The sequence below is a fragment of the Pseudomonas sp. DCB_AW genome, from assembly GCF_026240895.1.
Taxonomy (GTDB): domain Bacteria; phylum Pseudomonadota; class Gammaproteobacteria; order Pseudomonadales; family Pseudomonadaceae; genus Aquipseudomonas; species Aquipseudomonas kermanshahensis.
In genome coordinates this window covers 114,612-172,282 of sequence record NZ_JAPFCE010000005.1, presented here as the reverse complement: position 1 = coordinate 172,282, position 57,671 = coordinate 114,612, and the positions used below count along the sequence as shown (strand labels likewise).

The window sequence follows — 57,671 nt, the reverse complement described above, 5'->3', positions numbered from 1 at the left end:
AACTATGGCATGTGCGGCCGCGCCTACGACCCCCGCTTCCTGTGGATGTGGCCCAACGCACGCATCGGCGTGATGGGTGCCGAACAGGCCGCTGGCGTGCTGGCCCAGGTCAAGCGAGAACAAAGCGAGCGCAGCGGCCAGCCGTTCAGCGCCGAAGACGAAGCCAAGCTCAAGCAGCCGATCCTCGACCAGTACGAACACCAGGGCCACCCCTACTACTCCAGCGCCCGGCTGTGGGACGACGGCGTTATCGACCCGGCGCAAACCCGCGACGTGCTCGGCCTGGCATTGTCTGCCGCGCTGAACGCCCCGATCGAACAGAGCCGCTTCGGCATTTTCCGGATGTGACCCATGAGCGATTTCAGCACCCTAGAAGTGGTCAAGGACCCTCGCGGCTTCGCCACCCTGTGGCTCAGCCGCGAAGACAAGAACAACGCCTTCAACGCACAGATGATCCGCGAGCTGATCGTCGCCCTCGGCCAGATCGCCGAAGACAGCAGCCTGCGTTTTCTGCTGCTGCGTGGCCGTGGCCGGCACTTCAGCGCCGGCGCCGACCTGGCCTGGATGCAGCAGTCTGCGCAATTGGACTTCAACACCAACCTCGATGACGCCCACGAGCTCGGCGAGCTGATGTACGCCCTGCACCGGCTCAAGGCGCCGACCCTGGCCGTGGTGCAAGGCGCGGCCTTTGGCGGCGCCCTGGGCCTGATCAGTTGCTGCGACATGGCCATCGGCGCCGAAGACGCCCAACTGTGCCTGTCGGAAGTGCGCATCGGCCTGGCCCCGGCCGTGATCAGCCCATTCGTGGTCAAGGCCATCGGCGAACGCGCCACCCGCCGCTACGCCCTCACCGCCGAGCGCTTCAGCGGCGTGCGGGCCCGTGAACTGGGCCTGCTGGCCGAGGTGTACCCCGCCCACGAGCTGGATGCCCACGTCGAGGCCTGGGTCGCCAACCTGCTGCTTAACAGCCCGCAAGCCCTGCGCGCCAGCAAAGACCTGCTACGCGAGGTCGACGACGGCGAGCTGAGCCCTGCCCTGCGCCGCTACTGCGAAAATACTATCGCCCGCATCCGCGTCAGCGCCGAAGGCCAGGAGGGCCTGCGCGCCTTCCTCGAAAAGCGCCGCCCTGCCTGGCAAACCGACGACAACAAGGAGCCGCGCCCATGAGCCGTACCCCGTTGACCACCCTGCTGGTCGCCAACCGCGGTGAAATCGCCTGCCGGGTGATGCGCACCGCCAAGGCGATGGGCATGACCACCGTCGCCGTGCACAGCGCCACCGACCGTGACGCCCGGCACAGCCGCGAAGCCGATATCCGCGTCGACCTCGGCGGCACCAAGGCCGCCGAAAGCTACCTGCAGGTCGACAAACTGCTGGCCGCCGCCAAAGCCAGCGGCGCGCAGGCCATCCACCCCGGCTATGGCTTTCTTTCAGAAAACGCAGGCTTTGCCCGCGCCATCGAACACGCCGGGCTGATCTTCCTTGGCCCACCGGCCAGCGCCATCGACGCGATGGGCAGCAAATCGGCGGCCAAAGCACTGATGGAAGCCGCCGGCGTGCCCCTGGTGCCGGGCTACCATGGCGAAGCTCAAGATTTGGAAACCTTCCGCGCCGCCGCCGAGCGCATCGGCTACCCGGTGCTGCTGAAGGCCAGCGCCGGTGGCGGTGGCAAGGGCATGAAAGTGGTCGAGGACGAAAGCCAACTGGCCGACGCCCTGGCCTCGGCGCAGCGCGAGGCGCAATCGTCGTTCGGCGATGCCCGCATGCTGGTTGAAAAGTACGTACTCAAGCCCCGCCACGTAGAAATCCAGGTGTTCGCCGACCAGCACGGCAACTGCCTGTACCTCAACGAACGTGACTGCTCGATCCAGCGCCGCCACCAGAAGGTGGTCGAAGAAGCCCCCGCACCCGGCTTGTCGCCCGAGCTGCGCCGGGCCATGGGCGAGGCCGCGGTGCGCGCCGCCCAGGCCATCGGCTATGTGGGTGCGGGCACGGTGGAATTCCTGCTCGATGCCCGTGGCGAGTTTTTCTTCATGGAGATGAACACCCGCCTGCAGGTCGAGCACCCGGTCACCGAAGCCATCACCGGCCTCGACCTGGTGGCCTGGCAGATCCGAGTGGCCTGTGGCGAGGCGTTGCCGATCACGCAGGACCAGGTACCGCTGATTGGCCACGCCATCGAGGTGCGCCTGTATGCCGAGGACCCAGCCAACGAGTTTCTGCCCGCCACTGGCACGCTGACGTTCTACCGCGAGTCGGCGCCGGGCGAAGGGCGCCGGGTCGACAGCGGGGTCAGCGAGGGGGACGTGGTGTCGCCGTTTTACGACCCGATGCTGGGCAAGCTGATTGCCTGGGGTGAAGACCGCGAGCAGGCACGCCTGCGCCTGCTGGCGATGCTCGATGAGTTTGCCATCGGCGGGTTGAAGACCAACATCGCCTTCCTGCGGCGCATCCTCGCGCACCCAGCGTTTGCCGACGCCGAGCTCGACACCGGGTTTATCCCACGTCACCAGGACGTTCTGCTGCCCGCCCCTCAAGCGCTGCCGGCGCCCTTCTGGGAAGCCGCCGCAGAAGCTTGGCTGCAAGGCCAGGCCGGCCAGCAACGGGACGACGACAACCGCTCGCCGTGGGCTGAACGCAATGGCCTGCGCCTGGGCCTGCCCGCGCGCAGCAGCCTGCACCTGACCAGCGCCGGGCAAGACCAGGCGGTGGCACTGGAACGTAGCGCGACATCCACCTGGCAACTCAACGGCGAGCAACTGGTGCACGACCAGGCGGGCGTGCGCCGCCAGCACCTGGCGATACGCCGCGGAGGCACGTTGTACCTGCGTTGGGACGGTGAAATGCATGCCATCGAAGCCTTCGACCCCATCGCCGAAGCCGAGGCCAGCCACAGCCACCAAGGCGGCCTGGGCGCGCCCATGAACGGCAGCATCGTGCGGGTATTGGTCGAGCCGGGCCAAGTGGTAGAAGCCGGCACAGCGCTGGTGGTGCTGGAGGCCATGAAGATGGAGCACAGCATTCGTGCGCCGCATGCCGGCACGGTGAAGGCGCTATTCTGCCAGGAAGGGGATATGGTCAGCGAAGGGACCGTGCTGGTCGAGCTGGTGGAGTAAACCAAGGGGCCGCGCGCCCATACCACAGGAATAATTGGCCCGAAACACCTGTAGGAGCAGCCTTGTGCTGCGAAGCGCCGCGCGGGCGGCGCTCGATCTCCAGGCGCCACGACAACCCAGCCGTGCATCCAATAGCGGCCTTGCCAGGGCGCCGGGCCGGTCGGAAAGGGCTGCAAAGCAGCCCCAGTACGCTAGAAGCTGCCATGCACCCGCACAACCACCCCCAAAAACTCACAGCCCTCTTCGCACAACAGCGTTGGGTAATTGCTGTTCAATGCCTTCAGATACCGCTGCCCACCTTCCTCAGCCAGCTCACGGAAAATCGCCGGTTTGCCCGGCTGCCGAGCGATAACCAAACGCCCCGGCTCAACCTCCACCCCAGGGTCTACCAGCATCCGCATCCCCTGCGGCACACTGCGGCCACTGGCGGCGCTCATCGCTTCATTCTCAACGGTCAGCCAGAACGCCTTGCCCTTGGCCAGGTAATCCGTCTGCTCGAATACGCTCGCCTCTGCCCCCTCTAGCTCATCCCAACCCAGCACCGGGTAGCGGAAGCACACGATGTATTGCATGAGGTCCAGGTCATCGTCGGTGTCATCCATGTCATAGCTGCCGCGGTCCTCGCCTACCTGGCCCACAATGCGCAGTTGCAAGCTGACGTTGTAGTGGGGCATGCCAATCTCGACGAACGTGCGGTTCATCGACTCGATCTTCGGCTGGCGCCGTTTGTTCACCCAATGCCCCACGCTGCCTTGAGACACGCCAACGCGTTCAGCAAGCTGTTCTTGGGTGAGCCCAAGCTCCTCCATCCGGTCACGGACGAGGGCAATCCATTTATCCATATTCATCGCTGGCACGATACGGACTGCCTTCAAGCGCTCAATAAACATCCTGTATTATTTATCAGAAAGCATGAAAATACTTAAGGTATTAGTATCGACCTGAACCTTTTCCCTATTGGCATTTGCAGGTATCAGGATGAAACCACCGAAAAACGAAGAAACAGATCTCGACAGCGAAGCGGCCCGCCGCGCCCTCGACTACTACCTCAACCCCAACCCACCACGCCCCACCATCGAGAACAAAATCTGGACCCTGCACGAAGGCGTAACCGGTGACCAAGCCCAGGAGCACGCCATCGCCCTGCTCCGCTGCGCCGCCGCCACCGCACAAGAAACCGCCGTGCACCAGCATGGCACGCAGCGCGAGCTGACCTTCGCCTTGATGCACATGATGGACATGGCACGCGCACTGCTGGAGCACAAACGCACCGTGCAGACGGGTCTGTAGGTAAAAAAGGAAGGGAGAGACGTGACGGCCGGGTAACGGCAATGGCCCCGATTGCCGGGACAAGGAAGCGCATCGGTAAAACTTTTTTACCGAATTAGCGAAATATCATTTGACTGGCAAATGATAACGATTATTATTGCACTCAGCTGATCGCGAGATCTGCTGGATAACCTGGAGCTTAGGTCGCTCTCAGATTATCTCCTCATCAGGCTAATCACGGTTTTTGACCCGGCTTTTTGCCGGGTCTTTTTTTTGGCTCTTCAGGCTAATGAAGATCGTGAATGGCCGGCATGATAGCAAAAGTGTGTCAGACCGTGAACGCTCATTACAAAACTTTGCGGAATCAGTACTTGAGAATCAATCTCGTTTCTACTACGCTGATTACGCATCAAGGAAGATGCCCCCATCCCTCCCCTTTGAGCAAGGAGCTGTCCATGACCCGTCTGCTGCTGCCCCTTGAGCACGAATCCCCTACTACAGAGCACGATGGCGACAATGAACTGTTGCACGGCTTGAAACGGCTGCCTCGGCGTGTCCAGCAAGTGTTCCTGCTCAACCGCCTCGACCAACTGGACTTTGCCAGCATTGCTGCCCGGCTTGATCTGCCCTTGGCAAGCATCGAGCGGCATATGGACCAGGCACTGCAAGCAGGCCGCTCCCGCCGCGATGTGTTGGCGAGTGTTGCCGGGCAATGGTATGTGCGGTTGCAAAGCCCCCAGGTGACGGCCTGCGAGCGAATCGACTTTCGCCGTTGGCTGGATGCGGACCAGGCTAACTTGCAAGCGTTTCACGATACGGAGCTGCGCTGGCGCAGCCTGCTCGCCCCAGCACGGCAGCTGGGCCATGACGGTTGGTACCGGCAAGGCCGGGCGGCACTGTCGTTGGGTGGGTGTTCGATTGCGGTTGGGCTGGGTGTGGCGGCGTTGGTGCTGTTTGGCTTTTGGGCTTGATGACGCTACGACATTCACATTCATTGGCTCGCGCTAACTCAGGCTACGAAGTGCAGCACCACCGCGCCCAGTAAAACGAGACAGACGCCTGCAATCTGCATCAGCGTTAACCTGTCTTTGTAGAACAGATAACCCAGAATGGCCGCTATCCCGCCCGACATCGTACTTATCACAGTGACGATAGCTACAGCCCCAGTCAACGCACCGTACGAAAACGCCGTAAAACCCGCCAAGTTAAACAGGCTTGCGCAACAGAGCGCACAATAGCCTTTTAGGCTCGGTGAATCCGCAGGTTTGAGTTTGAACATGATGGGCGACAGAAACACCACTCCCACCAGATAGCTGATCCAAAGCATATTGACCGGGCCGATAGCAGGCAACGTGTATTGGCCTTGAACCCAGAAGCTGGTCCCGTACAACGCGGCAGCAACCAACGCAAAAACGTTCGCCGTCCCCGCCGACCTGTATTGCCTGCGGTCATTATTACCAGAGCCGCGCCCCACTATCGCAACACCGCTGGCGCATATCAGCAATCCCACCCACTGTATGGCAGTGATGTGTTCACCACCCATCCAGGCCAGCAACGTTGTAAACATGCCATAGGAGGTGACCAGTGGCGCGACCACGGCAGTCTTTCCTTGCGCAAACGCTCGCGAGAGAGCGACCGCCCCCATTACAGTCAGGAGTGCGGCTGCGATACAGGTCAGCAGCAACTGCCATTTCACTTCATACAGAAGGTCGATTTGCCGGCCGAGAACCAACAGCAGGGTACTGAGTAGAATCAGGCCCAGCAGTTGCCCAAGGAATACCGAGCGCTGGACACCAAAGAGCCTTGCGTTCAGGCCGACCAGAAAGTCTGTAGCGCCCCAGCACAGGGCTGCTACGACACCCATCAATATGTCCAAGATCAATTCCTTTTTAGTTCTTATTGTCGAATTGCCTCTCGCTCCGTAAAGCGTGGGCTAGCACTACAGGACCGTAGGTACTTCGGCCACTCCCCCCCTTGACGCTGGCTGCTCAAGCAAACCTCGCGGTAACGTGAAACCTTTGAAGGGCTGCTGGGTAATGGGGTTGAATGCTTTTTCGGCGTTTAGCCGATAACGCATCACGCCGTCTCCCGCTCTAAAGCTCAAGTCCACACTGGTGGCTGTACGGCCATTAAGCGACCCTCGGCTGAGCAGGCGGAACATCGACCAAGGGCCGCGATACTCCAAACTACTGCTATTGCCGTTCTGCCGGAGTAAGGTGAGGTTGCTGCGCACTTGCTGCCCCAACGTATTGGGCCAGACAACGCCGACAATCTGGGTGGGCCCATGCGTGTAGGAAATCAGCTGGCCATCCAGATCCAGCAAGCTGGTGCGCTGGTTCGCACTCAGTCCCAAGGGCTCGATACTGAACTGCACGCTCAGGTTGCCGCGCTGATCGAAGAAGGTTTCGCGAATGCGATCCGCCAGTTCCAACTGCTCGATCACATCGCTGCGGATTAAGGACTGCCCCTGTCGACTGGCCTGCAAGGCTTCGAGATTGTCCTTGAGGAAGACTTTGAGGTATTGGTCATGAAACTGCTGCAGGCGCCCTTTCGGCCCGAAGAACGCCTCGAAGTCATCCAAAGAAGCATCGGGCGCTCGCACCACGAAGGGGTAACGCCCTGCCAAGCGCTGCTGGAAGAAGCTGTACACCTCAGCATCCCAACGTCGTTCCAGCTCACGGAGCGCTTCAACGTTCAGCACTCGCGCTGTCTGGTCCGCAACTTTCTTGACCTGTTGATTGATCGGTTCCGGCAAACCGGTAGCGACCCGCTGCAACGTGCCAATCGGATCGTGCCCGGTCATGGAGAAACGTTGAAGCACGGCGTGCAACGCGGCCTTGCCGCGCTCAGGGCTGTCTTGCACGGCCTTGGCGTACTCATGAACAGCGGCAATGGCAGCGACCGTTTCATCGTAGTAGCTCGGCTTTTCTCCCGTTGCCTGCAGCATGGTATTCAGGCCAGCGAACGCACGCTGGATGGCCACGGCTTGTAGCTGCTCGGGCTTGCTGTTGGTAGGCCGCAGACCAGTTGTCTCGTCGGGCACCTCGATAGCCACCGAAGAAGACAGCGAAGTATTGTCTTTCACTGTTTCCAGCAATCTGTGCAGCGGCGCCGCAGGACCGGTCAGTTGCTCCAGAATATCGACACCATGGTCTAGATCACTGAAGTCAGCGACTGAAAAGGCATTCAAGGCACGTCGCCAGCTGTCGATGTAGTCCGCGCTGTAGAGGTTACGTACGCGCTCGCTCAATGCATTGCGGTCGACGTCCGAATAGTCGAGTTGAGCGCGCTCACCCAATGCCCACTGATCGATCATCGCCATCTCGGCGAACCGCTGGCTACGAGGCTCAAAATAGTCCCTAAACCCTTTGGCCGTCAGCATGGGTGCAAGCAGGACGCCATCATCGCCCAGCTTCGACCCGGAAGAAGATGTGTAAACGATATCGAAGGCTGGCCCTACCTGGTGACGCAGGTCCAAGCCGGCGTGCAGCTGTTCTTGGGCCTGCTGCTTGAGGCTTGCGTACACGCGCTGTGGCATAGGCACTTTACGTAATATCTGCTGCACTTCGCTGACCCGCTGCTTGTATTGCGGCAGGTCGGTATCGGCATAGGCCAGGGCGTACTTCAGATGCTGCATGAGGTCGCGCTGCAATTGTCCCTGCCCTGGGAAGGCCTGTTGCCACTGCTGGGCCATCCAGTCTTCGACCCACTCGGGCCGGCGACTCTGGCGGTCCTCGATCATGCGGTAAACCCTAAGCGAGGCCATCTGCTGTTCACTGCCGGGCGGTGCCGCATTCATGGCATCAATCACGCCGCTGGCCAACGCCGGCAAGAAACGCCTGGAGAGCAGGCTCAAGTAAGCTTCGTCGACCCGAGGCCCGATGGCGCGCCCTTGATACAGGCCGAAATCAGCCACACCCGGCCAGGCGGCGCGATAGTCACCGAATACCGATACTGCATCACGGATTTGATCCAGTGGTTGCAGCAGGTTACGCCCTGTCGGGTCCAGGCGTTGGTCCACTTCGTAGTTGCTGAATTCTCGACTTTTCGCAAGCACGCTGGCTGCTTTGGCACCATTGACATCGAAGTAGCGCTGCCAACTGGCAATGGCAACACACAAAGCAAGCACACCTACACCAGAGCCCACCCAGAGCAATCGCCGCTTGCTACGCGCCACTCTGACGTTATCTCCAGCAAGCCCGGCTTCCTGGTAGATGACACGACCGAAAGCCTGCTGGATGAAGTAGACCAACGCTTTGCCGTGCGGCTTGCCTTCGCGCAGTGGGGGCTTGGTTTTGAATGGCTGCGCCGCCTCACGCACGAATGCATTGAGCATGTCGCCTTGCTGCTCGACCGACGACCAATACACCCCACGCACCAGGGTAGGCGTGGTGAAACGATCACTTGCCAAGGTCTCACGCAAGAAGCCCAGTAAAATCGGGCGCAATCCAACCAACTGGGCATGCAGCGAGAACAAGCGCGATCGATGCGGTGCGCTGCCCAGCCCATCAATCTGGTCCACGACCTGCTCGAACAACAGCCTGATCAAGCGATCATAGAAGTCGCTGTACTCCTCCAACCAAGCGTCGAACGAATCGACTGCATCCAGCTTGAACGTAAAGCCCAGCAGGTTCTCTCGCTTAGCCGCTGAGAGCTTGCTGTAGAGCGCGTCAAAGCCATCGAGCAGATCGAACTTGGATAACACCACATACAAGGGCAGGCGCGAACCCAGCTGACTGCTGACTTCATACAGCCGTGTACGCAATACATGAGCCAGTGCGACACGTTGCTCGGGCGTACCCTGCAACAGCGCAGGCAGATCAATAACCAGCAACAGGCCATTGAGTGCCCGCTGGCTGCGATTGCGCAGCAACCAACTCAGCAGGTGGTGCCATAACCTGGCCTGGGTTCCGGGAGGTATGGAAGGTTCAGACTCATTGGCGTTCCCGGACACCGCGCCAGCCGAAGACGCTTGGCTGATGAAAGCACCGGGCGGGTCGATGATTACCGCGTCATCACTGACCCACCAGCCGACCGGATATGCGAGAGGTTGCGCTTGTCGGCCACGTGCCTGGGCCTTGTCGATGCGGGTCAAGGAAAAGCTTTGGTCAGTGCGATCAATGAAGCTGGTTTTGCCAGCCTGTTCGTCACCCAGCACCAGATACCATGGCAATCGGTACAGCGCCCTTCGCCCACCCGCGTTGTCGAGGTAACGCGAAAGCGCCTGGTTCAACGCCTTCTCTTGTGTGCGAACCAACGGCAACACACGATCCAGTTCGGCGGCCACTGCATCCTTGTGCTCCGCTTGCAGGCGGTGAAAGCGCGTGCGCAACACAATAAGCCAGCACAGCAGTGGCATCAGTACGAGCACCAGACTGGCCACAGCGCGGTGCGCCACGCTGGCGAGGGGTTGGTGCTCTCGCCAGGTCCATTGCGGGCCGAGCCACCAAATGGCGATCAACATCAGTACAGCACCGAGCCCAAGCAACAGCGGCATCGCCAGGCCGATGCGCGAAATCAACGGTATGCCCCATCGTTTGAGTTGTTTCCATAGTGGGTTCATGAGGGCTCCTAAACCTTGTTCTGATCAGCTAACGCTGGAGAGGTGGCGTACTGCTGGAGCCGCTGGAATACCTCGGGCTCCCAGGCATCGGCGGTCGTTCGCTGCATCGTCTGGGCAACACCGGCGCACAGGTCCTGGGCTAACCAGGACACGCCGCGTGCGGCCAACAAGTCGGCGGCAATTATTGTGGTGTGGCAGCGCTCACGCGGCGTACGGAGCTCCGCTTGCAGGCTTTGCAAGCGGAGGAGGACTGGCTCTACACCTGCCGTGTCCAGCTGACTCACCAGTTCTTCGCGCAGGCTGCTGAACTCAGCGGTGGATGCTCCATGATCGCCCTGCCCTTGCGCCCCCTTGAGCCAGGCCATGCAGGCGTCATCGATGAACCCTGTGCCGTCGCTGAAGCACAACTGCTGCAGTGCTGGCATGCGCTGCACAAAACGCGCAGTCGCGCAGCGAATAGCCTCCGCGACCTCGCCCATCGCCAGCCGCGTGGCAACGTTTGCGGCTAAAAAACTGCCTCGAATCCAGTAAGGGCAGGCAGCGACACTTTTTTCGATACGCTGGAGTAACGCGGGGTCAATTGCCGTTCCGGCGATGGCATCGTCATAGCTTCCGGAAATATCCACCGGCACCGCCATCAACTCCGTGCGGTTGCCTTGCCTCGCTTGAGGCGCCGTTTGAATGTGCGCCCACAAGCCAAAGCGACGTAGTTGGTAGCCGGTAGGGTCATAGGGATCCTGTTGGTTGATGAACTCGGCCATGCTCAACACCGCTCGCCGTGTCTCGCGCTCATTGCCAATGGATACACGGGGGATGGGTGCGGCCATGACATCGGCCAAAGGCACAGGCTTGATGTTTGCGGCAGGCGCCTGGGGCGCTGCGACTGCGCTGACACCCGCGCCAAGTTCTGCATACTTGCGCAGAAGGCGCTCAAGTTCATGGATGACGGCCGCGTCCAGTTGCGCAACGGCCTGCTGCTGTTGCAAGCGTGTTAAAGCATGCTGTGCTGCAGTTGCATGAGTCGGGGTATAGGTGAAGCGGTCAAGGCGCGGCAACGCATCAGTCAAGCGATTGAGGACCAGGCCAACCAGCTTACGCTTGCCAAGGAAACCCTTGGGCCCTGGCTTGGGATGAGAAGACTCCCAGTAGGATTCGACCATGCCGGCTAATAACGCCAGGGTGAACCCCCAACGCTCCCAGCAGCCGCTACGCAGCCACGCGACACTCAAGTGCGCGACGATCCGCAGGTGCTTGCACTGCTGGCCCAAATACTGCCGGGACGCCTCTTCGATGTAGGTCCAGTCGATTGAAGACGCCTGCAAACCACCCAGTTTGACCATCTCCTGGTCAATGGCCTGGTAGGTTTCATCCTCAATGTCGAACAGCCCGGCCGGAACCGCTGGCTCAATCGGCATGAGCAGCCGACTGACTTCATCCCCTGATACCCGCACTACCACCGGCATGTGCTCCGCGCCTGACTGATCAGCGGGTCTAGACCTTGGGCATCGAACGTCAGCCCATCGACCTCGCTGTGATTGCTCGTCACTTCTATCCGATGGGCCCCAATCAACTTTTTGATCTGCTCGATGGCAGGGAGGCCTCGTCCTGCGTCGAGTACCTGCCCGTTCTCCATCACCTTCCAGGAGGTCTCATTCGTAGAACCGCCGTCCCCTTTCAGGCGTACCGTGACCCAGCCCGTATCGATGTGTTTATGGGTGATCAACTGGAGCCGGGAGATGTTCTGGATGCAGCTGATGACCAGGTAAGAACGTTGGTCACCGGATGCAATGGCGGGTGCGGAAATGACCAGTTCAGTAACGTCACTGCCCTCGCTTCGTTCCCCGCTGCGAAACGTCAGGTCATCCGCCCTGCGTGCGGCCTCGTTGGCCATCACGCGCAACACACTGGGCGCCTCGTGCTCCGGGGCGGACCATGGCTTTTGGGTCGTATGCGCAGGTGTTCCTGCCGCCTGATCGAAACACGCCAGACGCTCGATGTTAGACACGATCCCAGGACAGTTCTGGGCATGACTGGCCAATGCTGGCTGCAAGCAAAACAGTAGCCAAACACCAGCGCCATATGCGCAGCGAATAATCATTGAATACTCACTCTTTGCCAAACAACACGAACACTCATATGCGTCAATAAGTAAATTTTCCTACAACAATATTCCATTAACTCCTCGCCACACCCACACCACCAAGAAGTGTTTCGCCACGAGCCTAGTACACACAATCAACTGCACACAAATAAATATTTACTTACATTTTTTAACTCGACCAAAAGTCCTTGCCACATGCATGGTTTTTATAGCGATAGGGAACTAACCCTCTCAATCGGCGATATGTAGGAAATTTCCCACAACTCATAAACCAGAACAACCACAACGTTTAAACACGCAGTAAAAAACCCTACTACGCAACACCAAATCCACACCATGGAGTTATGGATTGATGTCTAAGAACATTGGCTCCGTTGCGCCAAAAGAGCGCATCAACATCAAGTACGTCCCTGCCACCGGCGATGAGCAGGCCGAAATAGAGCTGCCACACAAGATGTTGGTACTGGGAGATTTCGGTTTGGAGGACAGCCGCGCACTGGAAGACCGCCCGGTCATGCGCATCGATAAACACAGTTTCAACAACGTGTTGCATGACGCTGATGTGAGCTTGGACATGTCCGTGCCTTCACTGCTCAGCGCAACTCCAGACGCCGAACTCGCCGTCAACCTGCAGTTCAAGTCCATCAATGATTTCGGGCCAGACCAGATCGCCCAACAGGTACCGGAGCTGAACAAGCTACTGGAGCTGCGTGAAGCGCTGGTCGCCCTTAAAGGCCCACTCGGCAACGTGCCGACATTTCGCAAGCAGCTGCAGCACCTGTTGAACAACGAGCAGGCCCGCAAGCAGCTCGCCGAAGAACTGGACCTGGTGCTTGAGGCGCCAAAAGAAGATTGAGACCACGGAGCGTCCCCATGCCAAAGCAGAACAGCACCCCTGTCGCCGTCGACACAACTACCGAGACATTGAGCAAGGCCACGCTGCTGGATCAGATCATGGCGGAAACCAAACTGGTGCCGGCTCAAGAGGGCTATCAAGTCGCCAGGCAAGGTGTATCTGCCTTTATTGCCGAGATCCTCAAGAGCAATGATCCAGATCAACTCATCAACAAGCACCGTGTCGATCAAATGATTGCGGAACTGGATCGGGTGCTCGGCAGGCAGATGGATGCCATTCTGCACCAACCTGAGTTCCAGCAACTTGAGTCGGCCTGGCGTAGCCTCAAACTTCTTGTCGAACGAACGGACTTCCGCGAGAACATCAAGCTTGAAGTGTTGCATGTCAGCAAGGAAGAATTGCTCGATGACTTCGAGAATGCCGCCGACATCACCTGCAGCGGACTTTACAAACATGTTTATACAGCAGGTTATGGACAGTTCGGGGGTGAGCCGGTTGCTGCGATGGTCGGCAACTACAACTTCGGGCCTTCTTCCCCCGATATCAAGCTCTTGAGTTACATGGCCTCTGTCGGCGCCATGTCCCACGCGCCCTTCCTGGCCGCACCGGCCCCTGAATTCTTCAACCTGAGCACCTTCGAAGACTTGCCCAACCTCAAGGAGATCAAGGACATCTTTGCCGGCCCCCGTCATGCCAAATGGCGGGCTTTCCGTGAAAGCGAGGATGCTCGCCACGCCGCCCTGACCGGACCACGCTTCATGCTTCGCTCCGCTTACCATCATCAGGACCAGCCGTGCAGAAGCTTCAACTACGATGAGAATATCAACGGTCGGCATGATAACTACCTGTGGGGCAACTCTGCCTTCCTGTTGGCCAGTTGCATCAACGAAAGCTTTGCCCGCTACCGCTGGTGCCCGAACATCATCGGCCCGCAATCGGGGGGAGCCGTCGAAGACCTGCCGGTTCATCTGTACGAATCGCTGGGCCAACTGCAGGCCAAGATCCCTACCGAAGTGCTGATCTCCGACCGCAAGGAGTTCGAGTTGGCTGAAGAGGGCTTCATCACCCTGACCATGCGCAAGGACAGCGACAACGCGGCGTTCTTCTCTGCCAATTCAGTGCAGAAACCTAAGAACTTCCCTAAGACCCCCGAAGGCTTGCAAGCTCAGACCAACTACAAGCTCGGCACCCAGTTGCCCTATCTGTTCATCGTCAACCGCCTGGCTCACTACATCAAAGTGCTACAGCGCGAACAGATCGGCAGCTGGAAGGAGCGACGCGACCTTGAATCCGAGCTCAACAAATGGATCAAGCAATACGTCGCCGACCAGGAAAACCCCTCGGCCGATGTTCGCAGCCGTCGCCCGCTGCGTGCTGCCAGAGTTGAGGTCTCTGACGTTGCCGGCGATCCAGGCTGGTACCAGGTCTCGCTCTCCGTTCGCCCGCATTTCAAATACATGGGTGCGAACTTCGAGATCTCGCTGGTTGGGCGGCTCGACACGCAATGACCGGTTTCTTTGATCGCTTGATGGCGGATCAGTCCATCTGCCGGCAAACATCCCGGCAGGAGAGTGCGCCCCAAAAATTCGCCGCCATCAAACGCCACCTCGAAACCCTGCTCAACGCTCGCCAGGGGTGCTCCCAGAGCAGCCCTGAGCTGGGCCTGCGCGACTTCAACGGGCATGACGTAAGCAGCGGCGACTTGCTCGCACAAGTGAGTGCGGATATCCGCCGCACCCTTCAGCGCTTTGAGCCACGAATCAAGGTACGTGCACTTAAGGCAGTGCCCGATTGTCACGCTCCGCTCGAGTTGCATTTCAGGCTGGACTGCCATGTGCAGGTCAACAACCAAGCGGAACAGTTGCAATTGGAGTTGTTGGTCAACGGGCACAACCGCCACACCCGAGTAAGGTGACCCATGTCATTGAAGGACCGATTCAGCGAAGAGCTGCGCTACTTGCGCGAGCTGGGAAATGACTTCGCCAAGGACAATCCACAGCTTGCCCGGTTTCTTGGAAGCAGTGGTAGCGACCCCGATGTCGAGCGACTGATGGAAGGCTTTGCGTTCCTGACGGCCAAGCTGCGGCTCAAGCTGGAGGATGACCTGCCGGAACTGACGCACCCCATGCTGCAGTTGCTGTGGCCGAACTACCTGCGGCCGCTGCCAAGCGCGACGATTATCCAATTCACGCCACGCAAGCAGTCGCTGAGTCAATCGCAGAGTATCCCAAAAGGCTCGCGTCTCTTTTCCAAGCTCGTAGACGGTATCGCCTGCGAGTATCGCACTTGCACGGAAGTGAAGGTGCACCCTTTTACGATATGCAGTGTGGGCTCCACACAGACACTGGACAACTCGATTGTACGCATCGACCTCGAAACGTTGGTCGAACGCCCACTGAATACCCTGGGCTGTACACGACTGGACTTTCACCTGAGTGGGGACGATCTCGCTGCGCGTACGCTGTACCTGTGGCTCTCGCAATACCTCAAGCATGTCAGCGTGACCATCAATGACGAGGTTCGCCGACTACCCGCCAGCTGTATCGCATTTCCTGGGTTCAGCCCTGAAGAGGCCTTGCTGCCCTATCCGCAGAATGTCTTCGATGGCTATCGAATCCTGCAGGAATACTTCGTCTTCCCTCAACGGTTCCATTTCTTCAGCATCACCGACCTGCAAAAACTATGGCCGGCACAACAAAGCCCGCAGGTAGTCATCGAATTCCAGTTCTCGCGTCCGTTGCCGGAAACGCTGCGTGTTGGAAAGAGCGACTTCAACCTGTTCTGTACCCCCGCGGTCAACTTGTTCAAGCACAGTGCCGAGCCCATTGACCTGTCCTGTAATGCCGCCCATGTGCAGCTGAAACCTAAAGGCACAGAACAATACGCTTACGAGATTTTCAGTGTCGATCAGGTCATCAGCACCCGAACGACGTCCGATGGCAGTACCCGTGAGCACTTACGGACCTTTCGTCCTTTCGACTCATTTGCACATGAAATCGAACATGTTCAAGGGCGCACGGCCCTGTACTACCGCTACCAGCTCGAAGAGTCCCTGCGTGGCGATGGCGTCACCCACAGCATCGCTTTCGTCCGCGCCGATGCCAGCCACTACATCGGCGAGCTGGAAACGGCGTCCATTGACCTGACCTGCACCAACAGAGATTTGCCACAGGCGCTGGGTGCCGATGACATCAACGTTGTAACCGAGTTTACGCCGCCTCTGGCGACCTACTCCAACATCCGTCCCCCCACCCGTGCCTATCGGCCGGTGCTGGACGGCGAGTTGCAGTGGGCCTTGATCTCAAACATGTCGCTCAACTACCTGTCGCTGCTCTCGGCCGACCCGCTGAAAGAGATCATCCGCGCTTACGACTTCGCAGCCCTGCACGACATCCAGCAAACACGCACCACCCGCAAGCGCCTCGACGGCATCCGCGAGATCCACACAGAACCCATGGATTGGCTGATCAAAGGGCAACCCATTCGCGGCTTGCGCAGCCGCCTGAAATTGGATCAGGCCGCCTTTCTTTGCGAGGGCGACTTGTACCTCTTCAGCTGTGTGCTGGCGCACTTCTTTGCCCTGTACGCCAGCATCAATTCCTTCCATCAACTGGAAGTGATCAATATCACCAACAACGAGCACTACACATGGCCAATCCAGACCGGCAAACAACCGCTGATCTAGCCGACAAGCTGCTCGCCGACGCGCACCGCTACAACTACTTCCAGTTGCTGGAGCGCTTGCATGGCTTGCACGGAGATGACCTGGAGCCCCGTTGGCCAAACGAGGCCACCCGGCTGCGCGTGCGGCTGGCCTGCGACCCGCGGCTGACCTTTCCGGTCTCGGATGTCTACAAAGCCGAGCGTATGCCCGATGAGGAGCAACGCTACCGTGTCTGCACCACCTTCATGGGATTGCACGGCACAGATTCGCCTTTGCCCACCTATTACCTGGAGCAGGTGGCTTATGAGCATGCGCAGGGTATCGGTGTGCGTCCGGCCTTTTTCGACTTCTTCAACCACTACCTGCTGAGCCTGTTGCATCGCGGTTGGCGCAAGTACCGCTACTACATCCGTTTTCAGCCAGGCGCCAAAGATGGATTCTCACAGTACGTCTTTGCCCTGCTCGGGCTGAATGACAAACAGCTGCGAGGTGACACGGCATTGCCCTGGAGCCGGCTGCTCAGCTTTGCTGGCGTGATCGCCAGCCGCAGCCGGGCGCCCGGCACCGTCGCCGGCATCATTGGCCATTGCTTCGATCTGAAGCATGTGCAAATCCGCGAATTTGAAACGCGCTCGGTGCCTACCACAGGTAGGCAGCTTGTCAGCCTTGGGCGTAGCAATGGCCAGTTAGGGAGTACGTTTACCGTCGGTAACCGTTCGCGCACCCGCAGCAGCAAATTCACCATCGTCATCAGCGAGCTCGATCAAACGCAACTGCGCCAGTTGCTGCCCAGCGGCGTCAACTTTAGCCGTTTACGCGCATTGATCGATTTCCTCTTGCGGGACGGCATGGCCTACGACTTGGAATTGCGCCTCAAGCAGAACGCGCTGTCACCGTTCTGCCTGCACCGCAGTCAGGGCGCCTACTTGGGTTGGACCAGTTTCATCGATGACCGACATGGCGAAATCAGCCCTGTCGTTCGTTTCCGGGGGCGCTCATGAGCACGTTGATGATGAGCATCACCAACCTCGACCAGTTACAGCCTGACGTCATCGTTCGACACACGTTCGATTGCAAAGGCGGCACCATCGGCAGTGAAGGTGCGAGTTGGCTGATGAATGATCGAAATCACAGCGTTGCGCCGATCCACTGCGAGATTCGCTGGATCGAAGACAGCTTCTGCGTGATCGACCGCTGCGCACGCACCTATCTAAACGACAGCATCAACAGCCTCGGGGCACTTTCGCCCCGGCGTCTGCTTGAAGGCGATCAGCTCCGTATTGGCGCTTACCGATTGCTGGTTCAGCACTCGCAAGAGCATGCCAACGCACGCTCGCTGGAAGACCTGCTCAACCCTGATGCAAGCGTACTTGATCGCCTGATCGCCGATCCGCCCGCCAACGGTGGTCGCAGCAGCACAACCACCCAAGCCATCACCGAGATTTGCTCGGCCTTTGAAACGCACAAAGGCAATGACCCTTTGCTAGCACTGAACGCCGTGGGAGATACAAATGCGTCACTAGAAGACCCACTGCAACGCTTGATTGCAGGAGCACGCCCATGACGCGCGATCTGTTCACAGCCGCCCTGCTGACCGCGCTGATCGGGCTTTCAGGTTGCACCTACCTGAGCAGAGTGAGCCAAGTGGCCATGGACCCCTCGTTGCCCATTGGGTCACCCAAAGATCATCCGACCCAGGTTGCATTCAGCATCAATGCCAGCCCTACCCTCAATGGCAACCCGAACAGCCTCGACATTTCGGCCGATCATGAAAACGCTCTGGAGCCAAGCCCCTACGCGGTCAGCCTGAGTGCCGGCGACCCTCACGCATTGACAGAAAAAGTCGGAAGCCTGTTCGCGTTCCTGCAAGAGCAATTTCCAGCGATGTCCCCTGTCGTGATCATCGAAGACGACGAAGATGAGCCGCAACGCTCCTCCCTGGAAGAAAGCACACCTGGCAGCTACGACGACCCAACGGTAGTGCTGACCTTACCGCGCACCCCAACCGTGACCACAGAGCCTGTCGCTACCCCCATCGCCATCAAGATCCTGCAACTGCGCGACGACTCATTGCTGCGCAACAGCGTGTATCAACTGCTGGATGAGGATCCAGCCAAGGTCCTGCGCAGCACCTACATCCGCGATGACGATTACCTGCTGCACCCCGGCCAGTTCAAGTTCATCCCCTTCGTGCCCATCGACCCCGAGACCCGCTTCGTTGCGGTGATCGGCGATTACCGAAACCAGGAGAACGCCACCTGGCAGCAAGTACTGCGCATTCCCCCGCGTGGGCGCCAGATCATTCTTTCGGTGCTGGTCAACGACACGCAGATCCTGCTCAAGGAGGAAGACTGATGGCGCGGCCACAGCGCTTGTCCTTTTCGCTTACTCACGCTGACACGGAGCGCTCATGAGTTCACGTAATCCCGTCCTGTGGCCTGAAGGCCTGTTCGTCAAACCACAGCATTTCCAACAGGCGGCCCGGGCGAGCGAAGCGGCCCTGCATCAGCGCCTCGGCAGCCTCAACGCAGCCTTCTACGGCTTCAGCGAACTTCAGTTGAGCGACGAGTACCTGAGCCTGGGCAAGATCGCCATCACCCGCGCGCGCGGCATCATGCCCGACGGCACGGTGTTCGATATTCCTGCAGACCTGCCACCACCGCCGCCGCTGGAAATAGACGATGACGGCGCCAATGACAGCGAAGTTTACCTGTGCCTACCGCTGCGCACCGAGGGCGGACGCGAGGTGAGCTGGCCCGACAATACTGCCAACTTCCGCTACATCGCCCAGGCGCACGAGATCAAGGATACCCACACCGCCGACGGTGACCTGGTCCAAGTCGACCTTGCCGTACCCAACCTGCAGCTCAAGCGCAAGGCAGAAGACAGCAGCGCCTTCACCCGCCTGGCACTGGCACGCATTATGGAGCGGCGCCCCGACGGTAGCCTGCAACTGGATGAGGCCTTCTACCCCACCAGCGTTTCGGTGCGGGCGGTACCGGCGCTGCAGCGGTTTCTTGAAGAAATTACCAATACCCTGCGCGAACGGGCACGCAACCTCGCCGCCCGCATTGGCGGCGCTGGCCAGTCGGGTATCGCCGACATTCGCGACTTCAACCTGCTGCAAGCCATGAACCGCTGGTGGCCCTGCTTTCAGCACTTGGCCAGGCAGGCGCAGACGCACCCTGAGCAGCTCTACCTGTGCATGAGCCAGGCCTGTGGCGAGTTCGTGACCTTTACCGACGAGAGCAGGCTGCCGCAGGAATACCCCGCGTATCACCACACAGCGCTGCGTACCTCCTTCAAGCCGTTGGAAGACACCCTGCGCCGCTGCCTCAGCACCGTCCTGCAACCGCGCGCAGTATCGCTACCGATCGAAGCGCTGGATTACGGCGTAATGACGACCACCTTGGAAGATCGCTGGCTAATCGACGAAGCCGATTTCATTCTCGCCGTGCGGGCTAACTTGCCGCCACAGGTGTTGCGGCAGATGTTCGTGCAGAAAGCCAAGGTCACGTCACTGGAATCCCTCAATGACCTGGTGCCCTTGCAACTGCCAGGTATCCCCTTGAACCCATTGCCGGTAGCACCTCGCGACCTGCCCTTCCATGCAGGTTTCAGCTATTTCGAGCTGGACCGACGTGACCCTGCGTGGGCGTGCATGAAAACAGCCAATGGCTTCGGAATTCATATTGCGGGGGACTTCCCTGGGCTAGAGCTGCAGTTCTGGGCGATCAGGGGAGAACTGAAATGACAAGGCATTTCAGCAATGAGGACGATGTCAGCCAGCGCTTAGTGGCGTCGATTCAGGAAGCTAACAAAGAAAGGGATGAGTCGCCAGGGTATGCGGCAGACCCAGACTTTCAACTGCGCGGTGGCTACGCAAACCTGATGCTGGATGCTGCCGCTCCCCTGTTCGGCTTGGTCATACGCCTACGCACCTTGGACGCATTACCCAACATCAAGGACGTGCACCAGCAAGTGCGCAATCAGGTCGACAACATCCGCGAAGAGATACGCCAGCACGGGTATGAACCTGCCCAGTTGCTGGCGTACTCGTATGCCCTCTGCCTTTTCATCGATGAAGCCGTCATGGAAAGGCCCTGGGGCAAAAACAGTTGCTGGAGCCATGAACCACTGCTCAGCATCTTTCACGATGAAACCTGGGGTGGGGAAAAGTTTTTCACCGTGCTCTCCCGCCTGATGCAAGAACCCCAGCGTTATCAGGACGTGCTGGAGTTCATGTACTTCGCGCTGTGCCTTGGACTGCAAGGAAAGTACGCCATTGCCCCGAAAGGTGAAGTAACGCTCAACACCCTCATTCACCAACTCCACGGGATCATCCGCGAACTTCGCGGCCCCGCGCCGGAAGAAGTGTGCGACCCCTATACCAACGTGGCCCCGCGCAATTTCCGCATGAACCGGCAATGGCCGTGGTGGAGCCCGCTGGCTATCTCCGCCCTCGTCATGGCGGTGGCCTACGGCATCTACAGCTACCGACTGCACCTGATTACCACCGAGGTGCTGGAGTCGCTAAACGGCATTTTGCAGCAGTAGCAAGCCGGTATACGGCGCAACTGATTTCAACGAATTAGCGAGGCGTTTGCTTCGTTGACAAGCCCATCGCTCCCGATGGCCACGCCACCCTGAGTGCGCGTGCTTATCCACATGGACGCAGGAGAGACTGCCATGCCAACACCCGCCTACATCACAATCACTGGCCAAACTCAAGGCCTCATCACTGCTGGCGCATTCACCGCTGACTCCGTCGGCAATGTTTACCAGCAAGGCCATGAAGATAAAATCATGGTTCAGGAAATCAAGCACCAAGTTACCGTGCCCACAGACCCGCAAAGCGGCCAGCCCGCCGGCCAGCGCGTGCACAAGCCGTTCATCTTCACCAGCTCGCTGAACAAGGCGACACCACTTATGTACCAGGCGTTGGCCAGCGGTGAAATGCTGCCGACCGTGGAGATCAACTGGTACCGCACCTCGGTGGAAGGCAAGCAAGAGCACTTCTTCACCACCAAGCTGGAAGACGCCACGATTGTCGACATCAATACCACTCTGCCCCATGCACAAAACAAGGAGAACGCTGATTTCACCCAATTGATCGAGGTATCAATGGCGTACCGCAAGATTACATGGTCCCACGTAACCGCAGGTACCGAAGGCTCCGACGACTGGCGCAAACCGATCGTCTGACCCGGCTGAACATCCCTGGCAGGCAAGCCTGCCAGGGACTTTCGAATTTTCAGACGGCGGACAAGGATTGCTTATGCCTAGCCAATCTGACTTGCGTTACAGCTTCCAGCCTCTGCTTGGCAACGCTGAATTCGAAGTGGTGTCGTTCGAACTCCGAGAAGGGATCAGCACGCCCTTCGAGCTGGAGCTGAAACTGATCAGCTTCGAAAACGATATCGACTTCGGCCACCTGCTCGACAAACCCGTGCTCTTCACCATCTGGGAAAAGGAGCACCCGGTACGGTATGTGCACGGACTCGTCAGCCGTTTCAGCCAGGCTGAAAGCGGCTCCTACCGCACCTACTATCACGCGCTGGTCGAGCCCCAGCTGGCCCGTGCCAATCTTCGCTCGAACTGGCGCATTTTCCAGCAGAAGACGGTCCCGCAGATTCTTGAGCTTATGCTCCAGCGCCAGGGCATCAACCAGTACGAACTGCGCGCCAGCATGGACCATCAGGTTCGCGAATTCTGCGTTCAGGCCGGTGAGACGGACCTGGCGTTCATCGCCCGCATCGCTGCTGAAGAAGGCTTCGTCTACCGCTTCGCGCACAGTGAAAAGCTGCACAAGCTGATCATCACCGATCGCCTGCAGTCCCTTGGCTTGATCAGCCATGGCGCCATCAAAACCGAGGATGAAGACGAGGAGTTCTCTGATGACGACGAGCCTGTAGACCCCAACATCGTCTTGTACCACGCCAACAGCGGTGGCGATCAAGCCATACCCTGCCTTCGTCGCTTGCGCTACAGCGAGCAGGTGCGCACGGCTCGCCAGGTTCAGCGCGACTACACCTTTACCAACCCAGCCTACCGCCAGGAACACAGAGCCCCAGGGCCCTTCCTGGAGCATCAGTCCAAGGAGTACGAATACTTTGATTACCCGGGCCGCTATAAACGCGATGCCGTGGGCAAGCCGTTCACCGAAAACCGCATCACCGCGCTTCGCCATGATGTACGCACTGCCGAAGTCCAAGGTGACGATGTTCGCCTGCAACCGGGCCTGAGCTTCACCCTGACTGGGCACCCTCGTGACAATCTCAATGAGCATTGGCGGGTGAACACCGTTACCCATAAAGGCAGCCAACTCACCAGCCTGCAGGAAGAGGCCACCAGTTCCGATGCAAGTACGCGCTATGAGCAGACCGCCGTGCTGGTTCCCGGTCGGACCGAATGGCGCCCTGCGCCACTGGCAAAACCGCGAATCGACGGCCCGCACATGGCTACCGTTGTCGGCCCGAAGGGAGAAGAGATTTATTGCGATGAGTGGGGCCGGGTCAAGGTCAGCTTCCCCTGGGACCGCGAAAGCCAAAACAACGAATTCAGCTCCTGCTGGGTCCGCGTTTCACAAGGCTGGGCAGGTGGCAGCTGGGGCTCGATGGCCATCCCGCGCATCGGCCAGGACGTGATCATCCAGTACGTCAATGGCGACCCCGACCAGCCGATGGTCGACTCGACCGCTATGAAGTTGATATCGCCGGCCAACTGACACGTTACATCGATCCTGCGCAAAAAAAACTGCAATGTCGCTACGACCGAAGCGGCCGCTTGATCGAGCGCACCGATGCCATGGGCTACAGCGTGAAGTTCAGCTACGACGCCTATGGCCGGCTGCTGCAACTGACCAATGAGAACAACGAGTCCTACAGATTTGGCTGGGACAAACTGGACCGACTGGTCGCGCAACAGGATTTGGATGGCAGTGGCCGGCTCTATGAATACAGCGTCCTGGATGAAGTCACCAGCATCACCCATGTGCCCTCTTCCTACGCACAACCACCGCTGTCCGATAACGCCCCACCGACACGAACAACCTCGATCCGACATGACTTCGAGCGTGATGCGGTTGGCCGCCTCACACGCAAACACACAGAGGATGGCACCACGGACTATAGCTACGACGCTGCCGACAATCTGCTGTCCATTGCCTTCACGGACAACCAAGGCGCGAAACAACAGCTTGATTACACCTACGATACGACCGGACAGTTGCTCAGCGAAACCAACAGCGCCGGTTTGTTGCAGTACCGTTATGACGAACTCGGCAACCTGCAGACGTTGACCCTGCCTGATCAGCGAACGCTGAACTACCTGTACTACGGCAGCGGGCACCTTCACCAGATCAACTTGAATGGCCACGTCATCAGCGATTTCGAACGTGACGCGCTACATGACGAAGTGCTGCGTACCCAAGGAAGCTTGGTCACACGCACACGCTATGACCAGAGCGGTCGGCTGGGCAGCAAGGCCATTCACTATCGCGATGCCCCTGCAGAAGTGCTGCCGTTGCTGGAGAAGTGCTATCGCTACGACGCCAGTGAGAACCTGGTTGCTGAGGTGTTAACCCAGACTCAGCGTCGTGGCATTGGTAGCGCTGCTACTGATGGCACCGCCCAGCTAGAACAGATCATTGGCCACTTTCATCATTCGCCTCACTCTGGCAAGAGCTACACCGGGAGCAACCGTTACGGCTATGACCCAAACGAACAACTGCAGACCACCCACCAATCACGCCCCAACTGGCAGGCAACCCAGGTCGAGGATTTCAAGTATGACAAGGCCGGTAACCTGTTCGACGGGCCCAAGCTCAACGGCCTGATCAAACACAACCGTGTGCTGGTCTATCAGGACAAACGCTATCGATACGACCGGTTTGGGCGGTTGTGCGAAAAGCGCATTGGCGCCCATTGGGTGCAGTACTTCGAGTATGACGCCGAACAACGGCTAGTCTGCGTAGACCAGTATCGCTGCGGTGAGCGTGAACGCGTGGTGTTTGTTTACGACCCATTGGGGAGGAGGATTCGTAAGGAGGTCTACCGGAGCGACTGTCCTGAACCGAAGAGACGGGTACTGTTTCACTGGCTAGGATTACGTTTACTGCAGGAAATTCAGAGCGGCCTGTCCAGTTTGTACATTTACGCCAGCCCGGGCAGTTATGAGCCATTGGCGCGGATAGATGGAAATCTTGAGCACGAGGGTGTGCGGTATTTCCACACCAATTTGGCAGGGCTTCCTGAACAACTGACGGATGAAAAAGGCAATACGCTTTGGAGTAGTGATTACCACGGCTGGGGCAGCGCACGAGATGAGTGGCATAGCCCTCGACAAAGACGAGAGCAGAACCTTCGTTATCAAGGGCAGTATCTTGATCGAGAGACAGGGCTGCACTACAACACGTACAGACTCTACGATCCAGCCATAGGAAGATTTACGCAAAGCGACCCTATTGGGTTACAGGGCGGGGTCAACCTGTATCAATATTCCCCCAACCCTAACTTATGGACCGACCCTTGGGGATTGACCTGCGACTCAATAAAAAAGTATAACTGGAAAAGCGTAAAACAATTTGGTCACACATTCAGCGAACATGGTGCTGGACCCAAGAACACTCAACGCCTGCTTGACCGAGCGCGTGGCACGGGAAACAATCAAGGACAATGGCTAAACAATGACCAAGCGTCCCAAATAATAGGAAACATGAAAATTAACGAACCAACCAAAATAGTCATCCCCTCAGGCCTTGGCCAAGTAACTACTCCGAACGGCAATATAATACCGACAAGAGCAGCCATTGTAGTACCTAAAGCCGATGGAATCAGAACTGCCTACCCCATATTGGAATGACCCCAAAATGAAAATTGAAATTTTAATCAAAACCTCTGACTTAAAACAACTAACCCCTCGATCATATGACCCCGAAGAGGATGACGTTCGATCAATCCTAATTGACATATGTCACTCTATCGAAGGCCAAGTAGATTTTAAGGTATCTGGATTCGGGCAAGATCGCTGGCCAGTTGACACTAGCACTGACCTCGCCGTATTCCTTGAGCAGTTACCCAACGCAATACGCGCTTTGAAAAACAGGCAACCTACCAATATAGACTTTTACGAACAAGGCATTGAGAGATATTTAAAAATCTCCCAATCAGACGACTGCGATATATACCAAATCTTTTGCGCTAGCAATACAAATTGGAAGCCCAACCCTGAGACCGAAAAAATCCATATTACTGAGTTACTGAAAATACTGAGCGCAGCAAAAGACAATTTCCTTCAAATAATTAACGAAATTTCGCCAAGCCTTACCAATCATCCATGGATCACGGAGTGGAAAAATGCGTAAATCATAAAAGTCTGTACGCACAGATAAAGCCTAAAAGCGGACAGTTGCACGAAGTGCTGGATGTCGTTTTTATCGAGGGTAACCTGGCTTGACCGAGCGAACAGGGGCAGCCCGCCCTCGGCTTCAGTGGGCAGAAAAAATCCTGATTTGGCATGAGGCCATGCACACATGTAGTGCCCCGGGACGGCGTTACGGCCCTCCGCCACAGTCCGGCGCCCGAGCAAGCCAGCATCTACAAGCACAGGACAAACCCCACAGCGCGCGCCCCAAACGCCAAATCCTAGGCACAAAAAAAGAGACCTTAAGGCCTCATCTTTGTGATCCCAGCGACGCCCTGAGGATCGAATTTGGAGCGGGAAAAGAGACTCTCATCCTGTTCGCAACTGACATTTTTGCCAGTTGCCTCCCCTTTCACCCAGATGAATACTGAATCACACCTGTTGCCTACATCGGCTCATCAAGGTGATCAAGCACCTTGTTGAGGCCTCAAACCTCGGAGGTTTAAATGAGCGCCCGAAAAATCTACAGCGAAGATGTATTCAGGTATTTCAATTCAGGCGACCCTATCACTGTCAACGGCTCTGCCTGCTACTGGCGGAGTTACAATGATGTGTACGTTTTCTTCACGCGAACGCCCGAAGATGAAGATTCCGAGCGTTTCCGCTGGAGCGATGTCAAAAGCCTCGAATCCTTTGAAGAAAAAAGGCAAGAAATAGCGAACGAATTTTCCGAGTTTTTCAAGAGAGGCTGGCGGCTGGTGAAGGCCAGCTATCACGATAAACTTCATACCATCCCTCACCCACTCCTGCTCGAACGAAGGAATGGTAACACTCATGCCGATTTTCACGTCGGCAAGGTTTCAAAGGGTGAAGACCCATGCGTGGTAACGCTCATCCGCGATGATGACACCGACGCTTTGAACATCGCAATTGCCAATCCCAGGATCTTAAAGAAAATCAACGAAAGTAATTTCCCATACCATGACTTGAGCTACGTCTTCTTTTTTCTCCGCAACAACACCCCAGCGCCTGACTTCGTGGACTTGGAAGCCACCCGATACCAGGCATTCGTGCATGCCATCGCACCTGATTATGTGCTTGAGCTACCCAACATCCCCCCTGCGCTTACGGACGAACCGTTGGCCGAGCTGCCCTGCATGACAGGCTTCGAGCGCAGTGCGTTGGGCACAGGTGATTGTGTTTGGGCAAGCCCCTGCCGTGTGCTGGCGGACCGGGACCTGCAGCTGGACGAAAGCGTTCACGTGTGGGCCGTCGACCCCATCGACGGGCGCGTGCTGAAAACCGTCTCGCTGAAAGCGACCGAAGCCAACAAGGCCCGCGCGGTCTGGCCGGCTGCATTGGTCAAGGCGATCCAGGCCGACCGCACGCTGGTCGAGGGGTCCGTGCTGCTCCAGGCCGGGCATCTCTCGGACGACGCCGAATTTACCGAAAACACCGATGCCCCCACCTCGCAAACCTTCACGGGTTACAACAACATCGAGAAAAGCCAGGTCGATCGTTTGTGGGCATTTGATTCGCATTGCAAGCTGCTCAGCAACCTACCGTTCAAGGCCAATCAGGTCAGTGCACTCCGGCTTCCAGAGGCAGAGCCGCCTTTGGGAGAACGTGTTTGCATACAAGTGCGCCACAGGACCAGCCAGCACCTGTACGAATCTCATTTTTGCCAGCCCGAAGCGAACAGCACCCGCAGCAGCTGGAGCAAACAGATGTGCGAATTCCTCAACCAGCACAGTGCGATGCTAAGGGCCGGCAAACTCCAGGACAATGGCATCAGCATCACGCCCTCGGAGCAGGGTAATCAGCTCTGGATACCGCAACTGTCCGACCTTTCTGTACAACTTGAATCCGTCAATTGGCTTGAGCACGCATCATTCACCGTGAATTCGGGCCTGGCCTTGGAAAACAAGGTGGTGATTGCGGTACACGATCATGTAACGGGCGCAGCGCTGCCGGGATCGCCGTTCACGTTCTGCCCAAGTGTTGCAACACAAGCGCAGGACCAGTGGCCGAGCGCGTTGGCCAGCCAGTTGGCTGGCAGTCCCTTGGCACCCTACATCAAACTGGAACAGGCAAGCAGCGGCGGCACGGCCCCTGCATCGACATGGCGTTGCCTACGCGCAGCAGTGCCACTTCGCATCTGGATGAGCGAGCCCTTGGCATCACCTGTCTGGTCAAGCCGCTCCGGCGCGGATATCGATGACGTGCTTGACGCCTGTCTTGACGACGCAAGTATCCAGTTGCTCATTGAGAGCCGCGACACGCGCACAGGATACCTCTGCCACGCTTCATCCATTACTTTGTCGGCGATGGAGTCTTCACTCGATCAGGCAGCAAAGCGGGCCAAGCTGGCGAAAACGCTTGAAGAGCACTTGAAACAAAACGGGGTTGTTTGGCTTGGACTCAGCATCGAATCCAATGTTTCCGGCACCTCGCTGAACCATTGGAAATTGTGCGAAGCAACTGCTCTTCATTTACAAACAACACTGGGAAAAATAATTTCAGCGCCCATAGCGGTTGACAACCACGACACGCCTCCTTTGCCATTTCACATCGATAAACTCATTACAAATGGACCAATCCAGGAATACAACAATCACATTCTCAAGGCCGACACAGAAAAACTGCAACCACATGAAGACCACATAGGATTATATAAAGACCACATAGGATTATATGAAGACTACATAGGATTATATGAAGACCACATAGGATTATATGAAGACCACATAGACCCCGTATATTATTTATACTTAAAAATCTATCAGAAAGGAATTCATGCCGCTGATTACCTCGAAAAAAGAATCCAGAACAATTCGATGCAAATCAATATACTCACCCCGCAATACCCAAAGGAATTCGACGCAAACGACAAACAAATGCTACTTGAGTCAGGCTGCCTTAAAGAGGATTCAATAGGTAGATCTTTCTTTATGCCTAATGACCCCACCCCCTTGATGGCTATCGACCCCACCCTTCATAATACCTCTTATGCCATCTATTGTATTATGGAAGGGTACGCGCGCTTCCTTCGTGCTGGTTTTCAGTGCATTAAGCTTCTTACGCATGCCTTTCTTAACAGAAAATTCATCAAAAATACCCTCTCAGATGTAGCAACAATCCAAAGCCACTTCGCAACTATCGAGATCCGCACCTCCTCACCACGGGAGCAACTCTGCATTGCACTCGACACTCAAGCCATCGATAAAGGCTTTTCTCTGATCTCATGCAACCAAGATGACGGCGAACTCACACTCGATTTAAACTTCCCTTCTGAACCCGATGAAGATAGCGCTACAGCAGGCATCTTGATCGGCATCGTATCGCCACGTTCTCTTTGGAAGAAAATTCAAAGCTGCACCACAAAGAAAGAGATTTTTGAACTGCCTGCGCAGGACACACTGTGTGTCGATATGGCCAATACCGTAGCGTCCGAGCTCTTTGCCTCTGGCGGCTCGCAGCCCCATGGCGTCTCGCCCCAGACAGGCCTGTTCCACTTCCATCACACAATTGCAACGCTTTCCAGCCTCTCCGGCAACACGCCTGCGATCCCACTGACGTTGAACTACTCGCCGTTACGTGCCAACGAAAGCGCCCTCGGCGATGGCTTCGCGTTCTCCGGTTTTTCTTCTTACGACAATCGAAACCGGCGCCTGGTACTGAGCAACGGCACCGTACATAATCTCAGCATTGATGACATCAAGGACCTGATCAATGGCGAGTCGATAGTACGCCTTGGCTATACCCTCAAAGCAGGCCAAGGGACTACCGAACAGTTGAGCGCTAGAGGTGGCAACCGAAAGGTCTATCACCTGAGCACTCTCACGATCGAACTCCTCAACGGCCACGAGGAAGTACTGGGCCTCCCCCAGACTCATGACAACGTGGAAAGTGGCGAAGCATATAAAGGCCGCCTTAAAAGCAAGATCAATGCGATTATTGAGCAAATCGATGAAGCATTGGACGCGCTGAAAACCCCATCAAAAGATGCAACGCCGATATGGAGCATTCTCGGTACTGCGCTTGTCGGAGGCATGGGTCTCGCGGCTGGTTCAAAAATTGATGACTACGAAAAAACCCGATGTATACATCTCTCTTCCGTTGTTGCGACTTTTATCAACACCGCGTGGGGCGCCGATTTGTTAGTTAAGGACGGGGCAAAACTCAAACAGGTCACCGCGAATAGAACAGAGCTGAACAAACTGAAAACCGAAATGGCGTTGACACTCGCCGATGTCGAGCGCAATGCCTTGATCCTGGTGCCCCTGCAACTCAAGGCCGACAGCCGAGCGCTGCAACTGGCCTGGCAAGGCGTGAAGGGCCATGCCCGCCTGAATGACATAAAGGACGGCGTCAACGTGCTGCTCAAGGCCGAACACTCTGCCGAGCCGATGCTGAAGGGTAGCCAACAGAGCGTTTTCACCCTCTGGCCAGAGACTGAGGAGCGTTGCTGCATCACCCTGGACATCAAGGACTGCCTGCTCAGGCGTGTGACTCGATCCAGCGGCTCTCAGCCCGACAAGCCCGACCAGCGCCTGCACTTCCAGTACTCGGCGACGGCAGTGCTCGACAATATATTGTGCGGCGTTACCGAGGACGATGGTTCACGGGAACTGGTCGCCTACGACTGGCCGACTTACTCTTCGCTACCTCGCGTCGTTCTGCAAACCTTGGTCCCTGGTGGCCAACAACCGAATACCCACCACGCCTGGGCCTGGGAAGGTGAAGAGCGAATCACCGCAGCCACCCGCTACGCACACGCGCCAGTCGGCAGCGACCTGGAACAGATCCCATCCACCCGCTGGGAGTGGTCTCACAGCGCTGACGGTGCGACCCAACTTGCGCGCCTGATCGAGAAGGTCCCCGGCGAGCAGCAGCGCATCACGCGCCATGTCTATCAGGCCGACAACGCCGTGCCCGAGCCGCTGCGCCAGCCGCGGCAAACAGAGCAGCACATCACCGTCGAAGATCTCCGCGTCGCCGCCACTGCCGAGGAACAGCAGCCATGACCAGCACGGATCAGACCACCTCCAGCCCATCGCCCACCCTTCCAGCGACTTCGCTCACGGAAACCGCGCTTACCCGCTACCGCCCAGGCGGCCTGGAACCTATACAGTTCATCACTGACGACGGCTTGCACACACGGCTCTGGTACTACGAAACCGATGCCCATCCACTGGATATCAGCAAGCTGGTTGCAGGGCTGACACTGGCCAAAGTCACCACCGGTACCAACGCCACGCTGGGCAGCACCGGCAGGACACTGGCCGATGCCACCCAGCTCAGCTGCACCGAGCGCCCGGAGGCTGGTAAAGGCCTGCTGCCACTGTGCGCGCAATACCAGTACCTGCTGCTGCCCGACGGTAGCCGCCAGGCCCCGGTACTGACCCTGTTCGGCTACGCCCTGAACCAGCGCGACGAGCACGGCACCCTGCTGCCCAACACCGTGCTGACCTTCGAAGGCTTCGAAGCCTTTGCCGACAGCGACACCCTGGCCTTGACGGACGTGAAGCTGGCCAAACCGACAGCGCTGTCCGTCGCCCTGGTGCAGGCCAACTACCAGCACCAGGCCGGCGCGATCCGCAGCTGCGAACGCATCGCCACCCAGTGGTACCAGAACGACAACGCTCGCAGCACCCAGACCGTGACCGAGGTGGTGACCACCGGCCAACAAGCCGCCACATACGAACTGCTGCGCACCACACCCTACTCGACGGCAACGGCCATCCTGCAACGCCAGATCGTGTCGGCGCGCACCGGCCGCCTGCTGCGTGAAACCCAGCAAGACAACGAGGGCAAGGCCATAGCGTTTACCTGCCATCGGTACGATAGCCTGGGCCGGGGCGTACGCAGTGACACCTATGCGTTCGAAGAAAGTGCCTTTACCACCGGCTTGGTGAATACGCTAAACCTCACCCACTTGCAATCCATCCACTACGCGCAAGATGGCAAGGGCAGGCTGGTCAGGAGTTGCGACGCCCTAGGGCGTCACCAGCAGTGCTTTTATGATGGCCAGCAACGCATCGTGCGCCGTGAGCTGCAACGCGTGCCAGGGCCTGACCACAGTGCCGGCAACTACTGTGCGGTGGAAGAAACATCCTGGGACAGCGATGGGCAAATGGCCGGCCAAGTGATATTCGACTACTTGCCGGGTGGCCTGCGCATCGACAATGTCAAAGCACTGCCCGAGCAGAGCAAGGACTGGTTCTGGCAGGCCCACGGGCATGACCCGGTGGTTACCGACGCAAACCAGAATGTATCGTTGACCACCCGCTCCACCCTGGGGCTGATCTCGCAAGGCGCACTGACCACGCAGCAATCCACCCAGCGCAACCTGCCGGACGGATCGGTCACCCTGACTCACGAAGTCTGGAAAGGCCTGGAGAAACCTGCCGCCGGTGCTGCCATCACGACCACCCAGACCCTCAACCAGAAAGGCCAGTGCACCCAGGTAAGCGAGGATATCCGCGGCTATGCGAAGCAAGCCAGAACCTGGGATATCACCTACGACGGCCTGGGGCGCCCAAAGACGCTGACCCAACCGGACAAATCGATCATTGCCTGGGCCTATGAAGGCTTGAACGACGCCCCGACCCGCATGAGCGTGAAGAAGTCGGCGAATGCGCCGGAACGGGTACTGGCCAGCCGCACGTTCAAGGAGGGCACCGTGTCGACGCTGGTCAGGGGCAGCGATACTCGCCAAACACTGCGAACCCGACCAGGCGGCTACGTGAAGCCAGATGGCACCAGCCTTTACCATGCACGCAACGACGATGGCAGCCTGTCCTGGTATGCACAAAGCGGCAGCAACACCGCGAGCAGGACACCCCTGGTGACCTTCAAGTTGAGCCCCGTCACACAGGCCATGCATGCCGAACGCCCGGTGCAGGGGGATCATCAAAGCCTGGTCACCAGCGAAACCTTGCGGCCGCTGCTGCTGGGCACCTGGCGCTTCAAACAGACAGTGCACGGGCAACAGCAGCGCGATGAGGGTTCGGCCTCCCTGCGCGGTGTCCTGACCGGCACATTGAACAGCAACGGCCTGCCCTTGCAGGCCTGGGAGAATGCCCAAGGCTACCGCAGCCGGTTGCGCCGGGGACCACTCGAATACCATTACACATACACCGCACTGGGGCAGTTGGCCTGCCTGACGGTGCAGGACATGCGCACCGGCCAGTGCTTGCAGGTGCAGTACGACTACGACGCCTTCGGCCGCGAGACCAAGCGCAGTTATGCGCTGAACGGCCAGGAAAAGGTGCGCTACGAGCAAACCTGGTCACCGGCCAGCCAGTTGCTAAGCAAGACGCTGTACCGTGACGGTACACGGGCGAGAACCGAGACATTCGTCTATTACACCAGCGTGACCGGCACCAGCGATGAGTTGCAGCAATGGACGGTGGACGCAGTGGAGGGCGAACAGGTCAAGGATGACGAAGGCTATGCCATCAAGGAAGAGACTTACCGATACGACGACCTGGGCAGCATGACTCAATGCTCGACCACGCGTAGCAACAACGACACGCTGGTACGCGACTATGCCTACGACGATGCGATGCATTCAACTCGGCGTACCGCGATCACCTTTACCGCGACCGTTGCCGGCAAGACCAGTATCCGCACGGTCTCCCTTACGTACGACGCCAACGGCAACCTGGCGACCAACGAGCGGGAACAGTCCCTAGCCTACACCGACAGCGGTCGCCTGAGGTCAGTGACTGCCAAGAATGGCACGACGCCGCTGACCTATTACGAGTACGACGAACATGACTGGCTGATCGCCCAGTGTGATGTCGTCAACAACCAGCGGCGCATCCTCAACTATGGTGCCAATGGCCTGAGTGGGGAAACCTGGCTGGATGGTGCAGGCAAGGTGCTCAAGCGCCTGACGCTGGATGACCAGGCAGGCCTTGCGGTTGCCTTGGACGATCAATGGCTGTTCGTGCTCGGCGACCCGCAGACCGGCGGGGGTGACGAATACCAGTTCAAGGATGGCGCTTGGGTTCGCGATTCGGTCACGTTCACGCCCTGGGGCGTAACCCATCTGGCCACTCTCAACACTCAATCGGTGGGCGTCGGTTACAACCGCCAGCAGGTGGATCGGGTGACGGGGGGGTTCCATCTGGGCAACGGTTACCGCTTCTACGACGCCCAGCACAAAGTGTTCTGCCAGCCCGACGACTGGAGTCCGCTGGGTGCGGCCGGTCCGAATAGCCGTGCCTACTGCCCGAAAGCCGATCCGGTCAACTTCGAGGACCCCAGTGGCCACATCATGCTCAGCCGCCAGGCCCAGGCAGGCAGCCTGGCAAGGCTCGATACCATTCTTGCCGCGCTGGCTCCCAGCACGGAGACGGCGTCGCCCCAGGCTGCCGGCGTCGGGGATTGGATGTTGTTCGCTGGCCTGACGATTTTTGGCGCACTGTTGATCATAGCTTCGGCGGGCACCCTCAGTGCGCCGGTGATCGCGGGCCTGTTGATCGTCTATGCAGCAGGTGCCGCCGTCACGGCGACGGGGATGGCACTGAGGCAGTCGAACCCGGAGTTGTCGCGGATATTGGAACCTGTGGGGCAAGTGATGATGGCACTGGCCAGTGCGCCGGCGGCAGGCTCGCAGATGGCTGGGGTGGCGAGGGCAGTGATGTATGGATCGACACTGGCGTATGCAGGTTTGACCATCGCGCAGGTGTCGGTGCAACAGAGCAACCCTGAACTGGCAGAGAAACTGGGATGGGCGGCAATGGCTGCTGGCCTGCTTGACCTAGCGCATGTCGGAGCAACAAAACTGGGGAGCGGCCTGGCCAATCTGGGCTCAAAATCGCTGACTGCCCTGCGCGGAATCCGCAGTACTGTGAAGTTGCATGGTGTTTCATCATTGCTGCGCCGAAGCCGGCGCAGTCAATACCTGCTTAACCCGCACGGCACCCCCGACATGGCATTTCCGGCCCTTGGCTCGAAGGATATGCACCTCGGCGGAATCCGAAGTAACGGACATGTGATATCCGTAGAGGAGGACTTCCCGGGCATCCATCTTTTTGACGATACAATAGGATATCGGCATGCCGTAACCGAAAATCGTAAATCGATGGCCCCCTTTATCGAGAGTGAACTCGATAAAATAAACAACGCCAAACTAAACGGGTTAGCGACCACACCACAGACCAGCTATGAGAAATCACTGAGCAACGCCAATGCCAAACTCACGGAGCTGGAAAACGAAGTGAGTACGGTCAAGAACCTGAACAATGATTTTCGTGCTGGAATCGAAAAAAAATATCGCTCAGCACAATCCGCCTCGACGGAACTGGACGACCTCATCAGCGGAAAAAACAACGTAGGATTCTCGCTTGCCAAAGCAAAAGACGGCGATGAAATTAGTCGCATCCTTGATGATCTTGAATCTATATATCAGAATAAGCAGTTCAGTGGCATAACGGAGATCATTGACGCAGCAAAAATTAAAGCAGGTGCTATACCCGAGGGTGAAGCGAGCCTTGCCTACTGGAAACGCTTGCTGACAGACCTGCAAGCGGATCTTAAAAACAAGTACGACACCCTGCAAAGGGCCCACAATGCACAACTGGACCGGATTCAAAAAGCTGAACGTCAACTCAGCGTAAATTTCCACCACTATGAAGACCGCGTATTGGCTTCGCTGAGAAAAACACACGCTTCTTATAGAACCAGTTTGAAGCGCCTCACGGGCGCAACATCATTCAACCCATCGGTCATTCCCGATCATACTGCTCTTGTATCGAGGCTGAATGTAATCGGCCATGGATACATAGATAAAAACAACGTGGCACACATAGGCCGCTATGTACGTAGGGGCGGCGAAACAGTGGCGGTAAGGACATCACCCAAAAAATTCTACGAAATGCTGATCAATGATTTCAAAGAAAAAATGAAAGCCACGCCAAAAGAACTGCGCAAACTCACCCAAACCCCCTACAAATCCATTACTGCCACGGGATGGCATGATTTATTCAAGAAAAAATATGGAAGCATCCGCCTCATTAGCTGCAATTTGGCTTCAGAGGTAAACGGCACTTCATTCGCTCGAAAACTGAACGCCATTTCCGGAGTTTCTGTCAAAGCCTCAACAGAACGGCTTTTTGCCACGATCACGGACAGTAAAGCACTTTACAAACAGTACAAGTTCGCGAAACTACTAAGAAAGCCTATAGGTAATTTCAGCCAATTCTTCAACGCTACGCTTTCAGAGCCAAGATATACGCTACATCTCCCCAAGCTTGACATGCCTCATTTTTACCGTTCCCCTATAAAACAGTTCGATAGTGGAGTGTGGGATGAACTGCCAGGGATTTCCTATAACATGCCTACCGTATATCAGTAACAATTTGACGCAACACACTAGGGTCTGTATGAAAAGTCTTGAGAAAGGTCAGGCAAGGTGAAAACAGCCGAGGAAGCGGAGTTTACGGGTTGTAAATTAGCACTGTAATCACACCCTCGACGGGCCCACCCGTCGAGGGAAGGCCTTTCTCATTTTTGGAGGCCTTTCATGAAACTGGAACTCGCTCTATACCAGGCGCTGATATCGATCAACGTCACAGACGACAAAGCCACGGCTGTCATCCAAGCACTGGAGAATGAACGCGCCCGGTCCCGCGCCTCCCTGGCCTCCTTGAGGCTGACGGCCGGATAGACGCCCATCGAGATGCGGGCCTGCTTGCCCAACCAATAGAAACGGAAGTGCCACTGCTTAGCGCCCTTCGCACCGACGAACAGTGCAAGGCCAGCGGTGTCTTTGAGGGTGTAGTTCTTGCCGGTCGCCTTGGCCTGGCAGACAGCGGTATCGGTCAATGGCATGTGTGCATCTCCCGGTCTCGTAAGGACGAGGAGATGTATATCGATGCCCAAGGCCCAGCTCAGCCATCAATCCGCTACGCCAACCACCCGGAATCGCTGTACTTAAAAATGTACTTAAATTTCGTGGCTGCTAGTGGATTCAGGCAGACTGCGCTGAAACGAAAAAAGACGCCGAAGCGTCTATTTTCAAGGACTTACAGACTTCCATGGAACTCTGTAGATCTTTATTTGGAGCGGGAAACGAGACTCGAACTCGCGACCCCGACCTTGGCAAGGTCGTGCTCTACCAACTGAGCTATTCCCGCGTCGTGATGGGTGCCATTCTAGCGATATCTAAAACGGCGTCAACCCCTTGATTCAAAAAAGTTTTATTTTTGTTCCGAGCCTTCGCGCAAGTGCGGCCAGGCGGCCAGCAGGTAATGCGCCATCGACCACAGCGTCAGCCCTGCCGCCACCAGCAGCAGGCCGTAACCCAGAATCACCCACATCGTCACCGCAGGTGGGTTGCCCAGCAGAATGACCAGCGCCAGCATCTGTGCCGCGGTCTTCCACTTGCCGAGGTTGGACACCGCCACGTGCGCCCTCGCCCCCAGTTCGGCCATCCACTCGCGCAGCGCCGAAACGACGATCTCGCGGCCGATGATCACCGCTGCGGGCAAGGTCAGCCAGAAGTTGGCGTGTACCTGCACCAGCAGCACCAGCGCCACGGCGACCATCAGTTTGTCTGCCACTGGGTCCAGGAAGGCACCGAACGGCGTGCTCTGCTGCAGGCGACGCGCCAGGTAGCCGTCCAGCCAGTCGGTGGCGGCGGCAACGGCGAACACACTGCTGGCGGCCATATAGCTCCAGTGATAGGGCATATAGAACAGCAGGATGAAGATCGGGATGAGCAGGACGCGTAGAACGGTGAGCAGGTTTGGAATATTCATCGGTACGACTGGCTGCGGGTTGAGCCCGGCATTCTACTCGCTATGCAGGCTGGCATAAATCGACTCGGCAAGCTTTTTACTGATGCCGGGGGCTTTGGCGATCTCATCGATACTGGCGCGGTTGAGCTCTTGCAGGCCACCGAAGTGTTTCAGCAGGTCGCGCCGGCGCTTGGGGCCGACCCCGGCCACGTCTTCCAGGCTGGACACGCGACGGGCCTTGCCGCGGCGGGCACGGTGGCCGGTGATGGCGAAGCGGTGGGCTTCGTCGCGGATCTGCTGGATAAGGTGCAGCGCCGGTGAGTCGCCCTTGAGGGTGAACTCGTGGTGCACGTCGTTGAGGTACAGGGTTTCGAAACCGGCCTTGCGGGTCACGCCTTTGGCCACGCCGAGCAGGGTCAGGTCGGTGAAGGCCAGCTCCTGCATCACGTCGCGGGCCATGTTCAACTGGCCTTTGCCGCCGTCTACCAGCAAGACGTCGGGCAACTTGCCCTCGCCGTCCTTGATGCGCCCGTAGCGGCGGGTCAGGGCCTGGTGCATGGCGGCGTAGTCGTCACCGGCGGTGACGCCTTCGATGTTGAAGCGGCGGTAGTCGGACTTGATCGGGCCTTCGGGGCCGAACACCACGCAGCTGGCCACGGTGGCTTCGCCGCTGGAGTGGCTGATGTCGTAGCACTCCAGGCGCTGCGGCACTTCGTCCAGGCCCAACACCTGGGCCAGGGCCTCGAAGCGCGCGGCCATGTGCTGGCGGTTGGCCAGGCGGGCGTTGAGGGCCTGTTCGGCGTTGGTCACGGCCAATTGCTGCCAGCGGGCCCGAGTGCCGCGCACCCGGTGAGTGATGGTCAGCTCGCGGCCGCGTAGGGTCTGCAGTGCTTCGCTGATGGCTTCGAAGTCTTCGTGCACCACGTTGACGATGAGTTCGCCTGGCAGTTCACGCTCGGCGTTGCCCACGTAGTACTGGGACAGGAACGCGGCCATGACTTCAGCCACCTCCTCCTCGATGCCCACCTGCGGGAAGAAGTTTTTGCTGCCCAGCACCCGGCCGCCGCGCACGCTGATCAGGTGCACGCAGGCGCCACCGGGGTTGACGAAGGCCGCGATGACGTCGACGTCGCCGGTACCGCCTTCGATGTACTGCTGGTCCTGCACGCGGCGCAACAGGGCGATCTGGTCGCGCAGTTCGGCGGCCTTCTCGAAATTGAGGGCCATGGCGGCCTTCTCCATTTCGGCATTGAGCTCGTTGCCCAACTGTTGGCTGCGGCCTTCGAGGAACATCACCGAGTGGCGGATATCGTCGGCGTACTCGTCTTTATCCACCAGGCCGACACACGGCCCTTTGCAGCGTTTGATCTGGTACTGCAGACACGGCCGGGTGCGGTTGGCGTAGTAGCTGTCCTCGCATTGGCGCACCGAAAAGGCCTTTTGCAACAGGCTAAGGCTTTCGCGAATGGCGCCGGCGCTGGGGTACGGTCCGAAGTAACGGCCCTTGGCTTTTTTTGCACCGCGGTGGATGCCCAGGCGCGGGAAGTCGCCGTCAGACAGGAAGACATAAGGGTAAGACTTGTCGTCGCGCAACAGGATGTTGTACGGCGGCCGCCATTCCTTGATCAGGTTCTGCTCCAGCAGCAGCGCCTCAGTCTCGTTGGCGGTGATGGTGGTCTCGACCTGGGCGATACGGCCCACCAGCGCGGCGGTCTTGGGGGCCAGGCCGGTTTTACGGAAATAGCTGGCCAGACGCTTCTTGAGGTTTTTGGCCTTGCCCACGTAGAGCAGCCGCGCCTCGGCGTCGAACATACGGTAAACGCCCGGGCGACCGCTGCAGGTCGCCAGGAACGCGCTGGCATCAAAAGCTTGGGGCATGAGGTTTACAGGCTTGCGTCAACCATACCGTGGCGAACGGCCAGCAAGGTCAGTTCGACGTCGCTGGTGACCGAGAGTTTTTCAAAGATCCGATAACGGTAAGTATTGACGGTCTTGGGCGAGAGGCACAACTTGTCCGAGATGATCTGCACCTTCTGGCAGCCGACGATCATCAAGGCGATCTGGATTTCCCGCTCGGACAAGGCGTCAAACGGCGAGCCTTGCGGCTGGAACGACTTCAGCGCCAATTGCTGGGCGATTTGCGGGCTGATGTAGCGCTGGCCGGCAAAGGCCAGGCGAATGGCCTGGACCATTTCGTCGAGCCCGGCGCCCTTGGTCAGGTAACCGGCCGCGCCGGCTTGCAGCAGGCGCGTGGGGAATGGGTCTTCCTCGCACACGGTGACCGCGACCACCTTGATGTCGGGGTGGCTGCGCAACAGTTTACGGGTAGCCTCCAGGCCACCGATGCCCGGCATTTTCACGTCCATCAGGACGACGTCCGGCTTCAGCTCCCGGGCCAGCTTCAGCGCCGCCTCCCCTGAATCCCCCTCACCCACCACCTGCAAGCCGTCGATGTCGGCCAGCATGCGTGTAATACCGGTTCGTACCAGATCGTGATCATCGACCACTAAGACCCTAATCAAGCACACACCTCGTCTACAGGGCGATTGGATCCCGCCACCTTAACAAAATTTTTCATGGCGGGCCTAACGCAAAACTTCTGTCAGATAGGCCTGACGGCCAAGTGTGAAAGGCCTCACTGTTTCGCGGCTTTTAACCTCACCTGACAAACGCCCCAGCAAGTGCCAGAGCGCTGCTTGATCGGCGAGCGGCAATTGCCGAAAGGCCCCCAGCAATTCGGCCTCATCCTGGGTCATGTTTTCCAGCGGCGCGGGGGTGCGCACACCGCTGAGCACGTAGAGGGCATCCACGCCATGGGCGGCCACTGCGGCCAGGTAATCGGCACGCGGCGTGCGTTCGCCACTTTCGTATTTACCCTGGGCATTGGGCTCGACTCCGCCAATGTCACCAAACACCCGCTGGGTCATCCCCAACCGCTCACGTTCTTCCCGCAGTCGCGGACCGAATCCATTCATAGGGTGCATCTCCTTAGTCCCTAGACACCATCCAACGCCGCTCATCTTCCTGTAAGCAGCTGTAAATTCCTGGGTCCACTATGCCCATGGTCACCGGCCACGACAAGCCATCACTGAGCTATCAGTCGATTGCGCGCTGCATGCGCACGAAGCACTCATCCTCGCCCATTTCGACAAAGCCCCTGCGCCGATACAACTGCCTGGCCGGGTTGCTGCGGAACACCATCAAACGCAGCAGTGGCACGCGCCGCTGCTTGGCCCAACCGGCGAGCGCCTCCAAAACCCAACTGCCGATACCGCGCCCGCGGTGCTGGGGCAGCAGGTGCAACTCGCGAATGAACAGTGCCTGGCGGTCTTGGCTGAGGCTGCAGTAGCCCAGCACCGTGTCACCTTCCATCACCAGCCATTGCTCGCGCCAGCCCCAGGCCTGATCGAAGGCGTCTTCGAGCCACAACAGGTCGAACTCACGGTAGTACGGCAGCATGGCCCGGCGCGTAAGGTCGCGGGCAAAGCTGCGGTAGGCGTCGGTGGCAGGTACGAGGTTCATGGCCATTATTGTGCACTGCTCAGGTGGCGTAGCACACCGGCGAGCTGCCTGGGCCACGGCGTTCCAGCTCATCCTCCAGCCACTCGGCGAGTACCTGGGCATTGTTGTGCTCGGTGTTTTTGGCGGCATACAGCAAGGTCAGCGGCCCTTTGGCCGCCAGGTCCAGCAGTGGGTACCAGTGCTCGGGGTGGGCGGCCAGCTGTTGCTGGTAGCGCTGGGTGAAACCGGCAAAATCCACTTCACCCTGGTGAAACGCCCTCCGCAATTCGTCCGAAGGTGCCACCTCGCGCAACCATTGGCCCTGCAGGTCTTCCTTGCGTTTGTTGCGCGGCCACAGGCGGTCGACCAGCACGCGCTGGCCATCTTCGTCGGCGGCTACTTCGTAGACACGTTTGCAGCGGATCATGGCTTTCTCCCGCATTTACCGTCTGTCTTGAGCCTAGTGAATTCATTGACCGAGGTCACGGACCGGTCACGAATTGCTCCTAAGCTCACAGCCTTCGGCACCTTCGCCCGACGCCAACCGGAGCCCCCATGGCAACCCCGTCCCTGGCCAGCCAGCCGCCACTGGCCCAACGCGATTCCCGCCCGCAGCTGTCCCACAAGCCCGGGCGTGCCACCCTGGTTTTGTTCTTCGGCCTGCTACTGGCAGGCATCGCCTACACCGCCTGGAGCCTGAAACAGGACGTCAGCGCCAGCGGCACGGTGATCACCACCGTTACCCCCTTCCTGTTGTTGGGCCTGGCGCTGCTGATTGCCCTGGGCTTCGAGTTCGTCAACGGCTTCCATGACACCGCCAACGCCGTCGCCACGGTTATCTATACGCATTCTTTGCCGGCACCGGTCGCCGTGGTCTGGTCGGGGTTATGCAACTTCCTGGGGGTGCTGCTTTCCAGCGGCGCGGTGGCCTTTGGCATCATTGCCTTGTTGCCGGTAGAGCTGATTTTGCAGGTAGGTTCTTCGGCCGGTTTCGCCATGGTCTTCGCCCTGCTGCTGGCCGCGATCATCTGGAACCTGGGCACCTGGTGGCTGGGCTTGCCGGCGTCCTCCTCGCACACACTAATCGGCTCGATCATCGGCGTAGGCGTGGCCAATGCGCTGATGCATGGGCGCGACGGCACCAGCGGCGTGGATTGGACCCAAGCCAGCAAGGTGGGGTATGCCCTGCTGTTTTCGCCACTGATCGGCTTTGCCTGCGCGGCCCTGTTGCTGCTGGCGCTGCGCGCGCTGGTCAAGCGCAAAGAGCTGTACCAGGCGCCGGAAGGCCAGACGCCGCCACCGTGGTGGATCCGCGGCGTACTGATCCTGACCTGCACCGGGGTATCGTTTGCCCACGGCTCCAACGATGGGCAAAAAGGCATGGGGCTGATCATGCTGATTCTTGTCGGCACGCTGCCGATGGCGTATGCACTGAACAAGACCATGCCCAGCGAACAGGCCCTGCAGTTCTCGGCCGTGGCCGAAGTGACGCGTCAGGCCCTGGTGCGCCATGACCCGCAAGCGGCGCCCGCAGACCCGCGCCAAACCTTGACCGCGTTCATCGCCGAACCCAAGCCCAACCCGCAACTGGTACCAGCCCTGGCCGCCCTCACCGGCATGATCGGCGAAGAGGTGAAGGGTTACGGTTCGCTCAAGCGCGTGCCGGCCGAAGCCATGGCCAACGTGCGCAATGACATGTACCTGACCAGCGAAGCCATCCGCCTGCTCGACAAGCACCAGCTGACAAACTTCGATGCCGACACCCGCAGCCATGTGCAACTGTTCAAGACACAGCTGGACGATGCCACGCGCTACATTCCCCTGTGGGTCAAGGTGGCCGTGGCCATCGCGCTGGGGCTTGGGACCATGGTCGGCTGGCGACGCATTGTGGTGACTGTGGGCGAGAAGATCGGCAAGACCCACCTGAGCTATGCCCAAGGCGCATCGGCGGAGGTGGTTGCGATGTGCACCATCGGGGCGGCCGACATGTTCGGGCTGCCGGTCTCGACTACCCACGTGCTGAGCTCGGGTGTGGCTGGGGCCATGGTCGCCAACGGCTCGGGGATTCAGAAGCGTACGTTGATCAACTTACTGATGGCCTGGGTGCTGACCCTGCCCGCGGCAATGCTGCTGGCAGGTAGCCTGTACTGGCTTCTTAACCAGATTTTCTAGGCTGCAATAAAGAACCTGTGGGGCTTGCCCGCGAATGTGATGGTGGACCTACCACAGCATTCGCGGGCAAGCCCGCCCCCACAGGTTCAGGGATGCCCGATCATCCCGGGATTTTCAGGCCACGCTGAACCGCCGGCCGCTCCAAAAACGTCGCCAGCACCCGCTGCACTTCCTTGAACGCATCGAACCCGACCAGCTCACGGGCGTTGTAGCGCTCCACGAGGTTGCGCACCCAAGGGAAAATGGCGATGTCAGCGATGCTGTATGCGTCGACCATCCACTCACGGCCTTGCAGGTGGCGGTCCAGCACACCCAGCAAGCGCTTCGATTCGTTGACGTAGCGATCCCGCGGGCGTTTGTCTTCGTATTCCTTGCCCGCAAAGAAATGGAAGAACCCGACCTGGCCGAACATCGGCCCGATGCCGCCCATCTGGAACATCAACCACTGCAGGGTCTGGTAACGGGTGGCGGGGTCCTGGCTGAGCAACTGCCCGCTTTTTTCCGCGAGGTACTGCAGGATCGCGCCCGACTCGAACAACGGAAGCGGCTGGCCGCCAGGGCCGTTCGGGTCGAGGATGGCGGGGATCTTGTTGTTGGCGCTGAGGGAAATGAACTCAGGGCTCAACTGGTCATCGTTGTCAAAGCTGATTTTGTGCGGCTCGTAAGCCAGGCCGATCTCTTCGAGCATGATCGACACCTTGACCCCATTCGGCGTCGGCAACGAATACAGCTGCAAGCGCTCGGGGTGCTGGGCGGGCCATTTGCGGGTGATGGGGAATGCACTCAGATCGGTCATGGTCAACCTTGCCTGGGGAATGGAGCTGTTACTTTAGTGACATCCCGCGCGGCTGGCCATCACCGGCCTTTCGCCTAGCCACTTTACATGTGCACTTTCCAAGGTGACTACCTCGCATATCTACGAGTAGTTCATCCCTGGCCATCGCTCCTATATTCGCCTGGCAGATCCAATCTCCATTACAACAGGCATAAACCATGATCGATATAAAAGAAATCGCTGCAAAATCATTGGCAAAAGAGACCCGCGACGGGCGCATCAAACTTGAAGTAGTAAACCTTGATACCGGCCGCACTCTCTGCTTCGAAAATTATTCCACCTTATGGCTGACCAGGTATTTGTTGGGGGGCTTCATCATGGCCCCAGAAAACCAACTCGTTCATTATTTCTATGTAGAACTGCAAGACAAGTACCTCGCAAAAGGCGAATTCATAATCGCCCCAGGAACTTTGCACACCGCCGGCTACTCTGATGCCTTGACCCCCCTCAGTGATGAGAAAGGGACGGGCAGGCTAATTGTTACAGCACTGGACAATTCGCCAAACCCGGAACAGCCACCCACCTACCTAAATGCAACTGTCGAATTGCAGCTTTCATCTCCAACAGCACGCCTCAGGGTGTCTGGAGAAATCGAGTTTGGCACCTCCGCTGCACAATAAACATCAAACATCGCCAACCTTCGCTTAAACCTGGCCGTGGGCCTTACGCTTGAGCTTTTCGGTGTCGACCCGAACGAACACCGAGTCCGCCGTCACCGTGAGTACATCGTCTGCCCAGACCTCGCAGATAACCCGGCTCTTGCGCCCGACGTCGCCTTCAACGCGGGCCTTGAGCAGCAACTCGACACCCATGGGGGTCGGTTTCAGGTAGCTGAGGTTGAGTGTGCCCGTGACGCAGTCGATACGCGGCAGGCTGCCCGGTTCGCGGCCTTCGTTGCGGTAGTGGTAGGCCATGGCGGTCCAGTTGGAGTGGCAATCGACCAGCATGGCCAGCAAGCCGCCATAAACCAGGCCGGGCCAGCCGATGAAGGTGCTGTCCGGCGCGTGGCGGCACAGCAGGTGGATGCCGTCGGCGTCCCAATGGCTTTGCAGGTGCAGGCCGCTAGGGTGGGAGCAGCCGCAGCCGTAGCAGGTGCCTTCCGGTGCAGCCAACTGCTGGAGGGAAAGGGTGTGCTCGTTCATACGCTTCCTGTGCTTGTTGGAATGGGAAGTGAGGCAAGCGTCGATGGTAGCGCCGCGCTGGGCCAGCGCCAATGAGAAAGGGGCGCCAAGCGCCCCCTCTGGATCAAGCAGTCTGTGCGACCACCTTGCCGCGCCGCTGGGTCAGCGACACCAGCAGGATGAACAGCGTCACCCCGGCAGTCATCAGCGTCTCGTAGCGGTAGGCATCGCTGAACAGCATGTAGCCCAGGACCATGACGATGGTGCCGATCACCAGCCAGGTCAGATAAGGGAACAGCCACATCTTCAGCTCCAGCGGCGTGCCCTCACGGTCTGCACGGGCTCGCATGCGCAGCTGAGACACGGCGATCACCAGGTACACCAGCAAGGCAATGGCGCCGGTGGTGGACAGCAGGAAACCGAACACCTTGCCAGGGAACACATAGTTGACGAAGCAACCGGCAAAGCCTGCCAGGGTCGAGAAGATGACCGCTACCGTTGGCACGCCAGCACCCGAAATGCGCTTGGTCATGCTCAGCGCCTGGCCACGGGCACCCAGGGAGTAGAGCATCCGCGAGGCCGTGTACAGGCCGGAGTTCATGCAGCTGGTGACCGCCACCAGCACCACCAGGTCGACCAGCAGCTTGGCGCCCGGCACATTGAGCACTTCCAGCACCCGCTGGAACGAGCCCACGGCTTTCAGGGCCGGGTCGTTCCAGGCCACCAGCGACACCACCAGGAAGATCGAGGCCAGGTAGAAGATGGCGATGCGGTACACCACCAGGTTGGTGGCACGGCGGATCTTGTCTTTCGGGTTGGCTGTTTCGTCAGCGGCAATGGTGACGATCTCGGCGCCGAAGAACGAGAAGATGGTGATCAGCACGCCACCCAGCACAGTGCCAAAGCCATTGGGCATGAAGCCGCCGTTGTCCCACAGCCGGCTCACGCCCGAGACCTCGGCCAACGGCCAGAAGCCGAACACGGCCAGGCTGCAGACGATGATGAAGGCAACGATGGCAACCACCTTGACCAGCGCGAACCAGTACTCGAAGGCACCGAAGTTCTTCACGCTGATCAGGTTGGTACCCGACAGCACGACCATGATCAGGAAGGCGAACAACCACGATGGCACGCCGGGGAAGTAGGCATGCAGGATGTCTGCGCCAGCAATCGCCTCGACCGGGATGATCAGCACCCAGAACCACCAGTACAACCAACCGATGGTGAAGCCTGCCCAAGGGCCGATGGCCTCGGAGGCGTAAGTGGAGAACGAGCCGCTGTTGGGGTTGGCGATGGCCATTTCGCCCAGCATACGCATCACCAGCAGCACCAGCAGGCCGGTCATGGCGTAGGAGATGAGGATGGCCGGGCCGGCGGTGGCAATGGCGTTGGAGGAACCGATGAACAGGCCGGCGCCGATGATGCCGGCGATGGAGATCATGGAAACCTGACGGGACGTCAGGCCGTGCTGCAAGGACCGCTGTTTCTTGTTTTCTAGCGAAGCCATGGAGAACCCTCGAATGGGTCGCCGTCGTGGGACGGCTAAAAAATGGAGCAGAATTCTTATTAATTTCGGGTGTGCGTTTTTTGTTGTTTTGTAGATGCCGGCGGTGGCTACTTCCCTCCTCTTCGCACGACCGGTTGTAATCGTTGATCCAGGTCAGTATTAATCTATAGGCCTGGGTCAACAAACGACCTTTTCGAAGCACATGATTCCAATTCGGAATGAACTTCTTCCTTTTTTGCTCGGTACGCGCCTGTCATGTCCAAACGCCTGATGCCCTCGACCACCGCCCTCCAGTGCTTCGAAGCGGCTGCCCGCCACCTGAGCTTCACCCGCGCGGCGCAAGAGCTGCACCTGACCCAGAGCGCGGTCAGCAAACAGGTCGCGCAACTGGAGGACATGCTGTCGCACTCGCTGTTCCAGCGCATTCGCCGGCGCCTGCACCTGACCCCGGCCGGTGCGCTGTACCTGACCGAGGTGAACAAGATCCTCACCCAGATCGACATCTCCAGCCGCTACATCCTCAGCTATGGCGATGAGACCGAAGTGCTTCGCATCGCCACCCAGCCGACCTTCGGCGCGCGCTGGCTGGTGCCCAGGCTGAAGGGGTTTGGTGATCGCTATCCGCGTATTCACCTGGATATCCGTAACGAGCTGGAACCCTTCGACCTGGTGCAGTCCAAGGCCGACATCGCCTTCTTCTTCGGCCAGGGCACCTGGCCTGGGGCGACGTGTATCGAGCTGTTCAGCGAAGAAGTGGTGCCGGTGTGCGCCCCAGAGCTGCTCGCCAACCACCGCTTCACCAGCGCCGAGGCGCTGACTGAGCACCGCCTGCTGCAGTGTGTATCGCGCCCGGAAGCCTGGCATGAATGGTTTTTGGGGCTGGGGCTGCACAGCCAGAACAGCTACCACGGGCCGCGTTTCGACACGTTCTACCTGTGCATCCGGGCCGCTATCGCCGGCTGTGGCATTGCCCTGATTCCGCGGTACCTGGTGGCGGAGGAGTTGAACGAAGGCAAGCTGGTGGTGGCCTGGGACCACCCGGTGCCGAGCAATGGCAGGCACTTCATCGCCCATGCCGAGCATGCGGCGGAGGTGCCGAAGGTCAGGGCCTTCGTGCAGTGGATTCGCGAGCGGGTGGCTGAAGGGGATTGAGGCCAGTGCAGGTAACACAAAATCTTACAAGATCACGAATCCAAGGAATGATCGCAATCAAATAATTCGTTTGCGCAATACAGCCCCGGCACGCTTCGATAGTGGGAAACTCGAACAAGGTCCGCGTGCACCATGAATCAGGAAAGTATCAGCCAGTCCATTGCCATCGTTCACCCAATTACACTTTCCCACGGCAAGAATGCGGAAGTCTGGGACACCGACGGCAAACGTTATATCGACTTCGTCGGCGGTATCGGCGTACTCAACCTGGGCCATTGCAACCCAGCCGTGGTCGAGGCAATTCAGGCCCAGGCCACCCGCCTCACCCACTATGCCTTCAACGCCGCCCCCCACGGCCCGTACCTTGCCCTGATGGAGCGCCTCAGCGAGTTTGTCCCGGTCAGCTACCCGCTGGCCGGCATGCTTACCAACAGTGGCGCGGAAGCGGCGGAAAACGCCCTGAAAGTGGCCCGTGGCGCCACCGGCAAGCGCGCGATGATTGCTTTCGACGGTGGCTTCCATGGCCGCACCCTGGCAACCCTGAACCTCAATGGCAAGGTCGCCCCGTACAAGCAACGCGTCGGCGACCTGCCAGGCCCGGTCTACCACCTGCCCTACCCCAGTGCCGACACCGGCGTCACCTGCGAACAGGCACTCAAGGCCATGGACCGGCTGTTCAGCGTCGAGCTGGCGGTTGAAGACGTGGCGGCTTTCATCCTCGAACCGGTCCAGGGTGAAGGCGGCTTCCTCGCCCTCGACCCAGCATTCGCCCAGGCACTGCGCCGCTTCTGCGACGAGCACGGGATTTTGATCATCATCGACGAGATCCAGTCGGGCTTTGGCCGTACCGGCCAGCGCTTTGCCTTCCCGCGCCTGGGCATCGAGCCCGACCTGCTGCTGCTGGCCAAAAGCATCGCGGGCGGCATGCCACTGGGTGCGGTCGTGGGCCGTAAAGAACTGATGGCATCGCTGCCCAAGGGTGGCCTGGGCGGGACCTATTCGGGCAACCCGATTGCCTGCGCAGCGGCGCTGGCGAGCCTGGCGCAGATGACCGACGAGAACGTCGCCACCTGGGGCGAACGCCAGGAACAGGCGATTGTCAGCCGCGTCGAGCGCTGGAAAGCCCAGTACCCGTTCATCGGGCGGCTGACCGGTGTCGGCGCGATGCGCGGCATCGAGTTCGTCAACGCCGATGGCAGCCCGGCACCGGCCCAGCTGGCCAAGGTCATGGAAGCAGCGCGGGCCAAAGGCCTGTTGCTGATGCCCAGCGGCAAGGCGCGGCATATCATCCGCCTGCTCGCACCACTGACCATCGAAGCCGAGGTGCTCGAAGAAGGCTTGGATATCCTCGAGCAGTGCCTGGCAGAGTTGAACTAAGGCTTACAGGCCCAGCTCTTCAGGGGTGAGCATGTCGGACTCGAAGGCAATCCAGCCCCCTTCGAGTTCGGCGTGGCCGTTGACGATCGGGCCGTAGTAGGTCAGGCCGTTTTCCAGGGTAACGCAGATGTGCGTGGCCGGCTTTTCGGGAGCTGCGAGCGTACCGACGAAATGCACCTTCTTCAGGGTTTCGGTCACCGCTTCAAGGCCCACGCGCATGCTGGGGTTTTCCGAGGCCTCGATGTCGCCCCCGCGGTCTTCAGCGCTGATGGTCACGGTGGCGGTGTACGGGAACTTGCTGCTCAAGCGGGGTTACCTCAATTAGATGTGTAGGCGTTTTGGCGCGTAGAGTACGGCAGCCTTTGTCTGTTGTCTCTACTGGCTTCTTCGCGGGTGAACCCGCTCCCACAGGTACAGCGTCATGCCTGGCACCTGGGTGGCCGCCATCAACAGATCAAAATGGCCTCCCCCGCCCCGATCTGTTAGGGTGCCCGCCGATGCACGCCACACCACACGAGGATCCCGAGTGAGCGCCGAAGAACCCCTGATCGCCGACCTGTTCGAGGTCGACAAACGCCTGTCCCTCAAGCCCGTCGTGGACTTCAACACCTACCTGCGCAACGCGTTCGCCGAAGGCCCGTGCCAGTGCCACCGCTGCCGTGACGGTGGCGACCAGAGCAGCTACAGCCACGCGCACAACTTCACCCTCGAAGGCCGCCCGCTCAGCCGCCGCTTCGCCAACACCGCAGGCAGTGACGTGCTGCTGGTGCTGAAAAAAGCCTGGCTGTCGTACCACAAAGAAGACCTCAACCTGGTCGGCGCGCTGGACATGGCCAAGCTCAAGACCTTCACCGACGGCGCCCTGCACGAGCGCTTGCTGGCCCTGCTGCCTGCTAGCGGCCTGGCCCGTGAAGTGGACGGCCAATGGCTGCTGCAGGCTCAGGCCGACTGACGGCCCGGCGGTAAAGCAGGATTCTTCCGGTCTGCTAACGTGGGAGAATCCGCCCATCCGCAGGTAGTCCGCCATGGCCCGTACAACGCCCATCGAGCTGTATCGCAATATCGGCATCGTCGCCCACGTGGATGCCGGCAAGACCACCACCACCGAGCGCATCCTGTTTTACACCGGGGTCAATCACAAGATGGGCGAGGTGCACGATGGCGCCGCGACCATGGACTGGATGGCCCAGGAACAGGAGCGCGGCATCACCATCACCTCGGCAGCCACCACGGCCTTCTGGCAGGGCTCGACCAAGCAGTTCCCCGACAAGTACCGCTTCAACATCATCGATACCCCTGGCCACGTCGACTTCACCATCGAGGTAGAACGCTCGCTGCGTGTGCTCGACGGCGCGGTGGTGGTGTTCAGCGGCGCCGACGGGGTCGAACCGCAATCGGAAACCGTGTGGCGCCAGGCCAACAAGTACCACGTGCCGCGCCTGGCCTACATCAACAAGATGGACCGCCAGGGTGCCGACTTCCTGCGCGTGGTCAAGCAGATCGACAAGCGCCTGGGGCATCACCCGGTGCCGATCCAGCTGGCCATCGGCAGCGAAGAGCACTTCATCGGCCAGATCGACCTGGTGAAGATGAAGGCCATCTACTGGAACGATGCCGACAACGGCACCACCTACCGCGAAGAAGCGATCCCTACCGAGCTTCAGGCGCTCGCCGACGAATGGCGCGCGCACATGATCGAAGCCGCGGCAGAGGCCAACGATGAACTGACCATGAAGTTTCTCGATGGCGAGGAGCTCAGCATCGATGAGATCAAGGCCGCTCTGCGCCAGCGCACCATTGCCAACGAAATCGTGCCGACCATCCTTGGCTCGTCGTTCAAGAACAAGGGCGTGCCGCTGATGCTCGATGCCGTCATCGACTACCTGCCCGCCCCCTCCGAAATCCCGGCGATCAAAGGCACCGACCCCGACGACGAAGAAAAGCACCTGGAGCGCCACGCCGACGACAAAGAGCCCTTCTCGGCCCTGGCCTTCAAGATCGCCACCGACCCCTTCGTCGGCACCCTCACCTTTGCCCGGGTGTATTCCGGCGTGCTCAGTTCCGGCCATGCGGTGCTGAATTCGGTCAAGGGCAAAAAAGAACGCATAGGCCGCATGGTGCAGATGCACGCCAACCAACGCGCCGAAATCAAGGACGTGTGCGCCGGCGATATTGCTGCCTTGATCGGCATGAAGGACGTGACCACGGGCGATACCCTGTGCGACATCAACAACCCCATCATTCTCGAACGCATGGACTTCCCCGACCCGGTGATCTCCGTGGCCGTGGAGCCTAAGACCAAGGCCGACCAAGAAAAAATGGGCATAGCCCTGGGCAAGCTGGCCCAGGAGGACCCGTCGTTCCGCGTGCGCACCGATGAGGAAACCGGCCAGACCATCATCTCCGGCATGGGCGAGTTGCACCTGGACATCATCGTCGACCGCATGCGCCGCGAGTTCAACGTCGAGGCCAATATCGGCAAGCCGCAGGTGGCCTATCGCGAGAAGATCCGCAACACCTGCGAGATCGAAGGCCGCTTCGTTCGCCAATCCGGCGGGCGCGGCCAATACGGCCACTGCTGGATCCGCTTCGCCCCGGGCGACGAAGGCAAGGAAGGCCTGGAATTCATCAACGAGATCGTCGGTGGCGTGGTACCCCGCGAGTACATCCCGGCCATCCAGAAAGGTATCGAAGAACAGATGAAGAATGGCGTGCTCGCCGGCTACCCACTGATCAACTTGAAGGCTGCCGTGTTCGACGGCTCCTACCACGACGTCGACTCCAACGAAATGGCCTACAAGATAGCCGCGTCCATGGCCACCAAGCAGCTCTCGCAAAAAGGCGGGGCAGTGCTGCTAGAGCCGGTGATGAAGGTTGAGGTGGTGACCCCCGAGGAATACCAGGGCGACATCATGGGCGACCTGAGCCGGCGCCGCGGGATGATCCAGGATGGCGACGAGACGCCAGCCGGCAAGGTGATACGCGCCGAAGTGCCGCTGGGCGAAATGTTCGGCTATGCCACTTCCATGCGCTCGATGACCCAGGGCCGCGCCAGCTACACGATGGAGTTCATCCGCTATGCCGAGGCACCGGCCAGCATTGCTGACGGGATCGTGAAGAAGAACCGCGGGGAATAATTTGCATGACCTGTGGGAGCGGGCTTGCCCCGCGAAGAGGCCGGCCCAGGCATTAAAGGCGGCTGGCACCGGCATCGCCGGTGTTCGCGGGGCAAGTCGGACCGCCGCACCGCCGCTCCCACAGTGGATCGCGTCGCGAAACCTTAGTGCAGTTCACCGGCCCGCTTCAGCAGCTTCTTGCAGCGCTCGGAAAGATGCACCACCCGCAGTTGCTTGCCAGCCTTCGCATAGCGCTCGCGCAAGGTCTTGAGGGCCGCAATTGCCGAGTAATCGACAAAGCTCAGGTGCTGGCAATCCAAGGTAACTTTGGCCGGGTCGCCCGCTGCATCGAACTGGTTAAGGAACGGCGTGACCGAGGCAAAGAACAACGTGCCATGTACCTGATAACGCTTGCCGCCGCCCGCTTCCTCATGGCTGTCGGCATACAGCTCCCGCGCATGCTGCCAGGCAAAGTTCACCGCCGCGATGACAATACCAAACAGTACCGCCACGGCCAGGTCGGTGAACACCGTGACGATGGTCACCGCAATGATCGCCAGCACATCGTTCACCGGCACCTTGTGCAACACGCGCAACGAAGCCCAGGCGAAGGTCTGCTGGGCAACCACGAACATCACCCCCACCAGGGCAGCCAGCGGAATACGCTCGATCAGCGGCGACAGGAACAACACGAACAGCAGGATCATCACCCCGGCAACCACGCCCGATAGCCGGCCGCGGCCATTGGAGCTGAGGTTGATCACCGTCTGCCCGATCATCGCGCAGCCGCCCATGCCACCGCACAGGCCCGAAACCATGTTGGCGGCGCCCAGGGCCACGCACTCACGGTCAGGGAAGCCACGGCTTTCGGTGATTTCGTCGGTGAGGTTGAGCGTCAGCAGGGTCTCCAGCAGGCCGACCATGGCCATCAGCACCGCGTAGGGTGCGATGATCTTGAGCGTTTCCAGGTTCCATGGCACATCTGGCAGCGTCACTTGCGGCAGGCCACCGGCGATATGCGCCATGTCGCCGAGGGTGCGGGTCGGCAAACCCAGCAGGTACACCAATAGGCCTACCCCCAGGATGGCCACCAGCGCGGGCGGTACGGCACGGGTCAGCTTGGGCAGTATGTAGACCACCAGCATGGTCAGCGCCACCAGGCAGACCATCAGATACAGCGGCGAACCGCTGAGCCACTGACCGCCCTGCTTGAAGTGCTCCAACTGAGCCAGGGCGATGACGATCGCCAGGCCGTTGACGAAGCCCAGCATCACCGGGTAAGGCACCAGGCGCACCAGCTTGCCCAGGCGCAGCAGGCCAAACAAGATCATCACCACCCCGCCAAGCAGCACCGTGGCCAGCAAGTATTGCACCCCGTGTTGCACCACCAGCGCGATGATCACCACCGCCATCGATCCGGCAGCACCAGAAATCATGCCCGGACGGCCGCCGAACAGTGCAGTCAGGGTACAAATGATGAAAGCGCCATACAGGCCCATCAGCGGGTTGAGGTGCGCCACTAAGGCGAAGGCGATGCACTCAGGCACCAGGGCGAACGAAGTGGTCAGGCCGGCGAGCAGGTCGGCGCGCAGTCGTACGGGTTTCATGAAGTTCCTGTGAGGCGGTCCAGGCGGAGGGGCTGGCAATCGAGGGGCGCGATGTTACGGAATTTGTCTGACAGCGGCCACCGCTCAAAAGTGCAGGATGCCGCCCCTTGATGCATAACCTGCACAACCTGGGCAAATTTGCCATCATGTTGATACCCACTGCGGAGATCATGGACATGCCGCTACGCCCGCTTTTCACTTCCTTGCTGCTGGCTGCCACCCTCAGCGCTCACGCCGCCACCGAAGTCCTCCCCTTGCAGTACCGCAGCAGCGCCGAACTGCTGCCCGCTGCACAATCGTTCATCGGCAAGGACGGCACCGTCAGCGCCTTCGAGAACAAGCTGATCGTCAATGCCAGCCCCGAGCGCATCGACGACCTGCGCAGCCTGCTGCAACAGTTGGACACCGCGCCCAAGCGCCTGCTGATCAGCGTCGACAACAACGACAGCAACTTCCAGGACACCCGCGGCAACGCCCACGTCATCCGCTACGGCACCAGCAACCGCGAAGGCGGCATGCAGCAGGTTCAGGCCAGCGAAGGCCAGGCCGCGCTGATCCAGGTTGGCCAAAGCATCCCGGTCACCAGCACCAGTACCGACGGTTATGGGCGCATTCAAAGCAACACCGAATACCGCAATGTGACCCAAGGGTTCTACGTTACCCCTAGCCTGAGCGGCGAAACAGTTCGTCTACAAATAAGCACCAATAATGATCGCATCAGCCAGGAACGTGCAGATGTAGTGAAAGTTCAAAGCACCGACACGACAGTCACCGGCAAGCTCGGGGAATGGATCACCTTGGCGGGGTTCAACCAGCAGAGCCAGTCCGATCGTGGCGCGTCAAGCCACACTTACAGTACCCAGCGCGGTGAAAACATGACTTTACGTGTAAAAGTTGATCTTCTGGACTGATCCCAGGCAATTCAAGGCCTCGACCAATGGCCTAGAAACTGACTGCCGAGTCGTATTAGACCAAAGATGTAGTAAGTGAAAAAAGTCACTACAAAACATTTGACAGGTACTTTTTCTCAAGGGCATGATGGCCTCGCTCCCGCTAATCAGGGGCCCTGGCAAGGGCCTTCGAGGCGTGCTCCTCCCACCCCTGGAGGCGCCTCGTGTCTATACGGCCCACAAGGCGGTTCGACGGGATTGCGACTGCAACGAAGAAGTTGTCCCGAGGGACGGAAGCGCATCACCGCAGTTCTGGCAATCGCGTAGCACCGCAGCAAGGCAACCACGAGCCGACCTGCAGCGCACACCTTCGCCTGGCCTGCACCCCCTTCCCCTTCGAGCCTTCGCGTTCGCCGCCGCACGCCCCCGAACAGGACAGCCGCCAGGCCTCTGATCTGCACCCGAGCATCAGCACAATTACCCCAAGATCGATGCGACGAGGTTTATTTCCATGGCACTGACACGCGAACAGCAAATTGCAGCCCTCGAGAAAGACTGGGCCGAAAACCCGCGCTGGAAAGGCGTGACCCGTACCTATACCGCCGCTGATGTCGTTCGCCTGCGTGGCTCCCTGCAGCCGGAGCACACCCTGGCCCGTCAGGGCGCAGAAAAACTGTGGAAGCTGGTCACCCAGGGTGCCCACCCGTCCTTCCGCCCAGAAAAAGATTTCGTCAACTGCATGGGCGCCCTGACCGGCGGCCAGGCAGTACAACAGGTCAAAGCCGGCATCCAGGCTATCTACCTGTCCGGCTGGCAAGTTGCCGCCGACAACAACTCGGCCGAGTCCATGTACCCCGACCAGTCGCTGTACCCAGTCGACTCGGTACCGACCGTGGTCAAGCGCATCAACAACTCGTTCCGCCGCGCCGACCAGATCCAGTGGAAAGCCGGCAAGAACCCGGGCGACGAAGGCTACATCGACTACTTCGCGCCAATCGTAGCTGACGCCGAAGCCGGTTTCGGCGGCGTACTGAACGCCTACGAGCTGATGAAGAACATGATCGAAGCGGGCGCCGCCGGCGTGCACTTCGAAGACCAGCTGGCCTCGGTTAAAAAATGCGGCCACATGGGTGGCAAGGTATTGGTACCCACCCAGGAAGCTGTACAGAAGCTGGTTGCCGCGCGCCTGGCAGCTGACGTTTCGGGCGTGCCGACCATCATTCTGGCCCGTACCGACGCCAACGCCGCCGACCTGCTGACCAGCGACTGCGACCCGTACGACCAACCGTTCGTGATCGGCGAGCGCACCCGTGAAGGCTTCTACAAAGTGCGTGCAGGCCTCGACCAGGCAATCTCCCGCGGCCTGGCCTATGCACCGTATGCCGACCTGATCTGGTGCGAAACCGCCAAGCCGGACCTGGACGAAGCCCGCCGCTTCGCCGAAGCGATCAAGAAGGAATACCCGGACCAAATCCTGTCGTACAACTGCTCGCCTTCCTTCAACTGGAAGAAAAACCTGGACGACGCGACCATCGCCAAGTTCCAGCGCGAGCTGTCGGCCATGGGCTACAAGCACCAGTTCATCACCCTGGCTGGCATTCACAACATGTGGCACGGCATGTTCAACCTGGCGCACGACTACGCCCGCAACGACATGACTGCCTACGTGAAGCTGCAGGAACAGGAATTCGCTGATGCCAGCAAAGGCTACACCTTCGTTGCGCACCAGCAGGAAGTAGGCACTGGCTACTTCGATGACATGACCACCGTGATTCAAGGTGGGGCTTCGTCGGTAACTGCGCTGACCGGTTCGACTGAGGAAGAGCAGTTCCACTGATAACAGCGGGCTGTTGAAGGAAGGCCCAGGGTTCGTGAGGACCCTGGGCTTTTTTTTTGAAGTGATCGTCACGAAAAATTCAGCGCGTATGAGATCGAGCGCCGCCCGCGCGGCGCTTCGCAGCACAAGGCTGCTCCTACATCTGTTTCGGGCCAATCAATCCTGTGGAATGGGCGCGCGCGCCCCTTTGCGCATGGCACGATATTGTGTCGGGCAAACAAGGCGGTCGCGCGCAAATGCCACATGCCCACTGGCCCGAAACAAATGTAGGAGCAGCCTTGTGCTGCGAAGCGCCGCGCGGGCGGCGCTCGATTTGCGCATCACCAATAATCTCAAGACCTGCGCTTGGCAACCTCACTCACTTTCCGCTGGAGGCAAAGCAGGCCCCAGTATCCGGACTATGCTTGTGGCAACCCAACAGCAACCCACCCTCCACAACCTGAGCGACATCCACCGCTTCATCGGCCCGCCACGGCTTAACCGATAAAGTATTGACCCAGAGCGGTGCGCGAGGCGCTGGAAACTGTTAGAACGAGCCTTTTTCGCATTTGCAAGTAGCCAACCCGCCCGTGCAACTTTACAAGGCTCACAAGAGGAGGATTTCACCGCACCAAGCTCAATGCGATTAATTATCATTACATAATTAGGAATTCGTTACGTCTCGCAAGAAACATAATTAACAAAAACGCGCGCAATGCCCGAAATTCAAGGCTTTCAGCCAGTTACGAAAGATTTTTGTTCTTAATCCTACGAATAAATTGCCACAGAAATTTTACTTGCACCGGGTTTACCCATAAAATCAGCGCGATTGATTCAGCTGCGACATTTGGTCACTGCATGTGCGACACCAGGTCGCCGCTCTACTTATTTC

43 protein-coding genes, 1 tRNA gene and 2 pseudogenes (1 of these 46 only partly in view) are annotated in these 57,671 nt (G+C 59.0%); 28 read left to right on the top strand and 18 right to left on the bottom strand.

Features of this window, described 5'->3' with window-relative positions; all coding sequences use genetic code 11:
- The 3 genes in view from OO306_RS05990 to OO306_RS05980 are tightly spaced (at most 3 nt apart) and all read left to right on the top strand, a layout consistent with a single transcriptional unit that may run on beyond the window.
- Positions 1-348, top strand: partial view of a carboxyl transferase domain-containing protein gene (locus OO306_RS05990; protein ID WP_027592785.1) — the final stretch only. 1,260 nt of this gene lie to the left of the window's left edge; 348 of the gene's 1,608 nt are visible here — the last part of the coding sequence; its start codon lies off the left edge, out of view; its stop codon occupies positions 346-348.
- Positions 349-351: 3 nt separating this feature from the next.
- Positions 352-1,167, top strand: coding sequence for a gamma-carboxygeranoyl-CoA hydratase (locus tag OO306_RS05985; RefSeq protein WP_099454772.1), 816 nt, complete (start codon positions 352-354; stop codon positions 1,165-1,167).
- Positions 1,164-3,116: an acetyl/propionyl/methylcrotonyl-CoA carboxylase subunit alpha gene (locus OO306_RS05980; RefSeq protein WP_265968037.1), complete on the top strand. Its 1,953-nt coding sequence runs from the start codon at positions 1,164-1,166 to the stop codon at positions 3,114-3,116. The genes OO306_RS05985 and OO306_RS05980 overlap by 4 nt, the downstream gene beginning before the upstream one ends.
- A 191-nt stretch (positions 3,117-3,307) precedes the next feature.
- Here the strand turns inward: OO306_RS05980 and OO306_RS05975 are convergent, their stop codons facing one another.
- Positions 3,308-4,006 (bottom strand): LexA family transcriptional regulator, encoded by a 699-nt coding sequence (locus tag OO306_RS05975; RefSeq protein ID WP_265968036.1) that lies wholly within the window; start codon positions 4,004-4,006, stop codon positions 3,308-3,310.
- Between the two features lie 88 nt (positions 4,007-4,094).
- Here OO306_RS05975 and OO306_RS05970 point away from each other — a divergent pair, with 88 nt between their 5' ends.
- Both OO306_RS05970 and OO306_RS05965 read left to right on the top strand, forming a co-directional pair.
- On the top strand, positions 4,095-4,406 hold the full coding sequence (locus OO306_RS05970) for a hypothetical protein (RefSeq protein WP_027592789.1): 312 nt from the start codon (positions 4,095-4,097) through the stop codon (positions 4,404-4,406).
- 434 nt (positions 4,407-4,840) lie between these two features.
- Positions 4,841-5,356 carry a DUF4880 domain-containing protein gene (locus OO306_RS05965; RefSeq protein WP_265968035.1) on the top strand — a complete coding sequence of 172 codons (516 nt, stop codon included), beginning with the start codon at positions 4,841-4,843 and terminating at the stop codon, positions 5,354-5,356.
- A gap of 38 nt (positions 5,357-5,394) precedes the next feature.
- On the opposite strand, the gene OO306_RS05960 is transcribed toward OO306_RS05965, so the two are convergent.
- From OO306_RS05960 to vasI, 4 genes are all read right to left on the bottom strand, one after another.
- Complete coding sequence (locus OO306_RS05960; protein WP_265968034.1) at positions 5,395-6,261, bottom strand: DMT family transporter; 867 nt, start codon at positions 6,259-6,261, stop codon at positions 5,395-5,397.
- Between the two features lie 63 nt (positions 6,262-6,324).
- Complete coding sequence (gene tssM / locus OO306_RS05955; protein ID WP_265968033.1) at positions 6,325-9,948, bottom strand: type VI secretion system membrane subunit TssM; 3,624 nt, start codon at positions 9,946-9,948, stop codon at positions 6,325-6,327.
- Between the two features lie 8 nt (positions 9,949-9,956).
- Positions 9,957-11,411 carry a type VI secretion system protein TssA gene (tssA, locus tag OO306_RS05950; protein ID WP_265968032.1) on the bottom strand — a complete coding sequence of 485 codons (1,455 nt, stop codon included), beginning with the start codon at positions 11,409-11,411 and terminating at the stop codon, positions 9,957-9,959.
- Positions 11,399-11,953 (bottom strand): type VI secretion system-associated protein VasI, encoded by a 555-nt coding sequence (gene vasI, locus OO306_RS05945; protein ID WP_265968031.1) that lies wholly within the window; start codon positions 11,951-11,953, stop codon positions 11,399-11,401. Before vasI ends, tssA begins: the two co-directional genes overlap by 13 nt.
- Before the next feature lie 448 nt (positions 11,954-12,401).
- Between vasI and tssB the strand changes: the two genes are divergently transcribed.
- From tssB to OO306_RS05870, 15 genes and pseudogenes are all read left to right on the top strand, one after another.
- The gene (tssB, locus tag OO306_RS05940) at positions 12,402-12,905 is read left to right on the top strand and encodes a type VI secretion system contractile sheath small subunit (protein ID WP_265968030.1); all 504 of its coding nucleotides are present in this window, start codon (positions 12,402-12,404) and stop codon (positions 12,903-12,905) included.
- A 17-nt stretch (positions 12,906-12,922) separates the two neighbouring features.
- On the top strand, positions 12,923-14,413 hold the full coding sequence (tssC, locus tag OO306_RS05935; protein ID WP_265968028.1) for a type VI secretion system contractile sheath large subunit: 1,491 nt from the start codon (positions 12,923-12,925) through the stop codon (positions 14,411-14,413).
- A complete protein-coding gene (gene tssE, locus OO306_RS05930) occupies positions 14,410-14,820 on the top strand; it encodes a type VI secretion system baseplate subunit TssE (protein ID WP_265968027.1) in 411 nt (136 codons plus the stop codon). The genes tssC and tssE overlap by 4 nt, the downstream gene beginning before the upstream one ends.
- Before the next feature lie 3 nt (positions 14,821-14,823).
- The gene (gene tssF, locus OO306_RS05925) at positions 14,824-16,590 is read left to right on the top strand and encodes a type VI secretion system baseplate subunit TssF (RefSeq protein ID WP_265968026.1); all 1,767 of its coding nucleotides are present in this window, start codon (positions 14,824-14,826) and stop codon (positions 16,588-16,590) included.
- Positions 16,554-17,570: a type VI secretion system baseplate subunit TssG gene (tssG, locus tag OO306_RS05920; protein WP_265968025.1), complete on the top strand. Its 1,017-nt coding sequence runs from the start codon at positions 16,554-16,556 to the stop codon at positions 17,568-17,570. The genes tssF and tssG overlap by 37 nt, the downstream gene beginning before the upstream one ends.
- Positions 17,567-18,133, top strand: coding sequence for an FHA domain-containing protein (locus OO306_RS05915; protein WP_265968023.1), 567 nt, complete (start codon positions 17,567-17,569; stop codon positions 18,131-18,133). The genes tssG and OO306_RS05915 overlap by 4 nt, the downstream gene beginning before the upstream one ends.
- Positions 18,130-18,924 (top strand): type VI secretion system lipoprotein TssJ, encoded by a 795-nt coding sequence (tssJ, locus tag OO306_RS05910; protein ID WP_265968022.1) that lies wholly within the window; start codon positions 18,130-18,132, stop codon positions 18,922-18,924. The genes OO306_RS05915 and tssJ overlap by 4 nt, the downstream gene beginning before the upstream one ends.
- Before the next feature lie 55 nt (positions 18,925-18,979).
- A complete protein-coding gene (gene tssK / locus OO306_RS05905) occupies positions 18,980-20,323 on the top strand; it encodes a type VI secretion system baseplate subunit TssK (protein ID WP_265968021.1) in 1,344 nt (447 codons plus the stop codon).
- Positions 20,320-21,126 carry a type IVB secretion system protein IcmH/DotU gene (gene icmH, locus OO306_RS05900; RefSeq protein ID WP_265968020.1) on the top strand — a complete coding sequence of 269 codons (807 nt, stop codon included), beginning with the start codon at positions 20,320-20,322 and terminating at the stop codon, positions 21,124-21,126. Before tssK ends, icmH begins: the two co-directional genes overlap by 4 nt.
- Positions 21,127-21,258: 132 nt before the next feature.
- Entirely contained in the window at positions 21,259-21,774 is a 516-nt protein-coding gene (locus OO306_RS05895) for an Hcp family type VI secretion system effector (RefSeq protein WP_265968019.1), read from the top strand.
- Positions 21,775-21,847: 73 nt separating this feature from the next.
- A pseudogene (locus OO306_RS05890) lies at positions 21,848-23,257 on the top strand (type VI secretion system Vgr family protein); the annotation flags it as partial.
- Positions 23,140-25,431: an RHS repeat-associated core domain-containing protein gene (locus tag OO306_RS05885; RefSeq protein WP_265968041.1), complete on the top strand. Its 2,292-nt coding sequence runs from the start codon at positions 23,140-23,142 to the stop codon at positions 25,429-25,431. The pseudogene OO306_RS05890 and the gene OO306_RS05885, both read left to right, overlap by 118 nt.
- Before the next feature lie 7 nt (positions 25,432-25,438).
- Positions 25,439-25,933, top strand: a complete 495-nt coding sequence (locus tag OO306_RS05880; RefSeq protein WP_265968018.1) for a hypothetical protein — start codon at positions 25,439-25,441, stop codon at positions 25,931-25,933.
- Positions 25,934-26,438: 505 nt separating this feature from the next.
- Positions 26,439-30,959, top strand: a complete 4,521-nt coding sequence (locus tag OO306_RS05875; protein ID WP_265968017.1) for a hypothetical protein — start codon at positions 26,439-26,441, stop codon at positions 30,957-30,959.
- Positions 30,956-36,301, top strand: coding sequence for an RHS repeat-associated core domain-containing protein (locus OO306_RS05870; protein WP_265968016.1), 5,346 nt, complete (start codon positions 30,956-30,958; stop codon positions 36,299-36,301). The genes OO306_RS05875 and OO306_RS05870 overlap by 4 nt, the downstream gene beginning before the upstream one ends.
- A gap of 257 nt (positions 36,302-36,558) precedes the next feature.
- On the opposite strand, the pseudogene OO306_RS05865 reads toward OO306_RS05870, so the two are convergent.
- The 8 genes and pseudogenes from OO306_RS05865 to OO306_RS05830 all read right to left on the bottom strand — a co-directional run.
- A pseudogene (locus OO306_RS05865) lies at positions 36,559-36,777 on the bottom strand (Arm DNA-binding domain-containing protein); the annotation flags it as partial.
- A 229-nt stretch (positions 36,778-37,006) separates the two neighbouring features.
- A tRNA-Gly gene (locus OO306_RS05860) sits at positions 37,007-37,082 on the bottom strand.
- A 63-nt stretch (positions 37,083-37,145) separates the two neighbouring features.
- Complete coding sequence (pgsA, locus tag OO306_RS05855) at positions 37,146-37,706, bottom strand: CDP-diacylglycerol--glycerol-3-phosphate 3-phosphatidyltransferase (RefSeq protein WP_027592792.1); 561 nt, start codon at positions 37,704-37,706, stop codon at positions 37,146-37,148.
- A gap of 33 nt (positions 37,707-37,739) precedes the next feature.
- Positions 37,740-39,563 carry an excinuclease ABC subunit UvrC gene (gene uvrC, locus OO306_RS05850; RefSeq protein ID WP_027592793.1) on the bottom strand — a complete coding sequence of 608 codons (1,824 nt, stop codon included), beginning with the start codon at positions 39,561-39,563 and terminating at the stop codon, positions 37,740-37,742.
- A 5-nt stretch (positions 39,564-39,568) separates the two neighbouring features.
- Entirely contained in the window at positions 39,569-40,207 is a 639-nt protein-coding gene (gene uvrY, locus OO306_RS05845) for a UvrY/SirA/GacA family response regulator transcription factor (protein WP_027592794.1), read from the bottom strand.
- 63 nt (positions 40,208-40,270) lie between these two features.
- On the bottom strand, positions 40,271-40,660 hold the full coding sequence (locus tag OO306_RS05840; protein ID WP_027592795.1) for a helix-turn-helix domain-containing protein: 390 nt from the start codon (positions 40,658-40,660) through the stop codon (positions 40,271-40,273).
- Positions 40,661-40,781: 121 nt separating this feature from the next.
- A complete protein-coding gene (locus OO306_RS05835; RefSeq protein WP_265968012.1) occupies positions 40,782-41,213 on the bottom strand; it encodes a GNAT family N-acetyltransferase in 432 nt (143 codons plus the stop codon).
- 13 nt (positions 41,214-41,226) lie between these two features.
- Complete coding sequence (locus OO306_RS05830; RefSeq protein ID WP_265968010.1) at positions 41,227-41,613, bottom strand: DUF488 domain-containing protein; 387 nt, start codon at positions 41,611-41,613, stop codon at positions 41,227-41,229.
- 128 nt (positions 41,614-41,741) lie between these two features.
- Here OO306_RS05830 and OO306_RS05825 point away from each other — a divergent pair, with 128 nt between their 5' ends.
- On the top strand, positions 41,742-43,358 hold the full coding sequence (locus tag OO306_RS05825) for an inorganic phosphate transporter (RefSeq protein ID WP_265968008.1): 1,617 nt from the start codon (positions 41,742-41,744) through the stop codon (positions 43,356-43,358).
- Between the two features lie 100 nt (positions 43,359-43,458).
- Here the strand turns inward: OO306_RS05825 and OO306_RS05820 are convergent, their stop codons facing one another.
- Positions 43,459-44,154, bottom strand: a complete 696-nt coding sequence (locus tag OO306_RS05820; protein ID WP_265968006.1) for a glutathione S-transferase N-terminal domain-containing protein — start codon at positions 44,152-44,154, stop codon at positions 43,459-43,461.
- Positions 44,155-44,351: 197 nt separating this feature from the next.
- Here OO306_RS05820 and OO306_RS05815 point away from each other — a divergent pair, with 197 nt between their 5' ends.
- Positions 44,352-44,813 (top strand): hypothetical protein, encoded by a 462-nt coding sequence (locus tag OO306_RS05815; protein WP_265968004.1) that lies wholly within the window; start codon positions 44,352-44,354, stop codon positions 44,811-44,813.
- A 24-nt stretch (positions 44,814-44,837) separates the two neighbouring features.
- Here OO306_RS05815 and OO306_RS05810 read toward each other — a convergent pair whose 3' ends face one another.
- Positions 44,838-45,335 (bottom strand): PaaI family thioesterase, encoded by a 498-nt coding sequence (locus OO306_RS05810; RefSeq protein WP_265968002.1) that lies wholly within the window; start codon positions 45,333-45,335, stop codon positions 44,838-44,840.
- Between the two features lie 103 nt (positions 45,336-45,438).
- A complete protein-coding gene (locus OO306_RS05805) occupies positions 45,439-46,821 on the bottom strand; it encodes an amino acid permease (protein WP_027592801.1) in 1,383 nt (460 codons plus the stop codon).
- Positions 46,822-47,076: 255 nt separating this feature from the next.
- Here OO306_RS05805 and gcvA point away from each other — a divergent pair, with 255 nt between their 5' ends.
- Both gcvA and OO306_RS05795 read left to right on the top strand, forming a co-directional pair.
- Entirely contained in the window at positions 47,077-47,973 is an 897-nt protein-coding gene (gcvA, locus tag OO306_RS05800; protein ID WP_027592802.1) for a transcriptional regulator GcvA, read from the top strand.
- A 132-nt stretch (positions 47,974-48,105) separates the two neighbouring features.
- Positions 48,106-49,350, top strand: coding sequence for an aspartate aminotransferase family protein (locus tag OO306_RS05795; protein WP_027592803.1), 1,245 nt, complete (start codon positions 48,106-48,108; stop codon positions 49,348-49,350).
- A 3-nt stretch (positions 49,351-49,353) separates the two neighbouring features.
- On the opposite strand, the gene OO306_RS05790 is transcribed toward OO306_RS05795, so the two are convergent.
- On the bottom strand, positions 49,354-49,656 hold the full coding sequence (locus OO306_RS05790; protein ID WP_027592804.1) for a hypothetical protein: 303 nt from the start codon (positions 49,654-49,656) through the stop codon (positions 49,354-49,356).
- A 220-nt stretch (positions 49,657-49,876) separates the two neighbouring features.
- Between OO306_RS05790 and OO306_RS05785 the strand changes: the two genes are divergently transcribed.
- A complete protein-coding gene (locus OO306_RS05785) occupies positions 49,877-50,302 on the top strand; it encodes a hypothetical protein (protein WP_265967998.1) in 426 nt (141 codons plus the stop codon).
- A 73-nt stretch (positions 50,303-50,375) separates the two neighbouring features.
- Positions 50,376-52,487, top strand: coding sequence for an elongation factor G (fusA, locus tag OO306_RS05780; RefSeq protein ID WP_099428753.1), 2,112 nt, complete (start codon positions 50,376-50,378; stop codon positions 52,485-52,487).
- A 143-nt stretch (positions 52,488-52,630) separates the two neighbouring features.
- Here fusA and OO306_RS05775 read toward each other — a convergent pair whose 3' ends face one another.
- Positions 52,631-54,073: a SulP family inorganic anion transporter gene (locus OO306_RS05775; RefSeq protein WP_265967997.1), complete on the bottom strand. Its 1,443-nt coding sequence runs from the start codon at positions 54,071-54,073 to the stop codon at positions 52,631-52,633.
- A 176-nt stretch (positions 54,074-54,249) separates the two neighbouring features.
- On the opposite strand from OO306_RS05775, the gene OO306_RS05770 reads away from it, so the two are divergent.
- Both OO306_RS05770 and aceA read left to right on the top strand, forming a co-directional pair.
- Complete coding sequence (locus tag OO306_RS05770) at positions 54,250-54,984, top strand: secretin N-terminal domain-containing protein (RefSeq protein ID WP_099455877.1); 735 nt, start codon at positions 54,250-54,252, stop codon at positions 54,982-54,984.
- Positions 54,985-55,474: 490 nt separating this feature from the next.
- Positions 55,475-56,800: an isocitrate lyase gene (gene aceA / locus OO306_RS05765; protein ID WP_012273289.1), complete on the top strand. Its 1,326-nt coding sequence runs from the start codon at positions 55,475-55,477 to the stop codon at positions 56,798-56,800.
- Positions 56,801-57,671: the final 871 nt, after the last annotated feature.

What these genes read in the sequence shown, in the direction of transcription:
- OO306_RS05880 (WP_265968018.1), top strand. Translation starts at nt 25,439, where the DNA reads ATGAAAATTGAAATTTTAATCAAAACCTCTGACTTAAAACAACTAACC.
- tssK (WP_265968021.1), top strand. Translation starts at nt 18,980, where the DNA reads ATGAGTTCACGTAATCCCGTCCTGTGGCCTGAAGGCCTGTTCGTCAAA.
- OO306_RS05825 (WP_265968008.1), top strand. Translation starts at nt 41,742, where the DNA reads ATGGCAACCCCGTCCCTGGCCAGCCAGCCGCCACTGGCCCAACGCGAT.
- icmH (WP_265968020.1), top strand. Translation starts at nt 20,320, where the DNA reads ATGACAAGGCATTTCAGCAATGAGGACGATGTCAGCCAGCGCTTAGTG.
- OO306_RS05805 (WP_027592801.1), bottom strand. Translation starts at nt 46,821, where the DNA reads ATGGCTTCGCTAGAAAACAAGAAACAGCGGTCCTTGCAGCACGGCCTG.
- OO306_RS05770 (WP_099455877.1), top strand. Translation starts at nt 54,250, where the DNA reads ATGCCGCTACGCCCGCTTTTCACTTCCTTGCTGCTGGCTGCCACCCTC.
- OO306_RS05820 (WP_265968006.1), bottom strand. Translation starts at nt 44,154, where the DNA reads ATGACCGATCTGAGTGCATTCCCCATCACCCGCAAATGGCCCGCCCAG.
- gcvA (WP_027592802.1), top strand. Translation starts at nt 47,077, where the DNA reads ATGTCCAAACGCCTGATGCCCTCGACCACCGCCCTCCAGTGCTTCGAA.
- fusA (WP_099428753.1), top strand. Translation starts at nt 50,376, where the DNA reads ATGGCCCGTACAACGCCCATCGAGCTGTATCGCAATATCGGCATCGTC.
- pgsA (WP_027592792.1), bottom strand. Translation starts at nt 37,706, where the DNA reads ATGAATATTCCAAACCTGCTCACCGTTCTACGCGTCCTGCTCATCCCG.
- OO306_RS05975 (WP_265968036.1), bottom strand. Translation starts at nt 4,006, where the DNA reads ATGTTTATTGAGCGCTTGAAGGCAGTCCGTATCGTGCCAGCGATGAAT.
- OO306_RS05830 (WP_265968010.1), bottom strand. Translation starts at nt 41,613, where the DNA reads ATGATCCGCTGCAAACGTGTCTACGAAGTAGCCGCCGACGAAGATGGC.
- OO306_RS05775 (WP_265967997.1), bottom strand. Translation starts at nt 54,073, where the DNA reads ATGAAACCCGTACGACTGCGCGCCGACCTGCTCGCCGGCCTGACCACT.
- uvrC (WP_027592793.1), bottom strand. Translation starts at nt 39,563, where the DNA reads ATGCCCCAAGCTTTTGATGCCAGCGCGTTCCTGGCGACCTGCAGCGGT.
- OO306_RS05870 (WP_265968016.1), top strand. Translation starts at nt 30,956, where the DNA reads ATGACCAGCACGGATCAGACCACCTCCAGCCCATCGCCCACCCTTCCA.
- OO306_RS05840 (WP_027592795.1), bottom strand. Translation starts at nt 40,660, where the DNA reads ATGAATGGATTCGGTCCGCGACTGCGGGAAGAACGTGAGCGGTTGGGG.
- OO306_RS05970 (WP_027592789.1), top strand. Translation starts at nt 4,095, where the DNA reads ATGAAACCACCGAAAAACGAAGAAACAGATCTCGACAGCGAAGCGGCC.
- OO306_RS05985 (WP_099454772.1), top strand. Translation starts at nt 352, where the DNA reads ATGAGCGATTTCAGCACCCTAGAAGTGGTCAAGGACCCTCGCGGCTTC.
- OO306_RS05835 (WP_265968012.1), bottom strand. Translation starts at nt 41,213, where the DNA reads ATGGCCATGAACCTCGTACCTGCCACCGACGCCTACCGCAGCTTTGCC.
- tssB (WP_265968030.1), top strand. Translation starts at nt 12,402, where the DNA reads ATGTCTAAGAACATTGGCTCCGTTGCGCCAAAAGAGCGCATCAACATC.
- OO306_RS05875 (WP_265968017.1), top strand. Translation starts at nt 26,439, where the DNA reads ATGAGCGCCCGAAAAATCTACAGCGAAGATGTATTCAGGTATTTCAAT.
- OO306_RS05795 (WP_027592803.1), top strand. Translation starts at nt 48,106, where the DNA reads ATGAATCAGGAAAGTATCAGCCAGTCCATTGCCATCGTTCACCCAATT.
- tssC (WP_265968028.1), top strand. Translation starts at nt 12,923, where the DNA reads ATGCCAAAGCAGAACAGCACCCCTGTCGCCGTCGACACAACTACCGAG.
- OO306_RS05915 (WP_265968023.1), top strand. Translation starts at nt 17,567, where the DNA reads ATGAGCACGTTGATGATGAGCATCACCAACCTCGACCAGTTACAGCCT.
- tssG (WP_265968025.1), top strand. Translation starts at nt 16,554, where the DNA reads ATGGCCAATCCAGACCGGCAAACAACCGCTGATCTAGCCGACAAGCTG.
- tssA (WP_265968032.1), bottom strand. Translation starts at nt 11,411, where the DNA reads ATGCCGGTGGTAGTGCGGGTATCAGGGGATGAAGTCAGTCGGCTGCTC.
- OO306_RS05895 (WP_265968019.1), top strand. Translation starts at nt 21,259, where the DNA reads ATGCCAACACCCGCCTACATCACAATCACTGGCCAAACTCAAGGCCTC.
- tssF (WP_265968026.1), top strand. Translation starts at nt 14,824, where the DNA reads ATGTCATTGAAGGACCGATTCAGCGAAGAGCTGCGCTACTTGCGCGAG.
- tssM (WP_265968033.1), bottom strand. Translation starts at nt 9,948, where the DNA reads ATGAACCCACTATGGAAACAACTCAAACGATGGGGCATACCGTTGATT.
- OO306_RS05815 (WP_265968004.1), top strand. Translation starts at nt 44,352, where the DNA reads ATGATCGATATAAAAGAAATCGCTGCAAAATCATTGGCAAAAGAGACC.
- OO306_RS05810 (WP_265968002.1), bottom strand. Translation starts at nt 45,335, where the DNA reads ATGAACGAGCACACCCTTTCCCTCCAGCAGTTGGCTGCACCGGAAGGC.
- aceA (WP_012273289.1), top strand. Translation starts at nt 55,475, where the DNA reads ATGGCACTGACACGCGAACAGCAAATTGCAGCCCTCGAGAAAGACTGG.
- tssJ (WP_265968022.1), top strand. Translation starts at nt 18,130, where the DNA reads ATGACGCGCGATCTGTTCACAGCCGCCCTGCTGACCGCGCTGATCGGG.
- OO306_RS05965 (WP_265968035.1), top strand. Translation starts at nt 4,841, where the DNA reads ATGACCCGTCTGCTGCTGCCCCTTGAGCACGAATCCCCTACTACAGAG.
- tssE (WP_265968027.1), top strand. Translation starts at nt 14,410, where the DNA reads ATGACCGGTTTCTTTGATCGCTTGATGGCGGATCAGTCCATCTGCCGG.
- OO306_RS05980 (WP_265968037.1), top strand. Translation starts at nt 1,164, where the DNA reads ATGAGCCGTACCCCGTTGACCACCCTGCTGGTCGCCAACCGCGGTGAA.